The sequence below is a fragment of the Oscillibacter valericigenes genome, from assembly GCF_016902445.1.
GTDB lineage: Bacteria > Bacillota > Clostridia > Oscillospirales > Oscillospiraceae > Oscillibacter > Oscillibacter avistercoris.
The window spans coordinates 1-54724 of sequence record NZ_JACSNX010000016.1 but is presented as its reverse complement, the minus strand read 5'-3'; the positions used below and the strand labels follow the sequence as shown (position 1 = coordinate 54724).

Here is a 54724-nt window from a genome sequence, read left to right as displayed (position 1 = left end):
AGGGACAGGCACATCACCAGGGCCAGGCAGGCCGCCAGCCCTTTCTTCATCCACTGTTTCATGTTCATCTTCCTCACTTTCCTTGTTGCAGCGCGTCTTCCGGCGCGTAGACGGTCTTGGCGGTGATTCCCGCCAGCCGGCCGATCTTGCCGGACAGGGCGGAGATGGCGTCCGCCGGGGCGTCCATCGCCACGCTGATGATGTTCACGCCCCGGGCGTGATAGGGCACGCCCATCCGCCCGATGACATAGGGGGCGTACTGGTGCAGCAGCTCGTTCAGCGCCGGCACAGAGGCCATGTCCCGGACGATGATCGCCAGCACGGCCACACGGGTCTCCACAGAGGATCCCTCCTTTTGCAAAAAGTAAACCCCTCCGCCGCGCTGGCAGAGGGGAGTTTTTTGCATACGCTGTCCGCCCGGCACCGCCGGGCGCTTCCCCGTCTTGCGGCCGGGGCGGGCCCGTGCCGGTCAGAGCGACAGAAACCAAATTGTCCGGTCCGCCGGTCAGAGCTTCTTCCCAGGGACAGGGAAATGATACCATGGAACGGTCCCGCAGTCAAGGGGCGTCATGCGTCGTGGCGGCTGCCGCCTCCCGGCCCCAGTGTTTCCAATACAGAGAGGATATCCTCGATCTTCCCGAAGCAGGCCGGGTCGGAAAGACTGTCATCATCCAAGACCTTCCGGATCTCCCACAGGGCCCGGCAGCACCGGTCATGGACCATGTCCTCCACGATCTGCCGGGAGTCACCGCCGCCCACCACGATGGCCGCCCCCGCCTCCGCCAGCACTCGGGCCAGGATGTAAGTATTGAATTCCAGCTGGTCCATCCCAATATTCCTCCTATACGTTTATGTAACGTATTTTAAGGCCATTCTCATGGTAAAGTCAAGAAAAATACGGTTCATAAACGTAGGTTTGCCATGAAGAAAATCGCTTTGCACGGCAGTAAAAATGTCATCCATGCCCAGCTGCGCCGCTATCGGGAACTGCGGAAGCTCACCCAGGACCAAGTGGCGGCAAAGCTCCAGGTCATGGGCGTCAATATCGATCAGCAGGCCCTTAGTCGGATTGAGCACAACCAGCGAATGGTCACCGACTACGAGTTTGCCTGCCTGTGTCAGGTCCTTCAAGTGTCCGAGCGGGACCTGCTGGCGGACTTTTACAATCCCGCGGAATCATAAAAGAGCCCCCATGTGGGGGCTCTTTTGCTTTATCGTCCGTAGGTCTCCGTCAGCGTTCGGATCTCCGCCGCCAGGGCCGCCGTGGCGGCGCCGGGGGCCATCCGCCAGCGCCAGTTGCCCTCCGCCACGCCGGGGACGTTAATCCGCCCCTCGCTGCCCAAGGCCAGATAGTCCTGCATCTGGGCCACGAACAGCTCCGCCGTGCTGCCCATGCCGCACCGCAGCAGGGCTTTCCGGACCTCCTCCCGGCCGGAGGCGCCCAGGTACCGCTCCGCAAAGGCCCGCTCCGCCTCCGGGGCGTGGTCGTACCAGCCCAGGGCGGTGTCGTTGTCGTGGGTGCCGGTGTAGCAGACACACCGGCGGCTGGCGTAGTTGTGGGGCAGATAGGCGTTGCCGGGGTCTGAAAAGGCGAATTCCAGCACCTTCATGCCCGGCAGGCCCGCGGCCTGGCGGAGCTGGTGGACCTCCGGCGTCAGGAGCCCCAGGTCCTCGGCGATGTAGGTGATGTGGGGGAACCAGTTTGTCAGGACGCGCAGCAGATCCAGGCCGGGGCCGGGCTCCCAGCGGCCCTCCTTGGCGGTCTCCGCCCCGGCGGGGACGGACCAGTACCGCTCAAAGGCCCGGAAGTGATCGATGCGGATGGCGTCGAACAGGCGGGAGGCGCCCTCCACCCGGCGGATCCACCAGCCGAAGCCGTCGGCCTTCATGGCCGCCCAGTCGTACAAGGGGTTGCCCCACAGCTGGCCCTCGGCCGAGAAGTAGTCCGGCGGCACACCGGCCACCCGGCTGGGCTTCCCCGTCTCGTCCAGCAGGAATTCCTTCCGCTCGCTCCACACGTCGGCGCTGTCCAGGGACACGTAGATGGGCAGGTCCCCGATGATCCCCACCCCCAGGCCGTTGGCGTGGTCCTTCAGCGCCTTCCACTGGGCGAAGAACCAGCACTGCACCGCCTCGTGGAAGGCGATGTCCTCCGCTAGTTCGGCCCGCCAGGGCTCCAGCGCCGCCGGGTCGTGGTCCCGCAGAGCCTTGTCCGGCCAGTCATACCAGGCGGTCTCGCCGAAGTGGGTCTTCAGGGCCCGGTACAGGGCATACGCCTCCAGCCAGGGATTGGCGGCGGCAAAGTCCCGCACGGCCTGGGCCTCTGTCCCGGACAGCCGGGAGAAGGCCCGCCGCAGCAGGGGCTCCCGGCACGCGTACAGGGCGGCGTAGTCAATGGGGCCGTCCGGCTCCACCCGGGCGGCGGACAGCTCCGCCTCCGTCAGCAGCCCCCGGTCCCGCAGGTCCTCCAGGTCGATCAGCAGCGGGTTCCCGGCGAAGGTGGACGCGCTGGTGTAGGGGGAGTTCCCCGCCCCGGTGGGGCCCACCGGCAGCACCTGCCACCACTTCTGTCCGACATCGTGGAGAAAATCGGCGAAGGCCCGGGCCTCTCGGCCCAGGGCGCCGATGCCGTATGCTCCCGGCAGGGAGAACACCGGCAGCAGAATGCCAGCGGAACGCTCCATATCCGTCACACTCCTTTGGGAAGTTCATTTCTGTTCTATTGTATGCAGTGCGGCGGGGCGTGTCAAGGGCGGCCCCCTTCCTCCCCCGGGACCGCCAGAGGCCGGAAGGCCGTCCGCCCCGGGTTGCCCTCCGCCAGCAGACAGCGCCGCCGGGTCAGGTCGCAGGCCACGGACCAGACGGTGTCCTGGCCGGTGCTCCGGTCATACTGGCAGAGAAAGCCCTTCCGCCCCGCCAGCAGGGCCTGGACGCCGGAGAGAGTGATGGTCTCCCCCTCCTGTTCCAGCACACAGCGCATGGTGTCATACCGCTCCGCCGCACGCCAGGTGTCCAGCCCCGGCGGCAGCGGGTCCGCCAGGTCCGAGCGGAAGAGATTCGCCGCACAGACGAAGGGTCCCTCCGGGCCGGGCCGCTCCACCCGCACCCCCTCCGGGCCGCACTCCGCCACGGCGATGTTCCCGGCCTTATCCGCCAGCGTCAGCGTCTGGCAGGAGGCCAGGGGCAGTTCCCGGAGACGGTCCAGGGCCTCCTCCACGCTGGCGCAGGTCTCCGCCAGCAGCCGCAGGGCCATGCCGGCGTTCAGGCCCGGCCGGGGCCGGGGCGTGTAGACGGAGGTGAGGCCGACGGCCAGCCCCCGGGCGTTGACGGCGTCCTCCATCTGGACGAAGGAGGTGGTGTTCCCGGCAAAGGGAATGGCCCCGTCGGAAAAGTGGTACGCCGCGTGGCTGTTATACGGTTCCAGCGCCGTCAGAAAGTCGCTGTTCCGACCGAAGAACACCCCGTTCCCGTTGGACACCGCCAGACAGGAGCAGCCGCAGGCGGGCGGCAGGGCGTAGGTGGTGAAGAGGACCGTCTCCAGGTCCTCCCGGAGGCAGCCCTGTCCTGCGGCCAGGCCCGCCAGCTCCTCCAGGGCGGCGGGGAAATCGCGCTCATACGCCGGACGGCAGGCGGCGGCAAAGGCCCGCCGCTCCGCCGTCAGGGAAAAGGGCACGTGGTCCAGCAGGAATCGGCCGCGCTCCGCCAGCCGGGCGCCCCACTGAAAGCCCATCTCCCAGTGAGCGCCCCGCAAAGATAAATGGTCCATATCATTCAGCTCCTCTTTAAGATCAGGAGCCGCCGGCAGCTCTGCCCCTACCATAGAACAAATAAAAATTGTTGTCAAGATGGTAATTTTTATTTGTTTACTGCCGTATTTCAGTAAAAATCATTCCGTTTTCTCAGACCCGCAACCGGCCGTTGACACTGGGGAAACCCGCCGGTGGTTGTGCTTTTGTCCCAACTCTGCTATGGTAGAGGCAGCAAAGGAGTGGATCGTATGCAGGAGCAGACCCTGGGCCGCCGCATCCAGGAGGCCCGGAAGGCCGCCGGCCTCTCTCAGGAATCCCTGGGGGAGCGGCTGGGCGTCAGCCGCCAGGCGGTCAGCAAATGGGAATCTGACGCCAGTGTGCCGGACCTGGAGAACCTCATCGCCATGAGCCGCATCTTCGGCGTCACCATCGGCGCCCTGCTGGGGGTGGAGCCGGCGGCGGAGGAACCAACCGAGGAAGAGGCCGCGGAGACCTCCGGCGAAGAGGCGGAAAACACCGCCCCGGTGGAAGAGCTGTCCGGCCGGGAGCTGGCGGCGGTGGAGGCCATTGTGCAGAAGTATCTGGAGGCGGCCCGGCGGCCCCGGTGGAGCCGGCGGAAAAAGCTCGCCGCGGGGGCCGGGGCCTGTGCCGCCGGGCTGCTGATCGTCCTGGTTCTGAATGGCATCTTCTCCTCTCTGGGGCGCCGGCTGGATCAGGTCCAGGATCAGGTAAACTACGTCCAGAGCAGCGTCAGCAGCCAGATCGGGTCCCTCACCGGCCAGCTCTCCGGCCTGCTAAAAGCGCAGAACAGCATCATCAGCGGCTATGACATCCGGGTGGCGGACTACAGCCTGGAGGAGGCGGTGTGGTACCTGACGGCCAGCGTGACCCCCAGGGAGTACACAGAGGGCATGGTGGTGACCTTCACCGCCCGGGCAGACAGTGGAGAGACCTCCTCCTCGCCCCCGGCTCGGAACGAGGGCGGCATCTTCACCGTGGAGAACTGGGCGGTGCCCATGGGCGACTCCCCGGACGTCCCGGGAGATTTCCCGGTTTATCCAACCGACACCACGATCTCTGTCTCCTTCGCCGGCGGGGACACTGTCCGGACGGAGACGCTGGACTCCCTGTATTGGAATCTCACAGACTACCGGCTGGAGGTGGATGGCCGCTGGGAGACGGATTGGGCAGCGGGGCGGCTCACCCTGGGCAATCTGGACCTGCAGGTCGAAAACGACACGGAACTGCCGGTGGAGCTGGCGGACGCGGAGCTGGCCCTCTTCCGCCACGGAGAAGAGGAGCCCCTCTGGTCGGCTCCGCTGGAGGACGCCGTGGAGCTGTGGCGGCGGCAGGGCTATGTGCAGATGTACGTGCCGGTGGAGACGGACGTGTCCCCCATCCGGCTGAACACCGGAGACGCCCTGCTGGCGGCGGTGCATGTCACCGACGACCACGGCCAGGACTACTGGAGCTTTGTGGGGTGCTGGCGGAATCGGAACGGTGCCCTCTACCAGGACAGCCTGTATGACCTGAACGACCGGTATGCCGGCAGCTGGCAGCCCGGCGACCTGCTGCCTATCTGGAACTGACGCAAAGCGCCCCGGAGCTCTCGCTCCGGGGCGCTTTCCCATTCTCTCACTTCATCAGCTCGTACATCACGGCCTTGATGGTGTGCATCCGGTTCTCCGCCTCGTCAAAGACGATGGAGGCCGGGGACTCGAACACCTCGTCGGTGACCTCCATGGCCTCCCGGCCGAACTTCTCGCCCATCTCTTTCCCCACCTTGGTCTTGTGGTCGTGGTAGGCGGGCAGGCAGTGCATGAACTTACACTGGGGCCCGGCGTTGTCCATCAGCGCCTGCGTCACCTGATAGGGGGCCAGGGCGGCGATCCGCTCCTGCCAGACCTCTACCGGCTCGCCCATGGAGACCCACACGTCCGTGTACAGCACGTCGGCGCCCTTGGTGGCCGCCATGGGATCCTCGATAAACTCCAGCACGGCGCCGGTCTCCTTGGCGATGGCCTGACAGGTGTCGATCAGCTTCTGATCCGGCATGTAGGCCTTGGGGGCGCAGGCCACGAAGTGCATCCCCATTTTGGCGCAGCCCACCATCAGGGAATTGCCCATGTTGAACCGGGCGTCTCCCAGGTACACCAGCTTGATGCCCTTGAGCTTCCCGAAGTGCTCCTGGATGGTGAGGAAATCCGCCAGGATCTGGGTGGGGTGGAACTCGTTGGTCAGGCCGTTGAACACCGGCACCCCGGCGTACTGGGCCAGCTCCTCCACGATGGCCTGCCCGAAGCCCCGGTACTCGATGCCGTCGTACATGCGGCCCAGCACCCGGGCGGTGTCGGCGATGGACTCCTTCACGCCGATCTGGCTGCCGGTGGGACCCAGGTAGGTGGAGCCCATCCCCAGGTCCTGGGCCGCCACCTCAAAGGCGCACCGGGTCCGGGTGGAGGTCTTTTCAAAGATCAATGCCACGTTCTTCCCCTCCAGGTACCGGTGGGGGACGCCGGCCTTCTTCTTGGCCTTCAGGTCGGCGGCGGTGTCCAGAAACTGCTGGATCTCCGCCGGGGTAAAGTCCAGGAGCTTTAAAAAGTGCTTATGGTCGTTCATAGCGACTTCCTTTCTGCATATCATGCTTCCGTTGTTGAATTAGGAATGAGGAATGAGAAATTAGGAATTGTGGTGTGCGCCGCAGGCGCACGATCTGGATCTGTCCGGCTGTGCCGGACTCCGAAACTCCTAATTCCTAACTCCTAATTCCTAATTACCCCAGCGTCTCCTTCATGATCGCCACGCCTTTGTCCATCTCCTCCTTGGAGATCACCAGGGGCGGAAGCAGGCGCATGCCCGGGCCGGCGGTCAGCACCAGCAGGCCGTTTTCGATCAGCTTGTTTGCGATCTCCTTGTTGCTGAAGCCGTCCCGCACCTCGATGCCGATCATCAGCCCCAGGCCCCGGGTGGCGCCGAAGCAGGGCAGGTCCAGGGCCTCGATCTGGTTGCGCAGATAGGTGCCCTTGGCCTGGACGTCCTCCAGGAACGCGTCGCTCAGCGTCTCCTGCACCACCAGTCCCGCGGCGGCGCACACCGGGTTGGCGCCGAAGGTGGTGGCGTGGGTGCCGGGACCCAGCACGTCCCGACACTTCTCATTTGCCAGGATACCGCTCATGGGCAGCCCCCCGGCGATGCCCTTGGCAAAGGATGCCACGTCCGGCAGAATACCGTACTGCTGGAAGGCGAAGAGGCTGCCGGTCCGGCCCACGCCGGTCTGGACCTCGTCCACCAGCAGCAGCCAGTCTCGTTCGGCGCAGAGCTTCGCCACAGCGTGGACGTAGTCCCGGTCCAGGGGCAGCACGCCGCCCTCCCCCTGCACCAGCTCCACCATGACGGCGCAGACATCGTCTCCCGCCGCGGCCTCCAGCGAGGCGAGGTCGTTGGCGTCGGCGTACCGGAACCCCTCGGTGAAGGGGAAGAAGTAGTTGTGGAACACCGCCTGGCCGGTGGCGGTCAGGGTGGTGATGGTGCGGCCGTGGAAGGAGTTGTTCAGGGTGATGATGGCGGCCCGGCCCTGGCCGTACTTGTCGAAGCTGTACTTTCTCGCCAGCTTGATCATACCCTCGTTGGCCTCGCCGCCGCCGTTGGCAAAGAACACGCCGCTCATGCCGGTGCGCCGGCACAGGATCTCCGCCAGCCGGGCCGGGGGCTCCGTGTAGAACAGGTTGGACACATGGCCCAGCTTCTTCGCCTGTGCCGCGATAGCATCCGCCCAGGGCTGGTTTCCGTACCCCAGGTCGCTGACGCCGATGCCGCTGGTGAAGTCGATATAGGCGTTCCCCTCCGGGTCGAAGAGGGTGGCTCCCTCCCCGTGGTCGATGGCCACCGGGAAGCGGCCGTAAGTGTGCAGGATGTACTGGTCCGTCAGGGACATGATCTCCCGGCTCGTCATGGTTCAGTCCTCCTTTTGCAGCATGGTGCCGATGCCCTCGTCGCTGAGCAGCTCGATGAGAATGGAGTGAGGGATGCGGCCGTCCAGGATATGGACCCGCTCCACGCCGCCGTCGATGGCGTCCACACAGCACTCCATCTTGGGGATCATGCCCCCGGAGATGATGCCCTGGGCCGCCAGCTCCGGTACCTCATAGGTGTGGAGCACATGGATCAGCGTCCCCTCGTCCCTGGGGTCCCGCAGCAGGCCCCGCACGTCTGTCAGCAGGATCAGCTTCTCCGCCCCCATGGCAGCGGCCAGCTGGGCAGCGGCGGTATCCGCATTGATGTTGTAGGCGGTGTCTGCGTCCACCCCCTGGGCCACGGTGGAGACCACAGGGATATAGCCGCTGAGCAGGGCGTTTTCCACCGGCTCCGGGTTCACGCCGGTGATCCTGCCCACCAGGCCGTACTTCTCATCCAGCTGCACCGCCTGGAACAGCTGCCCGTCCATGCCGCACAGGCCGATGGCCTGGCCCCCCAGCCGGTTCAGCTGGGCCACCAGGTTCTTGTTCACCTTGCCGCAGAGGACGGACTGGACCACGTCCATGGTCTCGGCGTCGGTATAGCGCAGGCCGTCCACAAAGCGGCTCTCGTGGCCGATCTTCTTCAGCATCTCGCTGATCTCCGGCCCGCCGCCGTGGACCACCACCACCCGGATGCCCACCAGGCTCAGCAGGATGATATCACACATGACGGCTTTTCTCAACGCTTCCGACACCATGGCGTTGCCGCCGTACTTGACCACGATGGTCTTGCCGGTAAATTTCTGGATATAGGGCAGGGCTTCCACCAAAGTCCGCGCCTGCTGTGCGTGGGAGGACATGTTCCATCAACTCTTTTCTTCAAAATCAGCTGCCGCCGTCCGGCGGCCCATCCCCGCTCCCCGCAGGGGTGCCATCGGCCATCCCGAATCAAGTCCGATAATCCCCGTTGATCTTCACATACTCATAGGTCAGGTCGCACCCCCAGCAGGTGCAGCTGCCGTCTCCCTCGCCCATGGCGACGGCAATGGTCACATCGTGCTCTTTCAGGATCTGTTTGGCCTTCGTCTCGTCGAACTCCAGCCCCCGGCCCTTGGCGCACACCGGGATGCTGCCGGCCGCACTGGCAAAGGCCACATCCACCTGGTCCGGGTCAAAGTCCTCCCCGGAGTAGCCCATGGCGCACAGCACCCGGCCCCAGTTGGCGTCGGCGCCGAAGATGGCCGCCTTGGTGAGGGTGGAGGAGATCACGGACTTGGCAATGATCTCGGCGCTCTCCTCGCTTTTGGCCCCGGTGACGGTGCAGGTGATGAGATGAGTCGCTCCCTCCCCGTCGGAGGCCATCTGCTTGGCCAGCTCCACGCACAGGGCCTTCAGGGCCTCCACGAAGGCGTCGTAGTCCGGGCCCTTCTCCGTGATGACCGCGTTCCCCGCCAGGCCGTTGGCCAGGACACAGCAGGTGTCGTTGGTGGAGGTGTCGCCGTCCACGCTGATACGGTTGAAGCTGACCCGGACAGTGTCCAGCAGGGCGGACTTGATCATCTCCGGAGAGATGGCACAGTCCGTGGTGAGGAAGCACAGCATGGTGCCCATGTTGGGGTGGATCATGCCGGAGCCCTTGGCGATGCCGCCGATCCGCACGGTCCTGCCGCCGATGGTGGTCTCCACCGCCAGCTCCTTCTTCACGGTGTCCGTCGTCATGATGGCGTGGGCGGCCGCGTCGCTGCCCTCCGGGCTGTGGGAGACGGAACTATACAGCTCCGGCATGCCCGCCTCGATGACGGACACGTTCAGCGTCTGGCCGATGACGCCGGTGGACGCCGCCACGATGTCCTCTGCCGGACAGCCGATGGCCTTGGCCGCCGCCGCGCAGACCCGCTCGGCGTTCTCCTCCCCCATGGGGGCGCAGGCGTTGGCGTTTCCGCTGTTGATGACCGCGGCCCTGGCCTTCCCGTCCGCCAGATGGCGCTTGTCCACGTGGATGTGGGCGGCCTTCACGGCGTTTTTCGTATAGACGGCGGCGCAGGCGCAGTCCACGTCGGACACGATCAGCGCCACGTCCTTTTTCCAGGCCGCGTGGGTCTTGACGCCCACGTGGATGCCCCCGGCCCGGAAGCCCTGGGCGGCGCACACGCCGCCGGCGATGAAGTGCAACATAATATCCATCCTCTCTTCAGATCAGATAAGAGATAACAGATAAAAGATAAAAGATATTTACCATCCCGAAAAAACGGATAACGCCTATCTCTTATCCTTTATCTCTTCGCTTTTATCTCACAACAGGCCGGCGGTCTCTTCAAGCCCTAACATCAGATTCATGTTCTGCACCGCCGCGCCGGAGGCGCCCTTTCCCAGATTGTCGAACAGGGCGGTGATGGTGAAGGTCTCGTCGTTCCCCGCCGCCACCAGAGTCAGGCCGTTGTCCCCAGCCTTGGCGTTGCCGTAGAGCTTGCCGCCCAGGTCTCCGGCGCCCTCCGGCGCCACGCGGACCAGTTTTTCCCCGGCGTAGTGGTCCGCCAGCACCTGCCAGACCTCGTGCAGAGTGGAGACCCCCGTCAGCTGATCCATGTGCAGAGGCACGGTGGTTGCCATGCCCTTGTAGTAGTCATCCACAATGGGGGTGAACACCGGCGGCTTTGTCAGGCCGCAGATCTTCTGCATCTCCGGCAGGTGCTTGTGGTTCTGCCCCAGGCCGTAGAGGCCGGGACTGTAAAGGGCTTCCCCCTTCTCCGGCGCCTCGTACTGGGCGATCATCTTCTTGCCGCCGCCGGAATAGCCGGTGAGGGAGAAGCAGCAGAGGTCCGCGTCTGCCGGCAGCACCCCCGCCTGCACCAGCGGGGCCGCGATGGCGATAAAGCCCGTGGCATGGCACCCGGGGTTGGCCACGTATTTGGCCTTGGCGATGGCCTCCCGCTGGCCCTTTTTCAGCTCCGGGAAGCCGTAGACCCAGCCCGGCGCCGTCCGGTGGGCGGTGGAGGCGTCGATGATCCGGGCGTTGGTGCCCTCCGCCAGGGCCACCGCCTCCACGGCCGCCGCATCCGGCAGGCAGAGGAACACGATGTCCGCTGCCGCCATCAGCTTTTTCCGCTCCGCCGGGTCCTTCCGCTTGTCCTCGTCGATCAGCAGCAGGTCGATATCGCTCCGCGCTGCCAGCCGGTCATAGATCTGCAGGCCCGTGGTGCCGTCTTTTCCGTCGATGTAGATTTTGGGTTTCATATAACCCCTCCGCTCAAAAGTTAGGAGTTAGGAATTAGGAGTTAGGAATTGTGGTGTGCGCCGCAGGCGCACAGTTTTCAAATCGTCCGGCTCCGCCGGACACCAGAATTCCTCATTCCTAATTTCTCATTCCTAATTGTCAGCTCCGCTCCTGAATGAACTGCTCGATCTCTCCGATCTGCCTCGTGGTCTCACTGACCGCCGGGCCGCCGTAGCTGGAGCGCAGGGCCATGCAGTTCTCCAGGTTCAGTGCGTCGTACACGTCCTGCTCAAACAGGGGCGACACCGCCTGCAGCTCCTCCAGGGACAGCTCCTCCAGCGTCTTGCCCTGGGCCGTGCACTGGGCCACCAGCTTGCCGGTGACGGTGTAGGCGTCCCGGAAGGGCATGCCCTTTTTCGTCAGGTAGTCGGCGCAGTCGGTGGCGTTGATGAAGCCGTGGCCGGCGGCCCTGCGCATGTTGTCCGTCCGGACGGTCATGGTGTCCAGCATGGCCGCGAACACCGGCAGGCACATCTCCACCGTGTCCACGGCGTCGAACACCGGCTCCTTGTCCTCCTGCATATCCTTGTTATACGCCAGGGGCAGGCCCTTCATGACGGTCAGCAGACTCATCAGGTCGCCGTAGACCCGCCCCGTCTTGCCCCGGACCAGCTCCGCCACGTCCGGGTTTTTCTTCTGAGGCATGATGCTGCTGCCGGTGGCGTAGGCGTCGTCTAGCTCGATAAACTTGAACTCCCAGCTGCACCAGAGAATGACCTCCTCCGCGAAGCGGCTCAGGTGCATCATCAAAATGGACAGGCCGCTCAACAGCTCCAGGGCATAGTCCCGGTCGCTGACGCCGTCCAGGGAGTTGCCCATGGGGGCGGCGAAGCCCAAAGCCTTGGCCGTCTCCCACCGGTCAATGGGATAGGTGGTGCCCGCCAGGGCGCCGGAGCCCAGGGGGCACTCGTCCAGCCGGGCCTTGCAGTCCTCCAGCCGGGTCACGTCCCGGCGGAACATGGCGGCGTAGGCCATCAGATGCTGGGCAAAGGAGATGGGCTGGGCCCGCTGCAGGTGGGTGTAGCCGGGCATAACGGCGGTCTGGTACTGCTTCGCCTGGCGGCAGAGGACCGTCTCCAGCTCCAGCAGCTGGCCCACGATCACAGGGATCTGCTCCCGGACGTACATCCGGAAGTCCAGAGCCACCTGGTCGTTGCGGCTGCGGGCGGTGTGGAGCCGCTTGCCCGCGTCGCCGATGCGGGCGGTGAGCAGGGCCTCCACATTCATGTGGATGTCCTCGTTGTCGGCGGTGAATTCCACCTTCCCCGCCTCGATGTCCGCCAGGATGCCCTGGAGCCCGTCGATGATGGCGGCGGCGTCCTCCTGAGAGATGATGCCGCAGTCGGCCAGCATCTGGGCGTGGGCCATGGAGCCGGTGATGTCTTCCCTGTACAGCCGCTGGTCGAAGCTGATGGAGGCATTGAGCGCGTTCACCAGCTGGTCGGTATCCTTTTGAAAGCGTCCGCCCCAAAGTTTCATCATGTAAGGTTCCTTTCTATGGAAATGATGGGCACCTGCTGCCCGCGGGGGGCGTTCCCACAGGGGATGCGCCCCCCATTTTCTTTTTGAGACATCAAAAAGAAAACCCTCCAGAGGGGCTTCTCTTGCCCCTGCGGGGCAATTCACCTTCTGCGCCGCGCCCGGTGGAAAAGAAAAAATGTTGAGCGCAAACTTGCACGTACGTGCAAGTTTGCTTAAATACGAGGGTCGGCGTGAGATGGTGCCTGCGGATTTGCGATGACTCCCCGACGGGCGCGGCGGGGTGCGGTACAGACTTGATGGTGGATTCCCGCGGCGCGGGTACCGACGAAAATCGGGGTGCAAGAACGCATTTGGCCAGCTCCTCTTTCCGCGCGTTCCGCTTCGCTACGCGCTACCCGTGTGCTCGTAGGGGCCGATGCCCTCATCGGCCCGTTGCAGAAGCCCCATCAACCACCGGCCAGCGACAGCGAAAAGAGAAGCAGCTCAATGCGATGACCACCCCGACGCCCTCCGCACCATCCACCACGGGACGGCAGTATCGACCTCGCAGAAGACGATAGCGTGCCCGAAGGCAATCCAAAATCGGCGCTTGCACCGATACGCCGACCCTCGTACAGCGCGGAGGCACGAAGGTGCCGGAGCGCGCCTAAGCGATTTTTTCTCTTGGACCGTGCACTGCGCAGCCGTTGGCGGCTTTGCCGCTTACGGATGCGGCGTACCCCTTGCGGGTACGGCCCGTTCTCTTTTTGTCAAGAACAAAAAGAGAATGGGGAGTGCATTGCCCAGCTATCATCATAGCTGATTCTTCCGTCCAATGGGACGTCTCCCGAAAAAGGGTCAAGGGGGACAAGCCCCCTTGTGTCCCTTACAGCTTCCCCTGCTCCCGCAGCGCCAGCACCGTGTCGGGCAGGCCCCACAGGTTGATAAAGCCGGTGGCGTTGGTCTGGTCGTAGCTGCTCTCGTTGAAGGTCACCAGCTCCTCGGAGTACAGGCTCTCGGGAGAGGTGATGGAGGCGGTGATCATGTTGCCCTTGTAGAGCTTCAGCTTCACGCTGCCGGTGACGTGCTCCTGGGTCTTGTCGGCGAAGGCGCTCAGAGCCTCCCGCAGGGGGGTGAACCACTTGCCGTTGTACACCAGGTCCGCGAAGTCCACCGCCAGCTTGCTCTTCATGTGGGCGGTGTCCTTGTCGATGGTGATCATCTCCAGGCACTGGTGGGCCTTGTAGAGGATGGTGCCGCCGGGGGTCTCGTACACGCCCCGGTCCTTCATGCCCACCAGCCGGTTCTCCACGATGTCCAGCAGGCCGATGCCGTTCTCACCGCCCAGCTTGTTCAGCTTGCGGATGATGTCGCTGGCCTTCATCTTCTCGCCGTCCACGGCCACGGGTACGCCCTTCTCAAAGTCGATGGTCACATAGGTGGGCGCATCGGGGGCCTGGATGGGACTGACGCCCATCTCCAGGAAGCCGGGCTTCTCGTACTGGGGCTCGTTGGCCGGGTCCTCCAGGTCCAGGCCCTCGTGGCTCAGGTGCCACAGGTTCTTGTCCTTGGAGTAGTTGGTCTCCCGGCTGATCTTCAGGGGCACGTTGTGGGCCTCGGCGTAGTCGATCTCCTCGTCCCGGCCCTTGATGTCCCACTCCCGCCAGGGGGCGATGATGGTCATATCCGGGGCGAACCGCTTGATGGCCAGCTCGAACCGCACCTGGTCGTTGCCCTTGCCGGTGCAGCCGTGGGCGATGGCGTCGGCGCCCTCCGCCTTGGCGATCTCCACCAGCTTCTTGGCGATGATGGGCCGGGCGAAGGCAGTGCCCAGCAGATACTGCTCGTAGCTGGCGCCCATTTTCAGGGAGGGGATGATGACGTCATCCACCATCTCGTCGGTGAGGTCGGCGATGTACAGCTTGCTGGCGCCGGTCTTGATGGCCTTTTCCTCCAGGCCCTCCAGCTCGTCGTCCTGGCCCACATCGCCGGACACGGCGATGATCTCGGGATCATTGTAGTTCTCCTTCAGCCAGGGGATGATGATGGACGTGTCCAGGCCGCCGGAATAGGCCAGCACGATCTTTTTGATGTCTTTCTTCTTCATAATGAATGCCCTCCCGTGGAGTCTCGTTTGATGATGTTCAAATTATACGTCTATCGTGCATATTTATTCAAGTGTCATTTTGTACAACATTTTCTGCCACACTTGGATAATTTTTCACATTCGATTTGTTTATTCATAAATTTTTGCATATTTTCCTCTAATACTGTATTTTACCGTATATTTTTTCTTTGTACCCTTTGGGGCGGCGGAGCATAGAATGGTCTGCGGGGCATCGCTCCGCCGGGCGGACCTGCGCGTTTTGAATAGAAAGGCTGATCCGATGAAACGCTGCTTCTGTTATCTCCTGGCTCTGGTCCTGGGGGCCCTGGCCGTGGGCGGACTGGTGTTCGCCCTGCTGCGGTCGGGCGTCCTGACGCTGACTGCCGGCTCCTCCGCCGCGCTTCTCTTTTTTGCAGCTGCCGCTGCCGCCGGACTCGGCGGACTGCTGGCCTATCTGCTGGGTGGACTGCTGGCTGACCGGACGCCGGCTCTGGCCGACGCCTGGCTCTGCTGCGGCGAGGCCTCTGCAGCCGGCGCCCTGGGCGCCCTGCTGACGGCGCTGATCACGGCCCTCTCCGCCTCCTCCGGCGTGGGACTGCACATCGGTGCGGCCCTGTGCTGTGCCTTTCTGGCCCTGATGGGGGGCGGCATCCTCTGCTTCCTGCGGCGGTATGTCACCGTTCGATTCACCTGCGGCTGCAGCCAGTGCTGCTGACGGCAAAGCCCCGGCGGGATATCCCCGCCGGGGCCGCTTTTGTAGGCGCCGTCCGATCTTCACTTGATCCACAGGCTCCCCGCCACGCGGAGCAGCGTCTCCTGATCCACGGCGCCGTGGAGGCGGAAGTTCAGGCCGGTGTCCGCGTCCGTCCAGGCCAGGGTTGCTACATCCGCCGCCCGGGGGCCGGAAATCGAGGTAGATGTGATCGTCACGCCGCCCACAGTCTCAGGCTCCCGTTCGTCTGCCTCGTGAGGCTTCTCCGCCTCCCAGAACTTGGCGGTCACACCGCTGAAGCGCACGGTCTTTCCCGTCCCCTCCGGCAGCAGAAGGGGGCTGGCAGAACAGGTCAGGGTGATATTGCTGTCCCTGTCCTCTCCGATCCAGGTGGTCTCCACTGCGCCGTCGGAGGCGTTGGTTTCAAACCAGCTGTAGCCGCCGGGCAGCCAGCCGGCCTCACAAGCGGGCGCGGTCTCCGACGTGGGCTCTACAGAGGAGGCGATCTCCACCAGGGTGTCCGGGTCCACATCCGACCCGGTGAACCAGAACAGCACCCCCGCTTCGTCCTCCCACACCAACAAGCAGCTGTCGCCGTATTCGCTGCTGTAGGTGTAAAGTTCCGCGTCATGGCCGTTCACGGTGACGGTGCGGCAGGGGATCTCCCCGCTGCCGGGGCTCCAGCCGAAGCCCCCGCCGTCGGGATAGGCGCAGGAGAAGGAGATCATGCTGCTGCCATTCCAGTAGTTCGTCCCGCCGTGGCTCCGGATGGACTCCAGCCCCCAGCCCTCCGGCAGATTTGTCAGCGCGTAGCCGGGGGCTCCGGTGTAGTCGGTCCCGGTGTCCTCGCTGGCGTATGTGATGCCGTCCTCATCGCTCTCCTTGTGCCAGTAAGTGCCGGTTTCAGCGGCCGCTGCGGCGGACGGCACAGTCTGCTCTCCCAGCAGCACGGTGCGGGAGGCGGAGTCGTAGCCCACCTCCACCCCCAGCAGCTCGCTGATGGTCCGGATGGGCAGGTAGTTGGTCTTGCCGCCCGCCTCGTCCACATAGAGGATGGAGCCAGGGACCTGCTGACCGTTGGGCGCGGTGATGTCGCTGCCGGCGGTGATCTTCATCTCCCCGTCCAGGGCCACCCCGGCGAAGTTGAACTGCACCTGTCCGGAGGCCGCCAGGGCGGAGGTGGCCAGGGCCGTCAGGGCCAGGGCCGTTGCGGCGCCGGCCAGAAATGATGGGAACCGTTTTTTCATGGAAATCCTTCCTTTCTGCGTCTGCTATTTTCCGGGAGACAGGCCCCCGGCCGTTCTATCTACTGAACGTGCCGGGGGCCTGTTTTGTCCCACGGGATGTTGATTTTTATAGGAAGCGGCAAAACGGAGGCGCGGTTTTGCGGAAAGTGACGGTGTCAGTCCGCGCCGCTTCCGGCGGTGCCGCTCTGGAACGCAGCGCCTTTTACGGGGGAGGAGAACTGGGGCTCCGTCTCTTCCATGAAGGTAACCATATCCCGCAGGTCAAAGCGGTCCAGCGCCCCCTCCAGGAAGAAGGTTGTGTTGGTCTCCGGGTCCGTCCACACCAGGGTGCCGGTCTCCTCCGTGTCCGTGGAACTGCCGGTGATGATGGTGACGCCACCCACGGTGATGGAGGAGCCCTCCGCCTGGACCTCCTCGCCGTCCACGGTAAAGGTGGAGCCGCCGCTCTCCTCCGGTGCCTCCTCCGCCGCCCAGTAGCAGCCGGTGACGCCCCGCAGGTCGATCTCCTCCGGCTCTCCATCCGGGGTCCTGAAGGGACAGATGGGGTCGGTGACATACTTCCAGGTCAGCAGCGTCCCGTCCTTCACCCACACCTGCTGGATGGCTCCGGCACCCTCATCCCGGTACATGGGCGCGTAGCCCTCCGGCACCCAGCCCATCTCCCAGGCCGCGCCGGTGCCCTCGTAGGGCGCCGCCCCCTCCGCCAGGGCCAGCAGGGTCTCCGTGTCGTCAAAGTCCGTGGCCCGCAGCAAAAAGAGATACCCCGCCTCGTTCTGCCACGTCAGCAGCGCCGTCCCCGCAGTCTGGAAGAGGTCCGCCTCGTACCCCTGTACGGTGACGGCGGTATGGGTGTCCTCTGCGTTCCGGGTGTCCTCCACATTGGTGGCCACCTCCCCGGCCTCCGGGGTATAGACGGAGAACCACAGCCGGGCGCCGGTCTCCGGTTTTTCGTACTGCCACGTGCCGGAGCTCTCCCTCGGGTCCAGGTCCGTCAGCACAAAGCCCTCCGGCACCTCTGACAGCCGCCAGCCGCCGGGCGGGTCCTCCGCGGCAGTCCGCTCCAGGTTGAAGAAGATCACCAGATCCTCCCGCACCTGGTGGAGCCACCCCAGCACCGCCGCCCGGACGGTGGGGCTCACCGCCATCAGGCCCCCCAGGGTCACCAGTGAGGCCAAGGCCACGCAGGCCGCCGCCCGGACTGCCCGCTTCCACACCGGCCGGGCCATCCGCTTGGCCCAGCCGAAGGGGTCCGCCAGTAGCCGCGTCCGGCTGCGGAGATACCGGGGCGACCAGTTCCAGTCCCGGTCCGCACCCTCCAGCACGTCCCGGAACCGCTCCAGGTTGGCCTCCATCAGGGCGCGCCGCAGCATCTGCTCATCCATGGACGTACCCCTCCTTCTCCAGCGCCTCCGCCAGCATGGCCCGCCCCCGCAGGACGCGGGTGGCAACGGTGGACTCCTTCAGCCCCAGCCGCCGGGCGATCTCCCGGTTGCTCTCCTCCTCCACGCACTTCAGCTCCAGCACCCGCCGGTACCCCTCCGGCAGGGCCCGGATCAGGTCCACCAGATAGCGATAGGCCCCCTCCCCCGTCTCCGGGGCGGGCGGGTCCCAGTCCTCCGGCAGGGCTTCCTCCCGCCGCTCGCGGCGCAGCATGTCCACCGCCGTGTTTTTCACAGCGGTCACCAGATATCCCTCCGTCTCGCTCCAGGGGAGCTGGCTCACCCGGTCCCACCGGCGGATGATCTGCAGCCAGGTCTGCTGCACCGCGTCCTCCGCCGCGGTCCGGTCCCCCAGCACCCGGGCTGCCACGGCGTACAGCTTCTTCTCATAGGCCCCGTGGAGCTTCAAAAACCGTTCCCGGTCCTCCTCCGTCTCCAGCATGGCCAGCAGTGTCGAAAGCAATGCCCTCGCCTCCTGTTTTCTCTCGGGGGCGCATCCCCCCTACCTGGTAAACGTCCCAAAACAGCAGAGTATCCCACCGGGGACGGAAAATTTTCCGTCCCGGTGGGATCCCATTTCACACCATCTTCTCCGGCCGGACCGTCTCGTCGAACTCCGGCCCCGTCAGATACCCCAGCACCAGCACCGCCTCCTTCAGCGTGGTGCCGTCGCGGAGGGCCTTTTTCGCGCACTCCGCCGCCGCCTCGTAGCCGATCTTCGGCGTCAGGCAGGTCACCAGCATCAGAGAGTTGTTCAGGTTGGCGGTCATCTTCTCCGCGTCGGGGGTGATGCCCTCCACGCAGTGGACCCGGAAGGAGTCCATCACATCCGTCAGCAGCCGGGCGGAGAGGAGGAAGTTGTAAGCGCTCACCGGCAAAAACACGTTCAGCTGGAAGTTCCCCTGGCTGGCGGCAAAGCCGATGGCCGCGTCGTTCCCCATCACCTGGACCGCCGCCATGGTGACGGCCTCGCACTGGGTGGGGTTCACCTTGCCGGGCATGATGGAGCTGCCGGGCTCGTTCTCCGGGATGCGGAGCTCCCCCATGCCGCACCGGGGGCCGCTGGCCTCCCAGCGGATGTCGTTGGCGATCTTCATAAGGTTGGCCGCCAGGGCCTTCAGGGCCCCGTGGGCGAACACCAGGGCGTCCTTGCTGGTCAAGGCGTGGAACTTGTTTTCGTCCGGCGTGAAGTCCGCCCCGGTCATCTCCCGCAGCCGCCGGCACACCATCTCGTCATACCCCCTGGGGGCGTTGAGGCCGGTGCCCACGGCGGTGCCGCCGATGGCCAGCTTTTGAAGCTCCGGCAGGGCGGTACGGAGCATCCGGCAGGGGGCCTCCACCAGCTCCCGCCAGCCGGAGACCTCCTGGGCGAATCGCAGGGGCGTGGCGTCCTGCAGGTGGGTCCGTCCGATGCGGATCAGGTCGGGATACCCCTCCTCCAGCTTCCGGAAGGCCGCCGCCAGCCGCTCCGCCGCCGGCAGCACCTGCTCCGTGACGCTCAAAGCCGCTGCGATGTGGAGGGCGGAGGGGAAGGTGTCATTGCTGGATTGGGAGGCATTCACATGGTCGTTGGGGTGGAGCTTGACCCCCCGGTCCGCCGCCAGATGGGCGATGACCTCGTTGACGTTCATGTTGGTCTGGGTGCCGCTGCCGGTCTGCCACACCACCAGGGGGAACTCCTCGTCCCACTTCCCCGCCCGGATCTCCCGGCACACGGCGGAGATGGCCCCGGCCTGCTCCGCCGTCAGCTTGCCGCAGTCGGCATTGGCCAGGGCGCAGGCCTCCTTCAAATAGGCAAAGGCGGTGATGATCTCCCGGGGCTGGCGCTGGCCGCCGATCCGGAAATTCTCCAGGCTCCGCTGGGTCTGGGCGCCCCAGTGGTGGTCCGCCGGGACGGCGATCTCGCCCATGGTGTCGTGTTCCATGCGGGTGTTCATAGTCAAATTCCCCCTGACAGAAATAAGTTGGCTCCATTATACCGGGAAACGGCGGCGGGGACAAGCCCCATCGGCCGGGAGCCGGATCCGGGACCCAGCACCCGGCCTGCATGCCGTTCCTTTTGCGCCGCTGTGCGGCGCAAAAGCCCTCGCTCCGCTCGCCCCGCGGCCAGGCGTGCGGGGCATTCGATCCCATGCGAGGCGGGCTCCGCCCCCTCGCGCTCCCCCATAGCTGCGGCCCTTCGGTTTCCAAAAACAGCGGCGGGGACAAGCCCCGCCGCCGTCCGGCTATTAAACGTTTTTTCTCACCCCGCCAGGTCCAGCAGCCCCATCTCCCGGGCGGAGTAAGTGACCGCCCCGTCCCGGTAGCGGACGATAAAGACGATATCAAAGTCCTCCGGGATCGGCCCCGCCTCATTGGGATAGCCATAGCCGGCGGTAATCGAGCCCGAGCCGCTGGGAGCCCAGTCCGGCACCTCCCACAGATCCATGACATAGCCCGCCCGCACGGTAACTCCATTTTCATCTGTCTCTGAAAAAGGCTCTACCCTGGATCGCAGGTTCTTCTCATCCGATGAGCGGACATGTATCACGCCGCTCCAGTTCCCCTGTTCCAGCTCTCCCCGGCTCCCGGCTTTTCCAGAATCTGCCTCTAGACCAGAGCCTGACCACTGCAGTTCCAGAGAGACCTCCACCTCCCCGGCGGCCACGCGGCGGCCCTGAAGCAGGTCAGGAAGATCCCCGCCGCCACCGCCGCCGTCGCCACCACGGCCGTCACGGCGATGAGGACCTGTCTCCGCCGCCACCGCCGCTTGAAGCGCCGCAGAGGCTCCGCCCCCTCCGGCTCCGCCGGCAGCGCCGCCCCCAGGCGCCCCAGTTCCTCCCGGCAGGCGGGGCAGGACGCCAGGTGCTCCTCCACCAGGGCGGCCGTGTCGGCGCTGGCCGCCCGGTCGGCGTACAGGGGCAGCAGGTCCCGGATCACGTCACAGCTCAGATTCATCTCGTTCCGCCTCCCATTGTCGCAAGATCCGGCTCTTGGCCCGGTAGCAGGTCACCCGGGCCCAGCCCTCCGTCTTTCCGAAGAGCTGCCCGATGGCCCCGAAGGGCAGCTCCCCGAACACCCGCAGGCTGAACACCTCTTTATAGGGCTCCGGCAGGCCGTGGAGGATCCGGTGGAGGGCCAGGGCCTCCTCCCGGTCCTCCAGCGCCCCGGCAAAGTCCCCGCCGCCGGGCAGGTCCTCCCCCGGCAGCTCTGTCTCTCGCCGGTGCCGGCGGCAGTGGTCCACCCAGGCGTTCTTGGCGATGGTGAACAGCCACGCCCGGACGTCCCCCCGGCCGTCGAACCGGTCCACCGCCCGCAGGCCCCGGGTGAACGTCTCCTGGGCGATCTCCTCCGCCAGGTGTTCGTTTTGGGAGAGTGCCCGGACATAGCGGTAGACGTCCCGGAAGTACAGCCGGTAGATGGTCTCAAGGTCCAAGGTCCTCCCCCCTTTCACTGAATCAACGCACGGCGGGCCCCAAACGTTACAGATCCCCGGCGGAAAATTCCGCCGGGGATCTGGTGCTTCCGGTCTTCGCTTCTGCCGGGATCAGGCCGCCAGGTACAGGTCCAGGGCCTGGAGCAGTGCGGTCTGGGAGATATAGGTGACGCCGTTCTCCTTCAGGCAGGTGCCGTAGAGCGCGGAGGTGCTCCCGTCGCTGTTGACCACGGAGATATCGCCGCCGGGCATGGCGGTCATCAATGTCTCGCCGGTCACGCCCTCGGGCTTCTCCATGTCGTCGCCGTAGGAGACCACGGCGCCCAGCTGGGCGTCCCAGCGGACCTTCATGCCCAGTGCCTCCGCCACCGCCCGGACGGGCAGCAGGGTATCGCCGTCATCGGTGGTCTTGGCCTTCTGGGCCGCGGCGGTGCCGTTGGTGGACACGGTGCCGTCCTCCGCCACGGTCACATAGCCCCGGTATTCATAGGGGAACACCAGCACCTTCTCCGGCTGGCCCTGGCTGTCAGACCACACCAGGATCCGGGTGCCGGGGATCAGGTCCTCCAGCCGGACGATGTTCTTCGTCAGATAGGGCGTCAGGGCCGCCTCGTCGGTGATCTTCAGGGTGGTGCCGTCGGTGGCGGTGACCTCGGTCCAGGTCAGGGCCGGGGTGGGATAGATGGCCGCCATGGCCTGGGGCGTCACGGAGACGATCTCATAGAACTGGGGCACAGCGTAGTCGGCGGGGATGTTGCCCAGGATCAGGATCGCCGTGGCGTGGGGCGGCATGCTCAAAGTCATGGCAGGTCCCACCCAGGCGTAGATGGTGTCGCCGTCCTCCAGGTCCTGGATATCCATGGGGTCGCCGGTGACGGCGTCCAGGCAGATGATGGACTCACCGTGCAGGATCACCTTGTCCAGGGTCTCATCCCCGCTGGAGTTTTCTACATACAGGCCGCCGTCGTCCAGCCAGGTCAGGGTGCCCCACACCTGCACAGGACCGGGACGGACAGGCGCAGCCGCCTCGTCAGAGGTCTCTGCCGCCGCGGCGGGGACCGCCAGCAGGGCGGCGCACAGGAGCAGGGACAGGCATTGCAGAATCCGCTTTTTCATAACTCATTCATCCTTTCCAATGCTTCCGGGGAGCGTTTGCTCCGTTTGCCTGTATAGACGTACGGGTGCGAAAAAAAGTTACCGCCTATGGAAGAAATTTTCAAAAATTTTTTTGAGCTGTTCCACGGCGGACAACCAAACAGGCCCCAGCCCCCTTCCGGGGGCCGGGGCCCATGCAAGGACGGATTTACTTCTTGCCGTGCAGCGCCTTCATGCGCTTCTCGTGGTCCAGGATGGACTTGCGCATCCGCAGGGACTTGGGGGTGACCTCCAGCAGCTCGTCGTCCGCCAGGAACTCCAGGCACTGCTCCAGGCTCATCTGCTTGGGGGGCACCAGCCGCAGCGCCTCGTCAGAGCCGCTGGCCCGCATGTTGGTCAGCTGCTTCTTCTTGCAGACGTTGACGGTGATGTCCTCGCTCCGGGGGCTGACGCCGATGACCATGCCGGCGTATACCGGCACGCCGGGCCCGATGAACAGGGTGCCCCGCTCCTGGGCGTTGTACAGGCCGTAGGTGACGGACTCGCCGGTGTCGAAGGAGATCATGGAGCCGGTGCCCCGGCGGGAGATGTCGCCTTTATAGGGAGCATAGGAGTCGAACACGCTGGCCATGATGCCCTCGCCCTTGGTGTCCGTCAAAAAGTCGCTGCGGTAACCGAAGAGGCCCCGGGCGGGGATCAGGAACTCGATCTTCATCCGGTTGCCCACGGGGGTCATCTCCACCATGTCCGCCTTGCGGGAGCCCAGCTTCTCGATGACCGCACCCACGCAGTCGCCGGGCACGTCCACCACCAGCCGCTCGATGGGCTCGCACTTGACGCCGTCGATCTCCTGGTACAGCACGCGGGCGGGAGACACCTGGAACTCATAGCCCTCCCGGCGCATGGTCTCGATGAGGATGGACAGGCTCATCTCGCCCCGGCCCGCCACGTTGAAGGCGGTCTCCTTGTCGGTGTCGGACACCTTTAAGGACACGTCCTTCAGCGTCTCCCGGTACAGCCGGTCCCGCAGCTGGCGGGAGGTGACGAACTTGCCCTCCTTGCCGGCAAAGGGGGAGTCGTTGACGGAGAAGGTCATCTCCAGGGTAGGGGCGCTGATCTTCACAAAGGGCAGCGCCTCCACACAGTCGGGGGCGCAGATGGTGTCGCCGATGGTGATGTCGGGGATGCCGCTCATGGCGATGATGTTGCCGGCGGTGGACTCCGTCACCGGATTCCGGGCCAGGCCCTCGAACTCATAGATGGCGGTGGCTCTCGCCTTGCGGAGCACGGCCTCCGGGTCGTGGTAGTTGCACACGGCGATCTCCTGGTTCTGCTTCAGGGTGCCCCGCTCGATGCGGCCGATGGCGATGCGGCCCACAAAGTCGTTGTAGTCGATGGAGCTCACCAGCATCTGGAAGGGCTGGTCCACATCCGCCTCCGGGGCGGGGATATACTCCAGGATGGTCTCGAACAGGGGCGTCAGGTCGGTGCCCGCCACGTCGGGGGAGTAGGAGGCGGTGCCGTTCCGGCCGGAGCAGAACAGCATGGGGCTGTCCAGCTGTTCCGGCGTGGCGTCCAGGTCCATCAGCAGCTCCAGCACCTCGTCCACCACCTCGTGGATCCGCTGGTCGGGCCGGTCGATCTTGTTGACCACCACGATGACCCGGTGGCCCAGCTCCAGGGCCTTGCTGAGGACGAAGCGGGTCTGGGGCATGGGGCCCTCCGCGGCGTCCACCAGCAGGATGACGCCGTTCACCATCTTCAGGATGCGCTCCACCTCGCCGCCGAAGTCGGCGTGGCCCGGGGTGTCCACGATGTTGATCTTGGTATCCTTGTACCGGATGGCGGTGTTCTTGGCCAGGATGGTGATGCCCCGCTCCCGCTCCAGGTCGCCGGAGTCCATGACCCGGTCCACCACCTCCTGGTTTTCCCGGTAGACGCCGCCCTGCTTCAGCATCTCGTCCACCAGCGTGGTCTTGCCGTGGTCCACGTGGGCGATGATGGCGACGTTTCTCAAGTGTTCGTTCTGCATAGTTCTCTTCTCCTTCTTCTATGGCAAGGCCACGCCGGGGCCCCGCACGACGGGGCGCGCCGGGTGGCGGATCAACAGACGCAAATGCCCTGCCGGGCGCCAGATTTCAGCCGCCGGTTGGGATTTGCACACAATTTTGCATTATATGCTGTTCTCTCCAGTTTTGCAAGCCATTCCTGCCGGGTTTTTCAAAAAAATCCGCCGGATTTTGCAATTTTTACAGACATGCGGCGGCCGGAGCACCGCCGCTCCGCTGTTTTCGGCAATTTTTTCAGCTCGTCAAAGAAGTAATACCTCTCCAAAAACTTCCCGCCGGAATGCCGCCGGATTCGGCGGTTCTCACATTGACGCCGCTCTCCGCCCGCTCCTATAATAGAAGATGCTGCGGCGGAAGCGGTGCCAGCACCGCACGTTCCCCCGCAAGTACCGCGGCCCGCTGGGGCCGCCCAATGGAGGCATTCTGCCATGTACCGCATCAAAACATTCAACAAGATCTCTCCTGTCGGCCTGAACCGCCTGGATCCGGCGCTGTACTCCGTCTCTGATTCGGTGACGGACGAGGACGCCATCCTGGTCCGCTCCGCCAAGCTTCTGGACTATGACTTCCCGAAGGATCTCCTGGCCATTGCCCGGGCGGGGGCCGGCGTCAACAACATTCCCCTGGACCGCTGCGCGGAGCAGGGCATCGTGGTATTCAACACCCCCGGCGCCAACGCCAACGCCGTGAAGGAGCTGGTGCTGTGCGCCATGCTGATGGGCTCCCGGGATGTGGACGGGGGCATCCAGTGGGTGCGGCAGCAGGTGGCCGCCGGCGTGGATGTGACCACCGTGGTGGAAAAGGGCAAGGCGGCCTTTATCGGGCCGGAGCTGTATAAAAAGTCCCTGGGCGTCATCGGTCTGGGCGCCATCGGATCCCTGGTGGCCAACATCGCCCTGTCCCTGGGCATGGACGTGTACGGCTACGATCCCTATCTCTCCGTGGACGCCGCCCTGCGGCTGGACCGCCACATCCACGTGGTGAAGGACATCAACGAGCTGTATAAGCGGGCGGACTATATCACCATCCACATCCACTACACCAAGGAGACCGAGCACATGATCGACGCCAAGGCCATCGGCGCCATGAAGCGGGGCGTCCGGTTCATCAACCTGGCCCGGGGACAGATCGTGGATGACGATGCCATGCTGGCGGCCCTGGACACCGGCCGGGTGGCGGCCTATGTGACGGACTTCCCCACCAACCGCCTGGTGAACGCTCCCCACGTCATCGCCATGCCCCACCTGGGGGCCTCCACACCGGAGAGTGAGCAGAACTGCGCCGTCATGGCGGTGGACGAGCTGCGGGACTATCTGGAAAACGGCAACATCCGCAACAGCGTGAACATGCCTGCCGTCAGCCAGGAGCGCAGCGGCGCCTGCCGGCTGTGCCTGATCCACAGGAACGTGCCCGCCATGCTGGCGGCCATCACCACGCTGCTGTCCCGGGACGGCATCAACGTGGAGAACCTGAGCAACAAGTCCCGGGGGGATTACGCCTACACCATCGTGGACCTGAGCGCCCCGGCGGATCAGTCCGTCCTCGACGAGGTGACGGCGCTGGAAAACGTGATCCGGGTGCGGGTCATCCAGTGAGCGACCGAGGGCTGCCGCCTGTGCGGCAGCCCTTTCCCATTGACAGCGGGGCAGAAAACAGGTACAATGTTTTCTGCTGATCCGCCATGACCGCTCAGCAGGGCGGAAAGTCCGCCCCTGATGCGGCTGGCCATGCAAGCATCCGAAGCGACACATATTGATTCCATACGCCCCTGTAGCTCAGTTGTATAGAGCGACCGCCTCCTAAGCGGTAGGCCACCAGTTAGAGTCTGGTCAGGGGTGCCAGAGATCCCGCTGCATGCCGGTTTCCCCGGTTTGCAGCGGTTTTTTCTCCCCTGCTCTTTCGGAGCCCGCCGCTCGCATATACACAAAAATACATATTCGAAGAATTTGTCGAACGGTTTTTCAGCCGCGCCTGCAATAAAACTGCCGGCTCGCGCGTTATCCTCACAGAACGGAGCATGCGGGCCGCACGCCCCAACAAACAACTGGAGGTATTTATTATGAAAAATCTGTCTGTAAAAAAGCTGGCCGGCATCGCCGCCGGCGCTGTGGCGGTATTGGCGGTCATCGCGGTGGTGGCCATCTTTGCCCTGCGGGTGGACAGCAGCGAAGCCCAGCAGATCGCTCTGGACGCCGCCGGCGGCGGAGAGATCATCTCCCGGGAAACCAGCAGCGAGGGGCTGTGGAACGAGTACAGCTACGAGATCGTCAACGGCGACACCTGGTATGACATCGAAGTCAGCGGCTTCGGCCACATCACGGAGCTGGAGAGCAGCACGAGCCAGTATCCGCGGAGCTGACGCTGCCCCGGACCTGCGGCGGTCTGTTGCGCCGCCCCTGCTTCTCTGCTATAATGGGAAAAGATCCTGCGGCCTCCAGGCCGCCTGACGCAAGGGAGGAGCCCATGACAGAACGGGAAAAGATGCTGCGGGGAATGCTGTACGACCCGGCTCACGATACGGCCCTGCAGGCGGAGATGGCCGCCTGCAAGGCATTGTGCCGGCAGTTCAATCAGCTGGCCTATCAAACGACGGATATCGAGGCGGCCCAGGCCCTGCTGCGCCGCCTGCTGGGCGCTGCCGGAGAAGGGCTGCGGATCGAGCCGCCCTTCTGGTGCGACTACGGCGTCAATATCACCGTGGGGCGGAATTTTTACATGAACCACGGCGGCGTCATTCTGGACGCCGGCGGCGTGACCTTTGGGGACAACGTGTTCATCGGGCCTCAGTGCGGCTTTCACACCTCCGGCCACCCCTTGGCGGCGGCGGAGCGGAACCGGGGACTGGAGTACGCCCGCCCCATCCGGGTGGGCAGCGACGTCTGGATCGGTGCCGGCGTCCAGGTGATGCCCGGCGTCACCATCGGAGACGGGTCCGTCATCGCCGGCGGCAGCGTGGTGACGCGGGATATTCCCGCCGGCGTACTGGCGGCCGGTGTCCCCTGCCGCCCGATCCGCCCCATCACGGAAGCGGACCGGATGCTCTCCTGATCCCCCTCCGGGACAGCGGCCGCTGTCCCGGAAATTTTCTGCCCAGGGTTGGAAAGCTTGCTGGAATGTGCTATCATAGGGGCGCGGCCGGTAAATTTTTTTTGGCCGCGATGCAATAAAACGCGCCGCTGGCGCGTTGTCTGTGTGAACAGGAGGAGGTCCCATGATATTCTGCATGTCCGTGGCGGAGCCGGACCCGGGCGCAGACGCCGCTCTGGAGGACTGTATCGTCCGCATCGCCGGAGGGGATCAGAACGCCCTGGCCGATCTGTACGGCCGCACCCGTCCCGCTGTTTACGGATTCGCCCTGTCCATCGTGAAAAACGCCCACGATGCGGAGGATATCCTCCACGACGCCTATCTGCAGGTGTGGAACGCCGCCGGCGGCTACCGGGCCCAGGGCAAGCCCATGGCCTGGCTGCTGACCATCACCCGGAACCTGGCCATCAGCCGCCTGCGGGAGCATGGGCGGACGGAGCCCCTGGTCCAGGAGGACTGGCAGGACCGCCTGGCCGACAGCCCTGCTGTCACCCATGAGGACCGGCTGATGCTGCAGGCCCTGCTCTCCGCCCTGGGGGACGAGGAGCGGCAGATCGTGACCCTTCACGCCCTGACGGGTCTGCGGCACCGGGAGATCGCCGCCCTGCTGGGGCTGCCGCTGCCCACGGTCCTCTCCAAATACAGCCGGGCCCTGAAAAAGCTGCAACTCGCATGGAAGGAGGCAGACTGACTTGGACGAACGAGAACTGGAACAGCGCCTGCGGACCGCTGTGGAACACGCCGCACCCGATCCGCTGGACCGCATCCTGGCCTCCTGCGGCCCCCAAACAGGGACCGTCCTCCCCTTTGAGGCCCCGAAGAAGAAGCGCCGCTGGGCGCCCCTGGCGGTGGCTGCCGCCCTGGCCCTGGTTATCTGCGGCGGCGCGTTCGGAATTACCAGCTGGCGGGGAGCCAACGCCGTGGACTCTGTGGTGATGCTGGATGTGAACCCCAGCCTGTCCATGGAAGTCAGCGCCCAGGAGCGGGTGCTCTCCGTCACCCCCTTCAACCAGGATGCGGAGATCATCCTGGGCGACATGGACCTGACGGACACGGACCTGGACGTGGCAGTGAACGCCCTGATCGGCTCCATGCTGCAGAACGGCTATCTCAGTGATTTACAAAACGCCATTCTGGTTTCTGTGGAGAACCAGGACGCCGCCAGGTCCGCCCAGCTCCAGCAGCACCTGACGGACACCATCAACAGCGTCTTTCAGGGCGGTTCCCTGGAGGGGGCCGTCCTCAGCCAGACCGTGACGGAGAGTGCAGACCTGAACGCCCTGGCCCAGCAGTACGGCATCTCCGTGGGCAAGGCGGCCCTGATCCAGGAGATCATCGCCCAGGACAGCACCCTGTCCTTTGCCTCTCTGGCCCCTCTGTCGGTGAATGAGATCGCCCTCATCACCGAGTCCCGGCACCTGACCTCCCAGACCGTCACCCAGACCGGCACCGCCAGCACCAAGGCCTACATCACGGCGGAAGCAGCCAAAAGCGCCGCACTGACCCACGCCGGCATCAGCGAGAGCGATGTGGCCCAGCTGGAGATCGAGTTCGACAGCGAGGACGGCCTGATGGTCTACGAGGTGGAGTTCTACGCCGGCGGCTCTGAGTATGACTACGACATCGACGCCCGCACCGGCGAGGTGGTAAAATCCTCCCGGGAGGGCGGCGGCTCCGCCGGAACGTCCGGCGGAACGGCCTCCGGCAGCTCTGGCTCCTACATCGGCGAGGCGGCCGCCACCGCCGCGGCGCTGCAGCATGCCGGCGTCCGGCAGGCGGACACCACCTATCTCCGCTGCTGGGTGGAGCACGACGACGGCCGGGCGGAGTGCTATGAGGTGGAGTTCCTGGCAGGCTCCACAGAGTACCAGTACGAGATCGATCTGTACACCGGCGCCGTGCTGAAGAGCGAGCGGGAGACCTACGGCACATCCGGCGGCGGCACAGCCTCCGGCAGCTCCGGCTCCTATATCGGCGAGGCGGCCGCCAGATCCGCTGCGCTGTCCCACGCCGGCGTCAGTGAGAGCGATGCCTCCCGCATCCAGGTGGAGCTGGACCGGGACGACGGCCGGACCCTGTACGAGGTGGAGTTCCATGTGGGGCGGACGGAATACAGCTATGAGATCGACGCCGCCTCCGGCGCGATCCTCAAGGCAGAGCAGGAGATCGACGACTGACCGCATCCGCACAGCGCAGAGCGGCTGGCCATCTGGCCAGCCGCTCTTTCATGCTGTTTTCAAAGTGAAAAGCCGCCGGGCTCCGGCGGCTTTCCTTCGTTCTCGGTCAGGCCCCTTCCGGCTCTCCGGACGCAGAGGGCCCCTCCTGGGCAGGCGGCTGCTCCTCTTCCTGCATGACCTCCTCCAGCGCCTGCTGGAGATAGTCCCGCTCCGCCGTCTTTTTGCTGGGGACAAAGCTCTGGGCCGCGCTCTTCTTCCGGCCCTTGCTCTTCACATAGAGGAAGCCGGTGACAGAGAACACCACCGCGCCGATGAAGTTCACGAACAGGTCCTTCATGGTGTCGATGATCCCGATGTCCAGATAGCCGCCAAGGCCCAGACTCTCCCCGTTGATGACCACATCCTGGATGTCCGGTATGGTCACCACCTTGTTGGACAGGGTAGGGTCCAGGGACACGGTGTGGATGGCGTGGATGACGGTGTCCTTCTGCATGTCCGTGCCCAGGAAGTAGTCCATCCCGAATTCGAAGAACTCCCACAGCACGCCGATGGTCATGGAAAAGCAGAAGGCCACCATGGCCAGAAACGCCGGGGACAGGTGAAAGGCCACCCGCTCGTCGTCATTCAGCAGCATCACCATGGAGAACCCCACCGCCGCGGCCAGGAAGCCGTTGATGGTGTGGAGCATGGTGTCCCACCCGGGGATCACCACGTAGAAGGCGTTGACCTCTCCCAGGATCTCCGCTGCGAAGATAAAGCAGAAGATGGTGATCTCCAGGGGCGGCGGCAGCTCGATCCGCAGCTTCACCTGGATCCAGCTGGGCACATACAGCAGCAAAAACGCCAGGATGCAGAAGAACGCGCCCTCATAGTTGGCCAGCATCAGCTGGCGCACCAGCACCACGATCACCAGCAGCCGCAGGATATAGAAAACGATGAAGGAGCTCTTGTGCTCCCGCAGTTCCCGGGCCATGGCCTCCTGAAACGCCTTTTTATACTGCTTCTTCTCTTTCCTTGTCCGCTTCAATGGGTCTCCTCCTTTGGTCCGTCCAATGTCTCAAAAATGGGCAGTGCCCTCTCCCGCTCCGCCAGGACCACCTCTGTCCAGGAACGGAGCGTCCAGTAGGCCATCCGCATGCCCCACCGGCGGCACAGGCGCACCGCAGGCTGCCCCCGATCCTCGAACCGATAGGCCACGAAGTCCGGTCTTGTGAACACATTATAAAACAGATTCGTCAGCGCCAGCCGATTCCAGAGCCCCTGGCCCGACGGATGGCGGTGAAAATTCTGAGACAGCTGCCCCCGCAGCACATCCGGCCGACGGCGGCGCAGCCACAGCAGCGGCCGCGGGTCGAAGCTCTCCACGCAGTAGTCTATGGAGAAGCGGTCCAGGCATTCCACCGTCCTGCGGGCAAGGTCCCCGGCGCTGCGCCAGTCGGTCTTCAGCTCCACGATCAGGGGTGCCCGCCCGGCAAACAGCGGCGCCACCTCCTCCAGAAAGGGGATGCGCTCCTCCGTGCCCGCCAGCCGCAGCGCAGACAGGGCCGCAGCCGTCAGCTCCGCTGCCCTGCCGGAGACGCCGCACACCCGGTCCAGCGTGGCATCGTGGATCACCGCCAGGCGGCCGTCCTTTGTCAGACGTACGTCCAGCTCCGCGCCGTATCCCGCCTCCGCCGCCCGGCGGAAGGCCGCCAGGGAATTCTCCGGCACGCCGCAGCCGTGAAGTCCCCGGTGGGCATACCGGAAGCCGTCCAGCTTCTCCCAGCCGGGGCCGTTCCTCCGGCCGTGGAGCACAGCCCAGGCCAGTCCATACCCCAGAGCCACCAGCAGGGCCACCCCAACGGCTGCCCCCGCCAGGACCAACAGCATTTCAAACATGGGTACCTCCGTCCCTCAGATGCCGCATGGCGGAGCGGCGTTCTTCAAAAAGGTCAACCTCTCCGCCAGTTTTTCCGAATAGAATTAGAATACCACAAAGCCGGCCCGCTGACAAGCGGGCCGGCTTCAGGAATTTCCCGGGCGTCTCCGGGGGGATGGCTGCGGCGGCAGGGGTTATTGGGCCGCTTCCTTGTTCCTGCTGAGCCGGATGCACTCCAGGATATAGGTCACCTCCAGCACCGCCCACACCAGCAGGACTGCGGCCAGGGGCATCAGGCCGATGGGAAATACATAGCTGAGGAGCAGCAGCGCCAGCCAGAGGAATGGGCAAAACCGGTTCACCGCCCGGAAGGCCCGGTAGGACGCCCGGCCGATCTGGGCCCGCTCCGCCTCGTCACATACCTCGTACCACTTCTCCTGGAACTTGCTGTCATAGGCGCTGACCTGCTTCTCCGGATTCATCCTCCGTGTCAGATCCACCGTTTTCTGCTGGGCCAGGACCACCAGGGCGCAGGAGACCAGCATCTCCGCCACAGTCACCGCCGCCGTGGCCATGCCCTCTGTATACAGGACCCCCATCCCCAAAAACAGGAAGTCCAGGATCATGGCAAGGGAGGAACACAGCAGCACGATATTCAGCCGCTGGTCCGCCTGGTCCGGGGCGGTCTCATCCTCCCCGTCCCAGCTGTCGCAGAGCTTTTTCGCAGCCCGATACTGCCCCAGGCATACACCCAGCAGAATGGCGGAGGTCACCGGGATCCCCCAGGGGGCGACGGCCCCCAGCGCGGCGGGGAGACGGACGGACACCCACTCCTCGGCGTTCAGCCCTCCCAGGATGCCGCTGGCAAGGCCGGCGCAGAAGCCCACCAGGGCGCCGATGCCGACCCACAGCAGGAATTTCGGAAGGGCCCTCCGATTCAGGTTCTTGTTAGTTGTGTTCATGGTGTTCATCCTCCTGATACGAAAAAATGTCCTCCACGGTCACCCCGCAGATCCTGGCCAGCTTCAGCGCCAGGGTCACCGATGGGGAGTAGTCCCCCCGCTCGATCTGGCTGATGGTCTGGCGGGACACCCCCGCCAGGGCCCCCATCTCCTGCTGGTTCACCCCCAGCCGGGCCCGGTGCTCCTTCAGCCGGTTGTACAGCGGCATCCGCTCATCCCCTTTCCTGACAATCTTTCCAGTCAAATTGACAACTATTCTTGTCATGCATAGCATAGCATTGACAAGGATAGTTGTCAATATGTTTTTCGGATCTTTTGAAAAAAAGGCCGGCTGTCCGATCGGACAGCCGGCCTTGGGATGTGCCGGTGAGATGCGCTATCTGCGCCTGGGGGGCGCGGGCGGCGGGTCCCGCCACTTCTCCACCGGGACCGCCCTTTTGGCCAGCCGGTCCTTCACATAGCTGCGGAACAGGGTGTAGAGCACCGAGCACAGGGGGATGAAGAACAGCATCCCCGTGATGCCCATCAGGCTGCCGCCCAGGGTGACGGCAGCCAGCACCCAGATGGAGGGCAGCCCCACAGAGGAGCCCACCACATGGGGATAGATGAGGTTTCCCTCGATCTGCTGCAGCACCAGGAACAGCACGATGAACCACAGCGCCTTCCAGGGGTCGTCGATGGCGATGAGCAGCGCCCCCACGGCGCAGCCGATGAAGGCGCCCACGATGGGGATCAGCGCCGTCAGGGCGATGAGGACGCCCACCAGCAGCGCATAGGGCATTCGGAAGATGGTCATGGCCACGGCAAACAGCGTTCCCAGGATACAGGCCTCCAGGCACTGGCCGGAGAGGAAGCTGGAAAAGGTCCGGCTGGCCAGCCGCAGGATCTCCAGGGTCCGGTCTGCCTGCCGCAGGGGCAGCAGGCCGTAGATCACCTGGCGGCCGTGGCGGCTGAGCTTCTCCTTCTGCAGCAGGATGTAAAAGGAGAAGATCAGTCCGATGACAAAGGTACTGACGCCGCTGACCACCCCGCCGATGAAGCCGCCTCCGGAGGAGACGATGCCGGAGCCCAGCGCCTGGGCATACTCCAGGACCCTGCGGGAAAGGCTCTCCCAGTCGATGTTCACGCCCGCCAGCCACTCCTGGATCATGGGCAGATACGCCGCCAGGGATTCCGCAAGGCCGTTGAGCTGCTTCTGCAGACGGTCAAAGGCGGCGGGGATCTCCCGGATGATGGACATCACCGCGTCCGCGATGCCGGGCCCGATGACCAGGGAGGCCAGGGCCAGCACCCCCAGCACCGCCAGCAGCGTCAGCACCAGGGCCAGGGGGCGGCGGAACTTCGCGCCTCTGCGGCTGTTTTGCAGCAGATGCCGCTCAATAGCCCGCATGGGCACATTCAGCACAAAGGCCAGAGCCCCGCCCAGCAGGAAGGGCGCCAGGATGCCCAGCAGACCACGCACCGCGCCCCAGACCACGTCCAGGTTCTGCAATGCGCAGTAGAACGCCACGCCGCCGCAGACCACCAGCAGCAGGCCCTTGATGTTTTGTTTGTTCCATTCCATGAATGGTAAACTCTCTTTCCGGCCCGCAGGCCTGTCTCAGCGGGTCTCCCGCTCTTTCCGGTACCGGGCGGCGGCCTCCAGATATTCCTCCATGGAGATCCGGTTGCTTTCGATCTCCTCCGCCGTCAGGGGGCGGACCACCTTGGCGGGGCTGCCCAGGATCATGGACCCGTCAGGTGCGTCCATCTTGCCGGTGACCAGGGCCCCGGCCCCCACGATGCAGTCGCTGCCGATCCTGGCCCCGTTGAGGACGGTGGCCCCCATGCCGATGAGGGTGTTGTCCCCCACCGTGCAGCCGTGGACGATGGCCCCGTGGCCGATGGTGCAGCCCCTGCCCACCACGGTCTCCTCGTGGAGGATGGCGCCGTCCTGGATGTTGGTGTCCTCCCCCACGGCAATGGGGCCCATGTCCCCCCGGAGGACGGCACCGTACCAGATATTCACGCCCTTTCCAAGCTGCACGTCGCCCACCACGGCGGCGCCCTCGGCGATCATCACGTTTTCATCGGTCTTTCTCAGATCGTATGTCATGTTGCCCCTCCTATGCGCTGTTGAGATAAAAGATAAAAGTGAAGAGATAAAGGTAATGGAGTCCGGCTCCGCCGGACAGATAAAATATCTTTTATCTCATATCTCTTATCTTTTATCTCATATCTCTTATCTTTTATCTCATATCTCTTATCTTTTATCTGCTCAAATTTTATCTTCTCAAATTCCCTCTGCGAAATTTCCGTTTACGAATACCGGGATCTCCCGCCCGTCGTGGGTGGTGCCGGTGATGTTCAGGTCCGCCGTGCCCACCATGAAGTCCACGTGGGTGATGGAGTCGTTGAGGCCCCGGGCCTTCAGCTCGTCCTTGCTCATCTCCTGGCCGCCCTTCAAGCAGGGATACGCCTCGCCGAAGGCGATGTGGCAGGCGGCGTTCTCGTCGAACAGCGTGTTGTAGAACAGGATCTTCTGGTTGGAGATGGGGCTGTCATAGGGCACCAGGGCCACCTCGCCGAAGTAGCTGGCCCCCTCGTCCACGGTGACGGCGGCCTTGAGGGCCTCCTCCCCCTGCTCCGCGTGGACCTCCACGATCTTCCCGTCCCGCACCACAAAGTGGAACTTGTCGATGATGGTGCCGTTGTGGGACAGGGGCAGGGCGGAGTACACCACGCCGCTGACGCCGGTCTTCAGGGGAGAGGTGAACACCTCCTCCGTGGGGATGTTGGCGATATACGTCTGACCGGCGAGGGTCACGTCGTTGCCCGCCTCCCAGATGTGGCCCTCCGGCAGCTCCACCGTCAGGTCCGTGCCAAGGGAATTGGTATAGCGAAGAGACTTGAAGTTCAGCTGGTTCAGCTTCTCCACCCGGCGGGCCAGCGTCTCGATATGCTGGTGCCACTGGTCCACGCACCTGCCGTCGCCGGAGATGCGGACCGCCCGGAAGATGGCCTCCCACAGCCGCTCCATGGCCTGGTCCTCCGGCAGATCCGGGAACACCTTCTTTGCCCAGCTGGGGATGGGGATGGAGGCGATGCACCAGGGGAAGCCGCCGCACATCTGCAGCCGGTCAAAGTCCTTCAGCGCCCGTCCGCTGGCCTGCTGGGCCCGGACGATGCGGCCGTGGTCCACGCCCTTGAGATTCTCCGGGTCACTGGCGGAGATGGCCAGATACGCCGCCCCCTCCAGGGCGTAGTCGTTGTAGAAGTGCCGCCGCCACAGGGGCACGGTGTCGAACACGTCGTCTTCGGCGTGGAGGTACTTCATGCGGCCCAGCGCGTCGTCGCTCCAGTTCATCACCACCTCCCGGCAGCCGGCCTCGTAGGCCTCTGCCGCGCAGAGGCGGGCGAAGAAGGCGCACTCCACCGGGGAGGAGATCACCAGCGTCTGCCCCTTCCGGACGTTCAGGCCCACCCGCACCAGCAGCTGGGCGTATTCTTTCAGCTTTTCTTCCATGGATCCCATTCGATCCCGTCCTTTCCAACTTTTTTCTCACCTGGGATTCATTGTAGAGCATCTGCGGCTCAAAGTAAAGCGGCGGCCGCCGGGATTCAAAAATCGTTTACGATTCCCCGGCCCGGTCCTTCCGCAGGGAGATCAGCGTGGCGTTCAGCTCCGCCCCCATGATGAGGGTGACGGCAGTCATATACAGCCAGATCAGCAGGGCGATGGCCGTGCCGATGGAGCCGTACAGCAGGGAGTAATCGGCAAAGTTCTGCACGTAGCTGGCATACAGCCAGTTCAGCAGCAGCCAGGCCCCCAGGGCCGCCATGGTGCCGGGCCAGATGTTCCGCCAGGGCTGGCGTCCGTCCTGGGACAGGGCGTACAGGAAGAACAGGGCAAAATACCCCGCCACCGCCGCCACCGGGAACCGCAGGTCCGCCCACAGCGCCGCCCAGAACCGGGGCAGGCCGAAGTTGTCCACCGCGTACAGCAGCAGCCGGTCCCCCACGCTCATCAGCGTCAGCGTCAGGGCGATGGTGGCGATGAGCACCGCAGTGTACAGCAGTGTCTTCACCAGCTGGGACAGGGCCCCCCGGGGCGGTCCCAGGTGGTAGGCGATCCGCACGGAGCGCATCAGCGTGTTGGTGGCCCGCATGGGGAAGTAGAGGGAGAAGAACAGCCCGAACAGCAGCAGCTTCACGCTGGGATTCCGGCCCACATAGGTCAGGTACATCCCCACGAAGGACACCACCTCCCGGGGCAGGAACTCCCCCAGCACCGCCAGGATGGCGTCCACGTCCAGCTGCAGCAGCCCCAGCAGAGAGCTGATGAAGATCAGCAGGGGAAAGATCATGAACAGCAGATAAAAGGCCAGGGCTGCTCCCTGCATCCCCACATTGTGCCGCAGATACCGCTGCACCAGCAGGTAGACGCCACGCAGGAAGCGGTTTTTCGGCAGCTCCATCCAGTCTCGTCTCCGCATGCGGTCCCCTCCTCTCCGGGCACGCCCACTTCTAGTATGCACAGTTTACCACCGCTTCGTGCCGCAGCGGTGCAAAATCCTGTCGGCCCGGGCTTTATTCCCAGGTCTGCCAGATCTCCGGGCAGTAGCCCACCGTGGCCTCCCGCCCGTTGCGGACGATGGGCGTCACGAACAGCTCCGGGTGCTCCAGCAGCTTCTCCTCCCGGGCTTCCGGGGTGATGTAGGCCATGTACAGATCCTCATAGGCCCGGCACTTCGTGTTCACCAGGGCGTCGAATCCCACTTTCTGCTTGACGGACTGGTACTCCCGGGGGGATAATCCCTTTGAGGGCAGGTCGATATACTGGTATTTGATGCGGCGCTCCTTGAACCACCGCTCCGCCTTCTTGGAGTCGAAGGACTTGGAGGAACCAAAGATCTGAATATTCATACTGCGCTCCTGTCTCAAAACATTCGGATATGGAATGGAGGGTCCGATATGACGGACGAGATCAAACGGCTGAAGGAACTGGTGGACAGCTCCGACAACATCGTGTTTTTCGGGGGCGCAGGCGTATCCACGGAGTCCGGCATCCCGGACTTCCGCAGCACAGACGGCCTGTACCACCAGGAATGGAAGTATCCGCCTGAAGTGATTTTAAGCCATACGTTTTACGAAAGCAACCCCGAAGAGTTTTTCCGTTTCTACCGGGCCAAGATGCTGGCCCCGGACGCCAGGCCCAACGCCGCCCATCAAAAGCTGGCGGAGTGGGAGGCAGAGGGCAGGCTGAAGGCCGTCATCACCCAGAACATCGACGGGCTCCACCAGGCCGCCGGCAGCAGGACCGTGCTGGAGCTCCACGGCAGCGTCCACCGGAACCACTGTGAGCGGTGCGGCAAATTCTACGGCCTGGACCACATCCTGCATACGGAGGGCGTGCCCCGGTGCAGCTGCGGCGGCATCATCAAGCCGGACGTGGTGCTCTACGAGGAGGGACTGGACCAGCGGACGCTGGAAGCGTCCGTCCGCTACCTGGCAGAGGCGGACATGCTGATCATCGGCGGCACCTCTCTGAACGTCTACCCCGCCGCCGGCCTGATCCGCTACTATCGGGGCCGCAAGCTGGTGCTGATCAACAAGTCCCCGGTGGCCCGGGACCTGGCGGCGGATCTGGTGATCACCGATCCCATCGGCGAGACCCTGGCCCAGCTGTGACCGGACGGCACCGTAAATCTGCACAGGCAGCTCCCCGCCGCGGTGGAGCTGCCTGTTATTTTTTCTAAAAATGCAAGTTTTAAAATTATAAAATTCAAATCTTTTTGCTATTTTTTTATTTTAACAAAAATTTATATTGAAAATGAAAGTTTTATGTGCTAATATTGCAAATATCAAAGTTGCCGGCGCACACCGCCGCCGAAAGGAGCGCATCCCCTATGGTCTGGAAAGAGAACCGTGAGAACGCCTATTGTGAGATCACGCCCGCCATCCTGGCGCTGAAGGAGCAGTGGGAGAAGAAGAATTATATCGATCCCAAGCTGTACAAGGAGTACAACGTGAAGCGGGGCCTGCGGGACGAGGACGGCCGGGGCGTTCTGACCGGGCTGACCCGGGTGGGCGAGATCCAGTCCTACAGCGTCACGGAGGGAGAGCATATCATCCCCCAGGACGGCATTCTCTATTACCGGGGCATCGATGCCCGGGAGCTGGTGAAGGGCTCTGTGGGCCGGCGGTTCGCCTTTGAGGAAACGGCCTATCTGCTGCTCTTCGGCGAGCTGCCCACCGCCGCTCAGCTGGAGGATTTCTGCGCCCAGCTGGCCTCTTACCGGACGCTGCCCACCAACTTCTTCCGGGATGTCATCATGAAGGCCCCGCCCCGGGATCTGATGAACACCATGCAGCGGGCGATCCTGACACTGTTCTGCTATGACGACAAGCCCAACGACATCGGGCTGGAAAACGTGCTGCGCCAGAGTCTGCAGCTGATGAGCAACATGCCGGTGCTGGCCATTTACGCCTATCAGGCCTGGCGGTTCAGCCAGGGGGAGAGCCTGTTCATCCACGTGCCCAAGCCGGAGCTGTCCACGGCGGAGAACTTCCTGCGGATGCTGCGGGAGGACTGCAGCTATACGGAGTTGGAGGCCCGGGTGCTGGACGTGGCGCTGGTGCTCCACGCGGACCACGGCGGCGGCAACAACTCCACCTTCACCAACCATGTAGTCACCTCCTCCGGCACGGACACCTATTCCGCCATTGCCGCAGCCATGGCGTCTTTGAAGGGTCCCCGCCACGGCGGCGCCAACAACAAGGTCATGGCCATGATGGACGACATCAAGGAGCACGTGCAGGACTGGAGCGACGAAGGCTGCGTGGCGGATTACCTCACCCGGCTCCTCAACAAGGAGGCCTTTGACCGCAGCGGCCTGATCTACGGCCTGGGCCACGCCGTGTACACCAAGAGCGATCCCCGGTGCGAGGTGTTCCGGGGCTATGTCACCCGCCTGGCGGCGGAGAAGGGCCTGGAGAAGGAGCTGACTCTGTACGCCAATGTGGAGAAGATCGGCAAGCAGCTGCTGATGGAGCGGCAGCACAAGTCCGTGCTGTCCACCAACATCGACTTCTACAGCGGCTTCGTCTATGAGATGCTGGGCCTGCCCATGGAGCTGTACACCCCCCTCTTTGCCGTGGCCCGGATCTCCGGCTGGAGCGCCCACCGGATGGAGGAGCTCTCCATCGGCGGCAAGCTGATCCGGCCCCGGTACGAGTGCGTGGAGGAGCACCGCTCCTATACCCCCATGGACCAGCGGTAAAGATCCCCGTCTTCCTCGGCCCGGGCCGTCCGCAGGGCGGCCCGGGCGTTTTGGCCTCTGGAATTTTTTTCACAGGAAGCGCGAAAAATGGTTGACAATTGCGCTTGGTCTGGCTATAATAATCAAGCAGTCTTTTTTAAGGGACAAACATTTGCGGCTGTGCTGGAACTGGTAGACAGGCCAGCTTGAGGTGCTGGTGTCCGAATCGACGTGTGGGTTCAAATCCCGTCAGCCGCACCATTTGGCATCCTTAGAAAAGATGCCGCTCTATGCGCGAGTGGTGGAATTGGCAGACTCGCTAGATTCAGGTTCTAGTGTCCATTACGGACGTGCGGGTTCAAGTCCCGCCTCGCGCACCACGTTCCACCGGAGGGCTCCCTTCCGGTGGAACACCCCAACGGGGATCTGACGGGAGCAAAAGTTCATACGACGCGCGAGTGGTGGAATTGGCAGACTCGCTAGATTCAGGTTCTAGTGTCCATTACGGACGTGCGGGTTCAAGTCCCGCCTCGCGCACCATAAAAATAACCACACCTGCGGGTGTGGTTATTTTTATGGTAACCGGGAGAATTTGAAATGCTCGGCGGAAGTGAATTCCGCCTGCGCCAAGATTTTCGCCTGCGGCGAAAATGCTTGTACGGCGCAAAAGCGCCGCCGGCCAGAAGGCCGGTTGGGTGGTATTTCTGCGAACAAGGCTTAAGTTGAAAATATCGATTTTAGCCGGCCGGCCTTCCCCGCCCGTACCGGCCGCTGTCTCCGGCGGCGTTGACTTTTCCGCCGCTTTCCGGTATGCTTTTCTTAATCTGATGCAAAGGGGCGCTTTGTATGCCGGACCTCACTTCTACCTTTACCAACGCGCTCGGTAAGTTCTCCATCAGCGTGATCCTCTCCGCAGCAGCCACGCTGGTGATCTGCCTGGTGGTTGTCCACCTGCTGGGCAAGCTGCTGCGGCGGCTGCTGGCCCGGACCAAGCTGGATGAGCGCATCCAGAAGTACCTTCTCACCGGCGTGAAGCTGATCCTGTATATCGTCACCGTGCTGATCGTGGCGGAGAGCCTGAACATCCCCATGACCTCTCTGGTGGCGCTGCTGTCGGTGGGCTCCCTGGGCGTCACCCTGGCGGCGGAGGACATTTTGGGCAATGTGGCCGGCGGGCTGGTGATCCTCTCCTCCCGTCCCTTCTCCATCGGGGACTATGTGGAGGTCAGCGGCGTATCCGGAACTGTCCATGAGATCAGCCTCAACCACACCAAGCTGGTGACGCCGGACGGGCATCTGGTGATGCTGCCCAACAAGGAGCTGGCCTCCTCCCAGATGACCAATTACACCGTGCTGGGCCGGCGGCGGGTGGTGCAGAAGGTCACCGCCTCCTACGACGCGCCCACGGAGACTGTCAAGGCCGCCTGCCGGCGGGCTCTGGAGCTGACGGACAACCTGCTGGATGATCCGCCCCCCGCCGTCTACCTCACCGCCTATCAGGAGAGCTCCATCCAGTACACCGTCTACTGCTGGGCCACGCCGGAGAACTGGTGGGGCGCCTATCTGGCCCTGGGGGAGCATCTGCGGGACGCCTTCCAGGAGTTCGGCGTGGAGATGACCTATGACCACCTGAACGTCCACATCGTAGAAAACCGCAGCTGAATGTCACCGGCCCACGGGAGCGATCCCGCGGGCCGGTTTTTCAAATCGAGGCTTGACTCTCACACAGTGGCAGGGCTTACCATGATCGTGAGCTCAAAAATACGCATATATGCGGAGGGACCTATGTTCAAGATCGGAGAATTTTCAAAACTGTCCAGGATCAGCATCCGCATGCTGCGCCACTACGACGAGATCGGCCTGCTGGTACCGGAGCACATCGACCCCTGGACCGGCTACCGCCGGTACGCGGCCGCCCAGCTGCTGGCCGCCAGCCGCATCACCGCCCTGCGGTGCCTGGGGTTCTCCCTGGCGGACACGGCATCGCTGCTGGCCTGCTGGGAGGACCGGGACGCCATGGAGCGGCGGCTGCAGGCCCGGCGGGCGGCGGTAGAGGCGTCCATCCGGCAGGCGTCGGACCAGCTGCGGCTCCTGGACACAGCCATTGATCGGCTGAGAAAGGAAGAAGCACCCATGAAATACGATGTCACCATCAAAACCCTGCCGGAGCGGCAGGTAGCCAGCGTCCGCCAGATCCTCCCCGGCTACGGCCGGGAGGGGGACCTGTGGCACATCTTCGCTCAGGAGACCGCCTCCCTGCGGATCCAGGACGGAGATCCGCCTCTGTGCGTCAGCGTCTTTCACGACGGGGAGTACAAGGAGTCGGACGTGGACGTGGAGATCCAGAAGACGGTAAAGGGCACCTATCCCGACACGGCGCACGTGAAATTCAAGACCGTCCTGCCGGTGACGGTGGCCTCCGCCACCTTCCAGGGCGGATACCATCAGATCGGCGAGGTGAACCAGGCGGTGGCCGCCTGGGCAGAGGCCAACGGCTATGCGTTCGGCGGGCCGTTCTTCAACATCTACCACGTGAGCCCCCGGGAGACCCGGGATCCCGATGCGTTCGTCACCGAGGTGTGCTACCCGGTGCGGAAGCGATAAGCAGACAGGCGGCGCTTTCCAGCGCCGCCTGCTTTTTTACAGCGTGTGCCACAGATACCATCCCAGGCAGCCCAGGCACAGCACGCCGGTGAAAATGCCCATGCCCAGAAAGAACCGGTCCCGGTCTGTCCGGTACCGGGCGAAGGACCCGACAGAGCTGAATACAAACAGCACCGCCGCCACGTCCCCAAAAACCTGTCCGGCAAACGCCTGATAGAGCATCAGCAGCAGCGCCAGGACGCACATGGCGTAAAAGCCCGCGTCATCTCCCCGGCGGTTGGCCTCCTCCCGGCCCTCGTCCACGCCCTCCCGGCGGTATTTCTCCAAAATCTCGTCCCGCTCCATGGCTGGCTCTCCTTTCTTGATCTCACTCAAAGTAAAACAGATCCTCAAACTTCTTGTCCAGCGCAATGCAGAGGATCAGCGCCAGCTTGGCAGTGGGGTTGAACTGTCCCGTCTCGATGGAGCTGATGGTGTTGCGGGACACGCCCACCAGCTCCGCCAGCTGGGTCTGGGACAGCCCCTTCTCCGCCCGGGCCACCTTCAACCGGTTTTTCAAAATCAGCTGATCATCCATGACGTCACCCCAGCAGAAGCATGGCCAGGTTGCCAGCGCACACCAGGCCGCAGCCGGCGGCCAGCAGCGCCGCGCCCCGCCGCCGGGTCTTCCAATACAGGTGCAGCTCCGTGCCCGCCAGATACAAAAACACGATAGCCGTGTAGTCATAGGCATCCTGCCCGCTGATCAGCCGCGCGACAGTGAGGGCGACGCACAGCAGCACCGTCAGGATGCCGCCGATGCCGAAGGACAGCCCCAGCACCTGCTGCTCCCGTTCGTCCATGCCAATCTTCCCCGCCTGGGCTTTTTTCAGGATCTCGTCCCGGTCCATACCGCCATCTCCTCCTCAGGTCATTTGAAAGAATTTTACCAGATTCCAGATCAAAAGTGCAAGGGAGATCAGCAGTGTCACGATGTCGGAGGTGTCCTGCCGCCGGGTCAGCCGGTAGACCCGGTTGGCCACGCAGGCGGTCCAGAACATGCACATCACATCCTCGTGCGGCAGGCCGTGGGCCCGCTTCCAGAACAGCAGGATCAGCCCCATCAAAAGCGTGAACAGCAGGCTGAAGGACTCCCCCTCCATGCGGATGGTCCGCTCCCGCTCGTCGCCCTTCCGGTTCTCCTGCCGGCTCTTCTCCAGGATTTCCTCCCGGCTCAATTTCTCTTCCATTGTTTTCTTCTCCTTTTGACAGTTCTAAAAAACCGTGCCCGCCAGGGTCAGGGCCGCTCGCAGCAGCAGCCACAGCGGGCCGCCCCAGGGCAGGGCTGTTATGGCGTTCCACAAAGCAGTCCAGTCCGGCGGGGACGCGGGCGCCAGACGGAGCAGCGCGCCGGCCAGCGCCAGAGCGGACGCTCCCGCCAGGGCGGTTTCCGCCCAGCGTTCTGAAATTCGGTTCCTCAACGCAGCACCCCCAGTACATGGCAGGCCAGGAAGCAAAGGGAACTGAATGCTGCCAGCACCGCCACAGTCAGGAATGTATGCCGGCGGCTCACCCGATACTTCGCCCACGCCTCCAGAGCAATATAGCTCCAGAACATGGCCAGGACACTGTAGCTGTTCTGGCCAGTGGCCAAATTGAACACCAATAGCACGATGGTCATGGCACAGAAGCCGACCATGCCCCACCGGCGCCCCTTGTTCTCCAGAAAGGTATTCCCTTCGTCCTCTTTCTCCGCGCGGCTGCGCCGCAAGATCTCATCCCGATCCATCTCAAGCCTCCTTACCCAGTTTGCTTGTTGTTTTACCAAGTTTTCTTTGCAATCAGAGCATAGCACATACCAAGTAAACTTGTCAATAAGGAATTTAAAAAAGATGCCCGGAACTTTCCGGGCATCTTTTTTTGAAGAACACAGTCGATCACCGGCCGGCCTTGCGGTCCGCCTCGATCAGCAGCTTCAGGGCCTCCACGGACACCTTCACGGAGGAGGACGTGTCCTCGCTCATCTTCTGATCCAGGCCGGCGGCCTCCCGCTCCTGGTTCCACACCACGTGGAAGCAGGAGCCGCAGCGGCAGCCCAGAGCCGCCGCCACCACGAACAGGGCGGCGGACTCCATCTCGCTGGCCAAAACGCCCAGCCGCTTCCAGGACTCCCACTTCTGCTGGAGCTCATAGTACACGGGAGAGGCGGCGGGGTCATGCTGGCCGTAGAAGCTGTCCTTGCACTGGACGATGCCGGTGTGCAGGGGGAAGCCCAGCTTCTTCGTGGCCTCCACCAGAGCATTCACCACCTGGAAGTCCGCCACCGCCGGGAATTCGATGGGGGCGTACTCCCGGCTGGTGTGCTCATACCGGATGGCGCCGGTGGCCACCACCACGTCGCCGGACTGGACATCCAGGGCGATGCCGCCGCAGGTGCCGGTGCGGATGAACGTATCCGCGCCGCACTTGTGGAGCTCCTCCATGGCGATGGAGGCGGAGGGGCCGCCGATGCCGGTGGAGCAGGCAGTGACCTTCTCCCCCAGCAGGGTGCCGGTCCAGACGTTGAACTCCCGGTTATACGCGATCTGCTTGGCGTCGTCAAACAGGGCGGCGATGGCCGGGACCCGGCCCGGATCGCCGGGCAGGATGCAGTAGCGGCCGATGTCTCCCTGGGCGCAGGCAATGTGGAACTGCTTTGCAAGCTCTTGCATAGGATCACCTCATTGTGTAATTTCCAAACGGTTTTTTGTGTGAGACCAGTATATCAAACTCCGCCGGTTTCCGCAACCGGGGATTCCGGCTCCGCCAGCCGCCGCAGGGCTTGACCAGCGAGACGGTAGACGGTCCAGTCCTCCATGGCCTCCGCCCCCAGGGACTTGTAAAAGCCGATGCTGGGGGTGTTCCAGTTCAGGCACCACCACTCCAGCCGGCCGCAGCCCCGCTCCTCGGCGATGGCCGCCAGCTGATGGAAAAGGGCCTTGCCGTGGCCCTTCCCCCGGTGCTCCGGCCGGACGTACAGGTCCTCCAGATACAGTCCCGCCCGGCCCAGAAAGGTGGAGAAGTTGTGGAAAAACAGGGCAAAGCCCACCTCCGCCCCGTCCTCCAGTGCAAAGAGGACTTCCGCATGGTGCTTCTCAAACAGCTGATCCCGGAGGGTGGCCTCGTCCGCCACCACCTGGTCCAGCAGGCGCTCATAGTCCGCCAGCTCCCGGATGAATTCCAGGATCAGCGGCGTGTCGCACTCTTCCGCAAATCGAAAGGTCAATGCCATGGTGTTCTCCTCACTTCAGTGTCACCACGGTGACGCCGGACTCGCCCTCGCCGTAGACGCCCAGGCGGAAGCTCTTCACCGCCTTGTTCCGGCGCAGGATGTCGTGGACCGCCTTCCGCAGGGCGCCGGTGCCCTTGCCGTGGATGATGGTCACGGTCTCCAGCTTGCCCATCACGGCGGCGGAGAGGAAGTTTTCCACCACGCTCTCCGCCTCCAGCGTCTCCATCCCCCGGATGTCCAGTTCCCGGGCGGCAGAGGCCCGCAGGGCCCGGTCGGCGTTCTGCCGGATGGTGACGGAGGGCGTCTTCTTCCGGGCGGCCCGCTCGTCGTCCTCGATGAGCCGCACCTCATCCGCCTTGGCCTTCATCTTCAAAATACCGGCCTTCAGCTGGAGGGTTCCGTCCTTGCCCACGGACACCACCTCCGCCGGCTGGCGGACGCCGGGGAACTCCACCAGGTCTCCGGCCCGGATGGGCCGGCTGGGCTTGGGAATGGGCTCCTGCCGGGCGTCGCGCTTGGACACGGCCTCCTCCGCCTCGTTCAGCGTCCGCCGGAGGGCCGCCCGGGCCTCGTTCTCGTTCAGGGCCCGGTCCGCCCGGGCCTGGGCCTTCCGCATTTCGCTGAGCTCCTGGAACACCTGGTCCGCCGCGGCCCGGGCGTCCCGCAGGATGCGCTTGGCCTCCGCCTCGCCCCGGCCCCGGGCGTTGTCCTTGGCCCGCTCCATCTGGTCCCGGAACTCCCTGGCCTTGCGTGCGTCCTCCTCCCGCTGGCGCAGCAGGCGGTCCGCCTCCTGCTCCCGCTTCTCCAGGGCCTGGCGCTTTTCCTCCAGCTGGGTCAGGATGTCCTCGAACCGGACGCTCTCGCCGCTCATCTGCTCCTGGGCGGCGGCGATGACGTCCTCCGGCAGCCCCAGCCGCCGGGAGATGGCGAAGGCGTTGGATTTGCCGGGGATGCCGATCAGCAGCCGGTAGGTGGGGGCCAGTGTCTCCACGTCGAACTCGCAGGAGGCGTTCTCCACCCCCGCCGTGGTCATAGCGAAGGTCTTTAATTCCGCGTAGTGGGTGGTGGCGGCCACCCTGGCCCCCAGATGCCGCACATGCTGGATGACGGCGATGGCCAGGGCCGCGCCCTCCACCGGGTCCGTGCCGGCCCCCAGCTCGTCGAACAGCACCAGGCTGTGCCGGTCCGCCTCCTTCAAGATCTCCACGATGTTCACCATGTGGGCGGAGAAGGTGGAGAGGCTCTGCTCGATGCTCTGCTCGTCGCCGATGTCCGCCAGCACCCGCTCATAGACGGACACGGCGCTGCGGTCCGCCGCCGGGATGTGGAGACCGCACTGGGTCATCAGCGTCAGCAGGCCCAGGGTCTTCAGGGTCACCGTCTTGCCGCCGGTATTGGGGCCGGTGATCACCAGGGTGTCGAAGGTGTCCCCCAGCTCGATGTCGATGGGCACCGCCGTCTTGGGGTCCAGCAGAGGGTGGCGGGCCTTGCGGAGGCGGATGGCCCCGTCCCGGCGGACCTCCGGCCGGACGGCGTTCATCTTGTAGCTCAGCTGACCCCGGGCGAAGATCAGGTCCAGGTGGACCAGGGTGTCGTAGTCCCACTGGATGTCCTCCCGGTGGGCGGCGGCCTCGGCGGAGAACTCCGCCAGGATGCGGTCGATCTCCTTCTGCTCCTTGGCCTGGAGCTCGATGAACTCGTTGTTGGCCTGGACCACGCCCATGGGCTCCACGAACAGCGTGGCGCCGGTGGAGGAGATGTCGTGGACCAGCCCCGGCAGGTCGCCCTTGTGCTCCGCCTTCACCGGCACCACGAAGCGGCCGTCCCGCTGGGTGATGATGGTCTCCTGCAGGATCTTCCCGTAGCTGGGAGAGGAGATGATCCGCTGCAGGATCTGGCGGCTCTTGGCCTGGGCCGCCCGCATGTGGCGGCGGATGTCCGCCAGCTCCGTGCTGGCGGCATCGGCGATGGTGTCCTCGTCCGGGATGGCCCGCTTGATCTTCTCCTCCAGAAAGCGGTTGCCGTGGAGGGAGAGGAACAGGTGGTCGATGGCGGTCTTCTCCGCCGCCTCGTCGTTGAAGTACTCCTTGGCCCGGCGGGCGGCGGTCAGCAGATCGGCGATGGTCAGCAGCTCCCGGGTGTTCAGGGCGCCGCCCCGGTCCGCCCGGTCCAGGGCCTCCGCCACCGGCTTCACGCCGGAAAAGGAAGGGCTGCCCCGCAGGCCGATCAAATTCCGGGCCGCGTCGGTCTGGTCCAGCAGCCGCAGCACCTCCTCCGGCTCCGTCTCCGGCCGCAGGCGCAGGGCCCGCTGTTTGGCCTCGGCGCTGACCGCCTGCTCGCTCAGCAGCTCCAGCACCCGGGGCAGCTCCAGGGTGCGGAGGGATTTGTCAAATAGGTCACTCATGGTTCGGTTCTCCTGTCAAGGGTTTTTGCTTGATGGTCGTCTATTTCAGGGTTCCGGCTCCGCCAGGACCCAGGGCAGGGTCAACTCCAAGCCGCACTGGAAAAAGGGCTCCGGGAAATCCCGGAGAAACGGCCCCTGGCCTGTTGCAAACCAGGCCTTGACCCCCTGTGCCAGCAGGAGCGGCTCCTCCCCCTCTTCCAGCAGGCGTCCCGCTAGATGCCAGAGGGGGGTGTACAGCCGTCCGCCCTCCACCGGGCCGCACTCGGAGGCGTCTCCCGGTCTCCGGAGGTCCAGTCCCAGTCGAGCCAGAAATTCCCCCACCTCCGGCGGCAGGGTCTCCACCGCCGCTGTAAAATTCCGGCAGTAGGCGCAGTCACAGCCGCCGGTGGCGTCGCCGTAACGGTCATACCAGGCCCGGGTAGCTTCCACGTCCACCTCCAGCCGGTAGGGGCCGAAGACAAATTCCGTCATAGTCCGCTCCGTTTCGTATAAATTTGCAAATTCAATACAAGATGTATCTTATTTCGACGGCATTTCCGGCGGCTGGAGGCTCTTGTAAAAGTCCAGCGTCCGGAACCCCCGCTCCAGCTGGGCGGCCGCAAAGGCCTCCGCCGCGGCGGAGAGCCGCTCCAGGGCCGGGCCCGTCAGCCGGAAGGAGTAGAGCCGCTTGGGGTCTCCGTACACGATATGCCGCAGAGCCGCCAGGGAGTCCGGGCACAGGGGCATGGAGAGGGCGTTCTCCCGGGCGCCGCAGCTCCGGCACCGCAGGACGCCCTGGACCACGTCCAGCAGAGGCTGCTCCGGGTCCGGACGGCCGCAGTAGGCGCAGCTGTCCGCCAGGGGCTCGTACCCCGCCAGGCACAGCAGCTTGATCTCAAAGGCGGGCTTTACCAGGGCCGGTGGCTTGTGTAAAGCGGAGAGGGCGTACAGCCCGTTCAGCAGGTGGGACAGCAGCGGTCCGGCAGGGGATTCGGCGGCCGTCACCGCCTCCGTCAGCTCCGCGAAGTAGCAGCCCAGAGCCAGGGCCTCCAGGTCCGTCCGCAGGCCGTTGAACAGCTCTATGGTAGTTCCCTCGTTGGCGTAGTACCAGTCGCCTTTTTGGTACAGCGTCCACTCGGAGTAGGCCAGCTGCTGGGCGCAGGCGGCATACTTGCAGCTTTTGCGCCGGACGCCCCGGGCGATGACGGAGATCTTGCCCCGGTCCGCCGTCAGCAGCGTCAGGATCTTGTCCGCCTCTTTCGTCTCTGTCTCCCGCAGGACCACGCCCTTTGTGACGATGTAGGCCCGCTCGGCCACGTTGCTCCCTCCCTACTATGTATGGAGAGCGTCCGCTCCCCGTTTCATGCGCCGGCTGGTCCGGCGGCCTCCCGGTCCCTGGCGGCCTGATACAGCAGGTACACCAGCGGCTCGCCGGTGAGGCAGAAACACTCCCAGAGTCTTTGCGTGTCCATTCCGCAGACCTCCTTTTGGAGTAGTCTGCGAAATTTGTCGGATTCTATGGCTGGGAATGTCCGGTCCTCTTCCAAGATCTTCCATCAGACGATCTCATTCATCCCGGTACCCGAAGCTCCGCACGTAATTGACGTTATCTCTCCAGTTCTCCTTGACCTTGACCCAAGTCTCCAGGTACACCTTGGTGCCCATGAACTTCTCCATGTCCTGCCGGGCCAGGGAGCTGATCTTTTTCAGCATGGCCCCCTGCTTGCCGATGATGATGCCCTTGTGGCTGGCCTTCTCGCAGTAGATGGTGGCGTCCACGTCGATGACACCGCTGTCCCGCTCGGAGAACTTGGTGATCTCCACCGCCGTGCCGTGGGGGATCTCCTTGTCCAGGCACAGCAGCAGCTTCTCCCGCAGGATCTCCCCCATCACCTGCCGCTCCGGCTGGTCGGTCGTCATGCCGTCCGGGAACAGCTGGGGGCCCTCTTGGGCGTACTTCCGCAGCTCCTTCATCAAATCGTCCAGACCGCTGCCGGTGTGGGCGGAGATGGGGATGATGGCGTCAAAGCCGTCCCATGCTTCATTATAGGCGGCGATCACCGGCAGCAGCTCCGCCGGCTCCACGGTGTCGATCTTGTTGACACAGAGGATGCAGGGGAGCTTCTCCTCCCGGATGCGGTCGATGAGGGCCTGCTCCGGGCCGCCCACATGGGGGATGGGCTCCACCAGCAGCAGCGCGCAGTCCACGTCGGACAGGCTGGAGGTGACGACCTTCACCATGTAGTCCCCCAGGGCGGACTTGGGCTTGTGGAGGCCCGGGGTGTCCAGCAGGATATACTGGGTGTCCTCCCGGTTCACCACGCCGTAGATGCGGTTCCGGGTGGTCTGGGCCTTGTTGGAGACGATGGCGACCTTCTCCCCCACCAGGGCGTTGGTCAGGCTGGACTTGCCCACGTTGGGCCGCCCGCACACGGTGATCATGGCGACGTTCTTGATGTTTGACATAGGTGATCCTCAACTTTCTTTGAGCATTTTCTGCGGCGGAACAAACTCCGCCAGTTTCCACAGTATCACAGACCCGCCGGAAAAACAACCGTTCCGGCGGGATTTCTTTCCGGCCGCGGCGTTTTTCCGCCCGGATGCGCCTCCCGGCCTCTTGCCAGGGGCTGCCGGAGCTGGTATAATGAGTCCGATTTTGTCACATCTGCTTCAGGAGGCGCGCTCCATGCTGGACTCAGTCCTCTCCCTTTTCACAGAAGTCACATTGGACGGCTTTCCCCTGTGGGTGGTCCTCCTGATCTGCGCCGGCGTCTTTCTGGCCTCCTTCATGGACGCCATCGCCGGGGGCGGCGGGATCATCTCCGTGCCGGTGTACCTGATGGCCTTCTCCGGCCTGCCCACCTATTATGTGCTGGGCACCAACAAGCTCTCCGCCGGCATCGGCACCATCTTCTCCACCGGGCGCTTCATCCGCCACGGCTATGTCCACTGGCGGCTGTTCCTGCCGGCGGCGGGACTGGCGGTGCTGGGCTCCGTCTGCGGCACCCAGCTGCAGCTCCGCACGCCGGATGTGGTGCTGAAATACCTGCTGCTGGCGGTGCTGCCGGTGGTGGCCTTCTTCACCCTGCGGACCAAGACCTGGCCGGAGGAGCCGGCCCCCATCTCCCCCCGGCGGCAGGCCCTGATCGTCTGGACCGCCGCCCTGGTCATCGGTGCCTACGACGGGTACTACGGCCCCGGCACCGGCACGTTCCTGATGCTGATCTTCATCCGTCTGGCCAACATGGACACCCGCCACGCCGCCGGCGGCGTCAAGATCATCAACCTGGCCTCCAACCTGGGGAGCCTGTGCTCCGCCCTGCTGGCCGGGACCGTGGTGGTGGGCGTGGGTCTGGTGTCCGCCGCGGCCTCCATCTTGGGGCACTATCTGGGGGCAGGGCTGGCCATCAAAAACGGCAGCAGGATCGTCCGCCCCACGGTCATCCTCGTTCTGGTCCTGCTGCTGGTGAAGGTGGTCTCGGAGCTGCTGTTCCCGGAGTTCTGGAGCTGATCCCGCTGCAGGCAAGGGCCTCCGCCGTTGGCGGAGGCCCTTCTTTTCTTCCGTTACCGCTCCAGGTCCTTCTTCAGGTACTGGCCTGTGAAGCTGGCCGGACAGGCGGCCACTTCCTCCGGCGTCCCCGTGACGACCACCGTGCCGCCGCCGTCGCCCCCCTCGGGGCCCAGGTCGATGAGGTGGTCGGCGCACTTGATGACGTCCAGGTTGTGCTCGATGACCACCACGGTGTTGCCGCCTTCCACCAGCCGCTGGAGGACCTCCAGCAGCTTGCGTACGTCGTCGGTGTGGAGGCCGGTGGTGGGCTCGTCCAGGATATAGATGGTCCGGCCGGTGGCGATCTTGCTGAGCTCCGTGGCCAGCTTCACCCGCTGGGCCTCGCCGCCGGAGAGCTCCGTGGAGGGCTGTCCCAGCTTCACATATCCCAGGCCCACGTCCTGGAGGGTCTGGAGCTTGTTCCGGATCTTGGGCAGGGGGGCGAAGAACTCCACCGCCTCGTCCACGGTCATCTCCAGCACGTCGGCGATGTTCTTGCCCTTGTACCGGACCTCCAGGGTCTCCCGGTTGTACCGCCTGCCGTTGCACACCTCGCAGGGCACGAAGATGTCCGGCAGGAAGTGCATCTCGATCTTCAGCACGCCGTCGCCGGAGCAGGCCTCGCACCGGCCGCCCCGGACGTTGAAGGAGAACCGCCCCGGGCCGTAGCCCCGGCTTTTGGCCTCCTGGGTGGAGGCAAACAGGTCCCGGATGTCGTTGAACAGCCCGGTGTAGGTGGCGGGGTTGGACCGGGGCGTCCGGCCGATGGGGCTCTGGTCGATGTCCACCACCTTGTCCAGATGCTCGATGCCCTCGATCCGGTCACACTTGCCGGGGTGGACCTTCATCCGGTTCAGCTCCACCCCCAGGCGCTTGAACAGGATCTCATTCACCAGGGAGCTCTTGCCGCTGCCGGACACACCGGTCACCACGGTGAGCGTCCCCAGGGGGAACTCCACGTCGATGTGGCGCAGGTTGTTCTCCGCCGCGCCGATGACCTTCAGGCACTTGCCGTTCCCCGGCCGCCGGGTCTCCGGCACGGGGATCTTTTTCTTGCCGGAGAGGTACTGGCCCGTCAGGCTGTTGGGGTTGGCCATGACCTCCTCCGGCGTGCCGGCGGCCACCACCTCGCCGCCATGGATGCCGGCACCGGGGCCGATGTCGATCAGGTAGTCCGCCGCCCGCATGGTGTCCTCGTCGTGCTCCACCACCAGCAGCGTGTTGCCCAGGTCCCGGAGGTTTTTCAGGGTGGCCAGCAGCTTGTCGTTGTCCCGCTGGTGCAGGCCGATGGAGGGCTCATCCAAGATATACAGCACCCCCATCAGGGAAGAGCCGATTTGGGTAGCCAGGCGGATCCGCTGGCTCTCGCCGCCGGAGAGGGTGCCGGCGCTGCGGGAGAGGGTCAGATATCCCAATCCCACGGACCGGAGGAACCCCAGCCGGGACTTGATCTCCTTCAGGATCCGGTCCGCGATCAGGTGCTGCTGGTGAGTCAGCTCCAGCCGGTCCACCCATTGGAGCTCGTCCACCACGGACATGCGGGTCAGGGCGTCGATGTCCTTGTCTCCCACAGTCACCGCCAGGGACTCCTTTTTCAGCCGCTTGCCCTTGCAGTCCGGGCAGGGGCACTCGGCCATCGCCTCCTCCAGCTCCCGCTTGCTGGCGTCGGACTGGGTCTCCTGATACCGGCGCTCCACGTTGTTGCAGATGCCCTCAAAGGGCTGGTACAGCACGCCCTTGCCCCGGGGCTGGTCGTAGTGGAGCTCCAGCTTCTCCCCGCCGGTGCCGTAGAGGATGATGCTGCGCACCTCCTCCGGCAGCGTCTCCCAGGGGTCTGTCAGGGAGAAGTGATATTTCTTCGCCAGGGCGTCGAAGTACATCCGGGAGATGCCGTCCCCCCGGATGTTGTTCCAGCCGCTGGCCTGGATGGCCCCCTCCAGGATGGACAGGGACTTGTCCGGCACGATCAGGTCCGGGTCCGCCTTCAGCTGGCTGCCCAGGCCCGTGCAGGTGGGGCAGGCGCCGAAGGGGTTGTTGAAGGAGAACATCCGGGGCGTCAATTCCTCAATCGAGATGCCGCAGTCCTCGCAGGCGTAGTTCTGGGAGAACATCAGGTCCTGCTCCTCCCGCAGGAGGTTGATGACCACCAGCCCGCCGGTGAGGCCGGAGGCGGTCTCCACGCTGTCCGTCAGTCGCTGCTGGATGTCCGGGCGGATGATGAGCCGGTCCACCACGATCTCGATGGTGTGCTTCTTGTTCTTCTCCAGCTTGATCTCCTCGTCCAGCTCGTACAGGTTCCCGTCCACCCGGGCCCGGACGTAGCCGGAGCGCTTGGCGTCCTCGAAGATCTTGGTGTGCTCGCCCTTCTTGCCCCGGATGACGGGGGCCATCACCTGGATGCGGGTGCCCTCCGGCAGGGAGAGGACCTGGTCGATGATCTGGTCGATGGTCTGCTGCTTGATCTTCCTGCCGCACTTGGGGCAGTGGGGGGTGCCCACCCGGGCCCACAGCAGGCGGAGGTAGTCGTAGATCTCCGTCACCGTGCCCACGGTGGACCGGGGGTTCTTGCTGGTGGTCTTCTGGTCGATGGAGATGGCGGGGCTCAGGCCCTCGATATAGTCCACGTCGGGCTTGTCCATCTGGCCCAGGAACATCCGGGCATAGGAGCTGAGGGACTCCACATACCTCCGCTGGCCCTCGGCATAGATGGTGTCGAAGGCCAGGGAGGACTTGCCGGAGCCGGAGAGGCCCGTCATGACCACCAGCTTGTCCCGGGGGATGGTGACGTCGATGTTCTTCAGATTATTGGCGCGGGCGCCTTTGACGATGATCTTATCCTGCATGATGGGTATGATTGACTCCTTTCAGGAGAGGTTTCTCTTTCGATGCCGGAAACGCTTCCGGCAGAGGTGTAGGGGCGGTCATCAACCGCCCGGGGAGACTGGCTCCCGCCAGGGGGCATTGTCCATGCGGGATGCGCCCCCCATTGTCGTCGTCGCAAAGTCCGCTCAGCTCCGTTTCCGCCTGCGGCGAAAACTGCGCCCGCTCCCTTGCTCCTCCTCTCCCCACCGCGCGGGGCGCGGCGGGG

At 64.3% G+C, this 54724-nt stretch carries 56 protein-coding genes and 4 tRNA genes (1 of these 60 cut by a window edge); 17 read left to right on the top strand and 43 right to left on the bottom strand.

What is annotated here, in order from left to right:
• The 3 genes from H9X91_RS10205 to H9X91_RS10195 all read right to left on the bottom strand — a co-directional run.
• Positions 1–50 carry the 5' end (the start) of an ABC transporter substrate-binding protein gene (locus H9X91_RS10205; protein ID WP_204804819.1) on the bottom strand. Its footprint begins 1021 nt before the window's first position, so the window shows 50 of its 1071 coding nt (coding positions 1–50); its start codon is at positions 48–50; its stop codon lies beyond the left edge, outside the window.
• 23 nt (positions 51–73) lie between these two features.
• Complete coding sequence (locus H9X91_RS10200; RefSeq protein WP_204804806.1) at positions 74–340, bottom strand: TM1266 family iron-only hydrogenase system putative regulator; 267 nt, start codon at positions 338–340, stop codon at positions 74–76.
• A 227-nt stretch (positions 341–567) separates the two neighbouring features.
• Entirely contained in the window at positions 568–828 is a 261-nt protein-coding gene (locus H9X91_RS10195; RefSeq protein ID WP_204804805.1) for a hypothetical protein, read from the bottom strand.
• 108 nt (positions 829–936) lie between these two features.
• Between H9X91_RS10195 and H9X91_RS10190 the strand changes: the two genes are divergently transcribed.
• Complete coding sequence (locus tag H9X91_RS10190) at positions 937–1182, top strand: helix-turn-helix domain-containing protein (protein WP_243414520.1); 246 nt, start codon at positions 937–939, stop codon at positions 1180–1182.
• Between the two features lie 29 nt (positions 1183–1211).
• On the opposite strand, the gene malQ is transcribed toward H9X91_RS10190, so the two are convergent.
• Both malQ and H9X91_RS10180 read right to left on the bottom strand, forming a co-directional pair.
• Positions 1212–2684, bottom strand: a complete 1473-nt coding sequence (gene malQ, locus H9X91_RS10185; protein WP_204804803.1) for a 4-alpha-glucanotransferase — start codon at positions 2682–2684, stop codon at positions 1212–1214.
• Between the two features lie 62 nt (positions 2685–2746).
• Positions 2747–3766 (bottom strand): C45 family autoproteolytic acyltransferase/hydrolase, encoded by a 1020-nt coding sequence (locus H9X91_RS10180; protein ID WP_204804802.1) that lies wholly within the window; start codon positions 3764–3766, stop codon positions 2747–2749.
• Between the two features lie 231 nt (positions 3767–3997).
• Between H9X91_RS10180 and H9X91_RS10175 the strand changes: the two genes are divergently transcribed.
• Positions 3998–5338 (top strand): helix-turn-helix domain-containing protein, encoded by a 1341-nt coding sequence (locus H9X91_RS10175; protein WP_204804801.1) that lies wholly within the window; start codon positions 3998–4000, stop codon positions 5336–5338.
• A gap of 46 nt (positions 5339–5384) precedes the next feature.
• On the opposite strand, the gene argF is transcribed toward H9X91_RS10175, so the two are convergent.
• The 7 genes from argF to H9X91_RS10140 form a co-directional block, all read right to left on the bottom strand.
• On the bottom strand, positions 5385–6368 hold the full coding sequence (gene argF / locus H9X91_RS10170; protein ID WP_204804800.1) for an ornithine carbamoyltransferase: 984 nt from the start codon (positions 6366–6368) through the stop codon (positions 5385–5387).
• A gap of 154 nt (positions 6369–6522) precedes the next feature.
• Positions 6523–7701: an aspartate aminotransferase family protein gene (locus tag H9X91_RS10165; protein ID WP_204804799.1), complete on the bottom strand. Its 1179-nt coding sequence runs from the start codon at positions 7699–7701 to the stop codon at positions 6523–6525.
• A 3-nt stretch (positions 7702–7704) separates the two neighbouring features.
• Positions 7705–8565, bottom strand: a complete 861-nt coding sequence (gene argB / locus H9X91_RS10160; protein ID WP_204804797.1) for an acetylglutamate kinase — start codon at positions 8563–8565, stop codon at positions 7705–7707.
• Positions 8566–8653: 88 nt separating this feature from the next.
• Positions 8654–9880 (bottom strand): bifunctional glutamate N-acetyltransferase/amino-acid acetyltransferase ArgJ, encoded by a 1227-nt coding sequence (gene argJ / locus H9X91_RS10155; protein WP_338111974.1) that lies wholly within the window; start codon positions 9878–9880, stop codon positions 8654–8656.
• Between the two features lie 117 nt (positions 9881–9997).
• Positions 9998–10939: an N-acetyl-gamma-glutamyl-phosphate reductase gene (gene argC, locus H9X91_RS10150; RefSeq protein WP_204804795.1), complete on the bottom strand. Its 942-nt coding sequence runs from the start codon at positions 10937–10939 to the stop codon at positions 9998–10000.
• A 139-nt stretch (positions 10940–11078) separates the two neighbouring features.
• A complete protein-coding gene (gene argH / locus H9X91_RS10145; protein WP_204804817.1) occupies positions 11079–12458 on the bottom strand; it encodes an argininosuccinate lyase in 1380 nt (459 codons plus the stop codon).
• Between the two features lie 868 nt (positions 12459–13326).
• A complete protein-coding gene (locus tag H9X91_RS10140; RefSeq protein ID WP_204804793.1) occupies positions 13327–14547 on the bottom strand; it encodes an argininosuccinate synthase in 1221 nt (406 codons plus the stop codon).
• Between the two features lie 280 nt (positions 14548–14827).
• Here H9X91_RS10140 and H9X91_RS10135 point away from each other — a divergent pair, with 280 nt between their 5' ends.
• Positions 14828–15262, top strand: coding sequence for a hypothetical protein (locus H9X91_RS10135; RefSeq protein WP_204804791.1), 435 nt, complete (start codon positions 14828–14830; stop codon positions 15260–15262).
• Positions 15263–15321: 59 nt separating this feature from the next.
• Here the strand turns inward: H9X91_RS10135 and H9X91_RS10130 are convergent, their stop codons facing one another.
• The 9 genes from H9X91_RS10130 to typA form a co-directional block, all read right to left on the bottom strand.
• Positions 15322–16506 carry a DUF4367 domain-containing protein gene (locus H9X91_RS10130; protein WP_204804789.1) on the bottom strand — a complete coding sequence of 395 codons (1185 nt, stop codon included), beginning with the start codon at positions 16504–16506 and terminating at the stop codon, positions 15322–15324.
• A gap of 155 nt (positions 16507–16661) precedes the next feature.
• Entirely contained in the window at positions 16662–17888 is a 1227-nt protein-coding gene (locus tag H9X91_RS10125; protein WP_204804787.1) for a hypothetical protein, read from the bottom strand.
• A complete protein-coding gene (locus tag H9X91_RS10120; RefSeq protein ID WP_204804786.1) occupies positions 17881–18408 on the bottom strand; it encodes an RNA polymerase sigma factor in 528 nt (175 codons plus the stop codon). The genes H9X91_RS10125 and H9X91_RS10120 overlap by 8 nt, the downstream gene beginning before the upstream one ends.
• Before the next feature lie 115 nt (positions 18409–18523).
• Complete coding sequence (gene fumC / locus H9X91_RS10115) at positions 18524–19882, bottom strand: class II fumarate hydratase (protein WP_204804785.1); 1359 nt, start codon at positions 19880–19882, stop codon at positions 18524–18526.
• A gap of 305 nt (positions 19883–20187) precedes the next feature.
• On the bottom strand, positions 20188–20373 hold the full coding sequence (locus H9X91_RS10110) for a hypothetical protein (protein WP_204804784.1): 186 nt from the start codon (positions 20371–20373) through the stop codon (positions 20188–20190).
• Positions 20374–20534: 161 nt separating this feature from the next.
• On the bottom strand, positions 20535–20882 hold the full coding sequence (locus H9X91_RS10105; RefSeq protein WP_204804783.1) for a zf-HC2 domain-containing protein: 348 nt from the start codon (positions 20880–20882) through the stop codon (positions 20535–20537).
• Positions 20866–21360 (bottom strand): RNA polymerase sigma factor, encoded by a 495-nt coding sequence (locus H9X91_RS10100; RefSeq protein WP_204804782.1) that lies wholly within the window; start codon positions 21358–21360, stop codon positions 20866–20868. Before H9X91_RS10100 ends, H9X91_RS10105 begins: the two co-directional genes overlap by 17 nt.
• A gap of 111 nt (positions 21361–21471) precedes the next feature.
• A complete protein-coding gene (locus tag H9X91_RS10095; protein WP_204804781.1) occupies positions 21472–22476 on the bottom strand; it encodes a stalk domain-containing protein in 1005 nt (334 codons plus the stop codon).
• A 187-nt stretch (positions 22477–22663) separates the two neighbouring features.
• On the bottom strand, positions 22664–24487 hold the full coding sequence (gene typA / locus H9X91_RS10090; RefSeq protein ID WP_204804779.1) for a translational GTPase TypA: 1824 nt from the start codon (positions 24485–24487) through the stop codon (positions 22664–22666).
• A gap of 465 nt (positions 24488–24952) precedes the next feature.
• On the opposite strand from typA, the gene H9X91_RS10085 reads away from it, so the two are divergent.
• The 6 genes from H9X91_RS10085 (at position 24953) to H9X91_RS10060 (ending at position 29788) form a co-directional block, all read left to right on the top strand.
• Positions 24953–26119, top strand: coding sequence for a phosphoglycerate dehydrogenase (locus tag H9X91_RS10085; protein WP_204804777.1), 1167 nt, complete (start codon positions 24953–24955; stop codon positions 26117–26119).
• A gap of 169 nt (positions 26120–26288) precedes the next feature.
• Positions 26289–26365: transfer RNA gene (locus tag H9X91_RS10080), tRNA-Arg, on the top strand.
• Between the two features lie 218 nt (positions 26366–26583).
• Complete coding sequence (locus H9X91_RS10075) at positions 26584–26883, top strand: hypothetical protein (protein ID WP_204804775.1); 300 nt, start codon at positions 26584–26586, stop codon at positions 26881–26883.
• Positions 26884–26987: 104 nt separating this feature from the next.
• Positions 26988–27572, top strand: coding sequence for a sugar O-acetyltransferase (locus H9X91_RS10070; RefSeq protein WP_204804773.1), 585 nt, complete (start codon positions 26988–26990; stop codon positions 27570–27572).
• A gap of 163 nt (positions 27573–27735) precedes the next feature.
• Positions 27736–28302: an RNA polymerase sigma factor gene (locus tag H9X91_RS10065; RefSeq protein ID WP_204804771.1), complete on the top strand. Its 567-nt coding sequence runs from the start codon at positions 27736–27738 to the stop codon at positions 28300–28302.
• A gap of 1 nt (position 28303) precedes the next feature.
• The gene (locus H9X91_RS10060; protein ID WP_204804769.1) at positions 28304–29788 is read left to right on the top strand and encodes a PepSY domain-containing protein; all 1485 of its coding nucleotides are present in this window, start codon (positions 28304–28306) and stop codon (positions 29786–29788) included.
• Between the two features lie 106 nt (positions 29789–29894).
• Here H9X91_RS10060 and H9X91_RS10055 read toward each other — a convergent pair whose 3' ends face one another.
• The 9 genes from H9X91_RS10055 to H9X91_RS10015 form a co-directional block, all read right to left on the bottom strand.
• Entirely contained in the window at positions 29895–30815 is a 921-nt protein-coding gene (locus tag H9X91_RS10055; protein ID WP_338111973.1) for a DUF2238 domain-containing protein, read from the bottom strand.
• Positions 30812–31666: a glycerophosphodiester phosphodiesterase family protein gene (locus tag H9X91_RS10050; protein ID WP_204804767.1), complete on the bottom strand. Its 855-nt coding sequence runs from the start codon at positions 31664–31666 to the stop codon at positions 30812–30814. Before H9X91_RS10050 ends, H9X91_RS10055 begins: the two co-directional genes overlap by 4 nt.
• Positions 31667–31840: 174 nt before the next feature.
• On the bottom strand, positions 31841–32608 hold the full coding sequence (locus tag H9X91_RS10045) for a DUF3169 family protein (protein ID WP_204804765.1): 768 nt from the start codon (positions 32606–32608) through the stop codon (positions 31841–31843).
• Entirely contained in the window at positions 32595–32816 is a 222-nt protein-coding gene (locus H9X91_RS10040) for a helix-turn-helix transcriptional regulator (RefSeq protein ID WP_204804763.1), read from the bottom strand. Before H9X91_RS10040 ends, H9X91_RS10045 begins: the two co-directional genes overlap by 14 nt.
• Before the next feature lie 168 nt (positions 32817–32984).
• Positions 32985–34172, bottom strand: a complete 1188-nt coding sequence (locus tag H9X91_RS10035; RefSeq protein WP_204804761.1) for an AI-2E family transporter — start codon at positions 34170–34172, stop codon at positions 32985–32987.
• 36 nt (positions 34173–34208) lie between these two features.
• Positions 34209–34703, bottom strand: a complete 495-nt coding sequence (locus H9X91_RS10030; RefSeq protein WP_204804760.1) for a gamma carbonic anhydrase family protein — start codon at positions 34701–34703, stop codon at positions 34209–34211.
• A gap of 177 nt (positions 34704–34880) precedes the next feature.
• Positions 34881–36122, bottom strand: a complete 1242-nt coding sequence (locus H9X91_RS10025; RefSeq protein ID WP_420850736.1) for an aminopeptidase — start codon at positions 36120–36122, stop codon at positions 34881–34883.
• Between the two features lie 97 nt (positions 36123–36219).
• On the bottom strand, positions 36220–37083 hold the full coding sequence (locus H9X91_RS10020) for a YihY/virulence factor BrkB family protein (RefSeq protein ID WP_243414519.1): 864 nt from the start codon (positions 37081–37083) through the stop codon (positions 36220–36222).
• 94 nt (positions 37084–37177) lie between these two features.
• Positions 37178–37513: an arsenate reductase family protein gene (locus tag H9X91_RS10015; RefSeq protein ID WP_204804759.1), complete on the bottom strand. Its 336-nt coding sequence runs from the start codon at positions 37511–37513 to the stop codon at positions 37178–37180.
• A 48-nt stretch (positions 37514–37561) separates the two neighbouring features.
• Between H9X91_RS10015 and H9X91_RS10010 the strand changes: the two genes are divergently transcribed.
• From H9X91_RS10010 to H9X91_RS09980, 7 genes are all read left to right on the top strand, one after another.
• A complete protein-coding gene (locus H9X91_RS10010; RefSeq protein ID WP_204804758.1) occupies positions 37562–38278 on the top strand; it encodes an NAD-dependent protein deacylase in 717 nt (238 codons plus the stop codon).
• Positions 38279–38496: 218 nt separating this feature from the next.
• Complete coding sequence (locus H9X91_RS10005) at positions 38497–39870, top strand: citrate/2-methylcitrate synthase (RefSeq protein ID WP_204804757.1); 1374 nt, start codon at positions 38497–38499, stop codon at positions 39868–39870.
• A gap of 153 nt (positions 39871–40023) precedes the next feature.
• Positions 40024–40110, top strand: a tRNA-Leu gene (locus H9X91_RS10000).
• Between the two features lie 31 nt (positions 40111–40141).
• Positions 40142–40229: transfer RNA gene (locus tag H9X91_RS09995), tRNA-Leu, on the top strand.
• A gap of 72 nt (positions 40230–40301) precedes the next feature.
• Positions 40302–40389: transfer RNA gene (locus H9X91_RS09990), tRNA-Leu, on the top strand.
• Between the two features lie 306 nt (positions 40390–40695).
• Positions 40696–41511 carry a mechanosensitive ion channel family protein gene (locus H9X91_RS09985; RefSeq protein WP_204804756.1) on the top strand — a complete coding sequence of 272 codons (816 nt, stop codon included), beginning with the start codon at positions 40696–40698 and terminating at the stop codon, positions 41509–41511.
• 123 nt (positions 41512–41634) lie between these two features.
• Entirely contained in the window at positions 41635–42453 is an 819-nt protein-coding gene (locus tag H9X91_RS09980; RefSeq protein ID WP_204804755.1) for a MerR family transcriptional regulator, read from the top strand.
• Between the two features lie 36 nt (positions 42454–42489).
• Here H9X91_RS09980 and H9X91_RS09975 read toward each other — a convergent pair whose 3' ends face one another.
• From H9X91_RS09975 to era, 12 genes are all read right to left on the bottom strand, one after another.
• The gene (locus tag H9X91_RS09975) at positions 42490–42828 is read right to left on the bottom strand and encodes a DUF6442 family protein (protein ID WP_204804753.1); all 339 of its coding nucleotides are present in this window, start codon (positions 42826–42828) and stop codon (positions 42490–42492) included.
• Complete coding sequence (locus H9X91_RS09970; RefSeq protein WP_204804751.1) at positions 42821–43030, bottom strand: helix-turn-helix transcriptional regulator; 210 nt, start codon at positions 43028–43030, stop codon at positions 42821–42823. The genes H9X91_RS09975 and H9X91_RS09970 overlap by 8 nt, the downstream gene beginning before the upstream one ends.
• Positions 43031–43034: 4 nt before the next feature.
• Positions 43035–43343: a DUF6442 family protein gene (locus H9X91_RS09965; protein WP_204804750.1), complete on the bottom strand. Its 309-nt coding sequence runs from the start codon at positions 43341–43343 to the stop codon at positions 43035–43037.
• A gap of 15 nt (positions 43344–43358) precedes the next feature.
• On the bottom strand, positions 43359–43682 hold the full coding sequence (locus H9X91_RS09960; protein WP_204804749.1) for a DUF6442 family protein: 324 nt from the start codon (positions 43680–43682) through the stop codon (positions 43359–43361).
• A 24-nt stretch (positions 43683–43706) separates the two neighbouring features.
• Complete coding sequence (locus H9X91_RS09955; RefSeq protein WP_204804748.1) at positions 43707–43913, bottom strand: hypothetical protein; 207 nt, start codon at positions 43911–43913, stop codon at positions 43707–43709.
• Positions 43910–44221 (bottom strand): DUF6442 family protein, encoded by a 312-nt coding sequence (locus H9X91_RS09950; RefSeq protein WP_204804747.1) that lies wholly within the window; start codon positions 44219–44221, stop codon positions 43910–43912. The genes H9X91_RS09955 and H9X91_RS09950 overlap by 4 nt, the downstream gene beginning before the upstream one ends.
• A 148-nt stretch (positions 44222–44369) precedes the next feature.
• On the bottom strand, positions 44370–45143 hold the full coding sequence (gene udp / locus H9X91_RS09945; RefSeq protein ID WP_204804746.1) for a uridine phosphorylase: 774 nt from the start codon (positions 45141–45143) through the stop codon (positions 44370–44372).
• A gap of 53 nt (positions 45144–45196) precedes the next feature.
• On the bottom strand, positions 45197–45703 hold the full coding sequence (locus H9X91_RS09940; protein WP_204804744.1) for a GNAT family N-acetyltransferase: 507 nt from the start codon (positions 45701–45703) through the stop codon (positions 45197–45199).
• 10 nt (positions 45704–45713) lie between these two features.
• Positions 45714–48107, bottom strand: a complete 2394-nt coding sequence (locus tag H9X91_RS09935; protein WP_204804742.1) for an endonuclease MutS2 — start codon at positions 48105–48107, stop codon at positions 45714–45716.
• Positions 48108–48152: 45 nt separating this feature from the next.
• Positions 48153–48578 (bottom strand): hypothetical protein, encoded by a 426-nt coding sequence (locus H9X91_RS09930; RefSeq protein WP_204804740.1) that lies wholly within the window; start codon positions 48576–48578, stop codon positions 48153–48155.
• Positions 48579–48626: 48 nt separating this feature from the next.
• Positions 48627–49403, bottom strand: a complete 777-nt coding sequence (recO, locus tag H9X91_RS09925) for a DNA repair protein RecO (protein WP_204804738.1) — start codon at positions 49401–49403, stop codon at positions 48627–48629.
• Between the two features lie 249 nt (positions 49404–49652).
• On the bottom strand, positions 49653–50552 hold the full coding sequence (gene era / locus H9X91_RS09920; RefSeq protein ID WP_204804736.1) for a GTPase Era: 900 nt from the start codon (positions 50550–50552) through the stop codon (positions 49653–49655).
• Positions 50553–50772: 220 nt separating this feature from the next.
• Here era and H9X91_RS09915 point away from each other — a divergent pair, with 220 nt between their 5' ends.
• The gene (locus H9X91_RS09915; RefSeq protein WP_204804735.1) at positions 50773–51597 is read left to right on the top strand and encodes a sulfite exporter TauE/SafE family protein; all 825 of its coding nucleotides are present in this window, start codon (positions 50773–50775) and stop codon (positions 51595–51597) included.
• Between the two features lie 53 nt (positions 51598–51650).
• Here the strand turns inward: H9X91_RS09915 and uvrA are convergent, their stop codons facing one another.
• On the bottom strand, positions 51651–54479 hold the full coding sequence (gene uvrA / locus H9X91_RS09910) for an excinuclease ABC subunit UvrA (protein ID WP_204804734.1): 2829 nt from the start codon (positions 54477–54479) through the stop codon (positions 51651–51653).
• Between the last annotated feature and the right edge of the window lie 245 nt (positions 54480–54724).

What these genes read in the sequence shown, in the direction of transcription:
- H9X91_RS10195 (WP_204804805.1), bottom strand. Translation starts at nt 828, where the DNA reads ATGGACCAGCTGGAATTCAATACTTACATCCTGGCCCGAGTGCTGGCG.
- malQ (WP_204804803.1), bottom strand. Translation starts at nt 2,684, where the DNA reads ATGGAGCGTTCCGCTGGCATTCTGCTGCCGGTGTTCTCCCTGCCGGGA.
- H9X91_RS10180 (WP_204804802.1), bottom strand. Translation starts at nt 3,766, where the DNA reads ATGGACCATTTATCTTTGCGGGGCGCTCACTGGGAGATGGGCTTTCAG.
- H9X91_RS10175 (WP_204804801.1), top strand. Translation starts at nt 3,998, where the DNA reads ATGCAGGAGCAGACCCTGGGCCGCCGCATCCAGGAGGCCCGGAAGGCC.
- argF (WP_204804800.1), bottom strand. Translation starts at nt 6,368, where the DNA reads ATGAACGACCATAAGCACTTTTTAAAGCTCCTGGACTTTACCCCGGCG.
- H9X91_RS10165 (WP_204804799.1), bottom strand. Translation starts at nt 7,701, where the DNA reads ATGACGAGCCGGGAGATCATGTCCCTGACGGACCAGTACATCCTGCAC.
- argB (WP_204804797.1), bottom strand. Translation starts at nt 8,565, where the DNA reads ATGTCCTCCCACGCACAGCAGGCGCGGACTTTGGTGGAAGCCCTGCCC.
- argJ (WP_338111974.1), bottom strand. Translation starts at nt 9,880, where the DNA reads ATGTTGCACTTCATCGCCGGCGGCGTGTGCGCCGCCCAGGGCTTCCGG.
- argC (WP_204804795.1), bottom strand. Translation starts at nt 10,939, where the DNA reads ATGAAACCCAAAATCTACATCGACGGAAAAGACGGCACCACGGGCCTG.
- argH (WP_204804817.1), bottom strand. Translation starts at nt 12,458, where the DNA reads ATGAAACTTTGGGGCGGACGCTTTCAAAAGGATACCGACCAGCTGGTG.
- H9X91_RS10140 (WP_204804793.1), bottom strand. Translation starts at nt 14,547, where the DNA reads ATGAAGAAGAAAGACATCAAAAAGATCGTGCTGGCCTATTCCGGCGGC.
- H9X91_RS10135 (WP_204804791.1), top strand. Translation starts at nt 14,828, where the DNA reads ATGAAACGCTGCTTCTGTTATCTCCTGGCTCTGGTCCTGGGGGCCCTG.
- H9X91_RS10130 (WP_204804789.1), bottom strand. Translation starts at nt 16,506, where the DNA reads ATGAAAAAACGGTTCCCATCATTTCTGGCCGGCGCCGCAACGGCCCTG.
- H9X91_RS10125 (WP_204804787.1), bottom strand. Translation starts at nt 17,888, where the DNA reads ATGGATGAGCAGATGCTGCGGCGCGCCCTGATGGAGGCCAACCTGGAG.
- fumC (WP_204804785.1), bottom strand. Translation starts at nt 19,882, where the DNA reads ATGAACACCCGCATGGAACACGACACCATGGGCGAGATCGCCGTCCCG.
- H9X91_RS10110 (WP_204804784.1), bottom strand. Translation starts at nt 20,373, where the DNA reads ATGGATCTGTGGGAGGTGCCGGACTGGGCTCCCAGCGGCTCGGGCTCG.
- H9X91_RS10105 (WP_204804783.1), bottom strand. Translation starts at nt 20,882, where the DNA reads ATGAATCTGAGCTGTGACGTGATCCGGGACCTGCTGCCCCTGTACGCC.
- H9X91_RS10095 (WP_204804781.1), bottom strand. Translation starts at nt 22,476, where the DNA reads ATGAAAAAGCGGATTCTGCAATGCCTGTCCCTGCTCCTGTGCGCCGCC.
- typA (WP_204804779.1), bottom strand. Translation starts at nt 24,487, where the DNA reads ATGCAGAACGAACACTTGAGAAACGTCGCCATCATCGCCCACGTGGAC.
- H9X91_RS10085 (WP_204804777.1), top strand. Translation starts at nt 24,953, where the DNA reads ATGTACCGCATCAAAACATTCAACAAGATCTCTCCTGTCGGCCTGAAC.
- H9X91_RS10075 (WP_204804775.1), top strand. Translation starts at nt 26,584, where the DNA reads ATGAAAAATCTGTCTGTAAAAAAGCTGGCCGGCATCGCCGCCGGCGCT.
- H9X91_RS10070 (WP_204804773.1), top strand. Translation starts at nt 26,988, where the DNA reads ATGACAGAACGGGAAAAGATGCTGCGGGGAATGCTGTACGACCCGGCT.
- H9X91_RS10065 (WP_204804771.1), top strand. Translation starts at nt 27,736, where the DNA reads ATGATATTCTGCATGTCCGTGGCGGAGCCGGACCCGGGCGCAGACGCC.
- H9X91_RS10050 (WP_204804767.1), bottom strand. Translation starts at nt 31,666, where the DNA reads ATGTTTGAAATGCTGTTGGTCCTGGCGGGGGCAGCCGTTGGGGTGGCC.
- H9X91_RS10045 (WP_204804765.1), bottom strand. Translation starts at nt 32,608, where the DNA reads ATGAACACAACTAACAAGAACCTGAATCGGAGGGCCCTTCCGAAATTC.
- H9X91_RS10040 (WP_204804763.1), bottom strand. Translation starts at nt 32,816, where the DNA reads ATGCCGCTGTACAACCGGCTGAAGGAGCACCGGGCCCGGCTGGGGGTG.
- H9X91_RS10035 (WP_204804761.1), bottom strand. Translation starts at nt 34,172, where the DNA reads ATGGAATGGAACAAACAAAACATCAAGGGCCTGCTGCTGGTGGTCTGC.
- H9X91_RS10030 (WP_204804760.1), bottom strand. Translation starts at nt 34,703, where the DNA reads ATGACATACGATCTGAGAAAGACCGATGAAAACGTGATGATCGCCGAG.
- H9X91_RS10025 (WP_420850736.1), bottom strand. Translation starts at nt 36,122, where the DNA reads ATGGGATCCATGGAAGAAAAGCTGAAAGAATACGCCCAGCTGCTGGTG.
- H9X91_RS10020 (WP_243414519.1), bottom strand. Translation starts at nt 37,083, where the DNA reads ATGCGGAGACGAGACTGGATGGAGCTGCCGAAAAACCGCTTCCTGCGT.
- H9X91_RS10015 (WP_204804759.1), bottom strand. Translation starts at nt 37,513, where the DNA reads ATGAATATTCAGATCTTTGGTTCCTCCAAGTCCTTCGACTCCAAGAAG.
- H9X91_RS10010 (WP_204804758.1), top strand. Translation starts at nt 37,562, where the DNA reads ATGACGGACGAGATCAAACGGCTGAAGGAACTGGTGGACAGCTCCGAC.
- H9X91_RS10005 (WP_204804757.1), top strand. Translation starts at nt 38,497, where the DNA reads ATGGTCTGGAAAGAGAACCGTGAGAACGCCTATTGTGAGATCACGCCC.
- H9X91_RS09985 (WP_204804756.1), top strand. Translation starts at nt 40,696, where the DNA reads ATGCCGGACCTCACTTCTACCTTTACCAACGCGCTCGGTAAGTTCTCC.
- H9X91_RS09980 (WP_204804755.1), top strand. Translation starts at nt 41,635, where the DNA reads ATGTTCAAGATCGGAGAATTTTCAAAACTGTCCAGGATCAGCATCCGC.
- H9X91_RS09970 (WP_204804751.1), bottom strand. Translation starts at nt 43,030, where the DNA reads ATGGATGATCAGCTGATTTTGAAAAACCGGTTGAAGGTGGCCCGGGCG.
- H9X91_RS09965 (WP_204804750.1), bottom strand. Translation starts at nt 43,343, where the DNA reads ATGGACCGGGACGAGATCCTGAAAAAAGCCCAGGCGGGGAAGATTGGC.
- H9X91_RS09960 (WP_204804749.1), bottom strand. Translation starts at nt 43,682, where the DNA reads ATGGAAGAGAAATTGAGCCGGGAGGAAATCCTGGAGAAGAGCCGGCAG.
- H9X91_RS09950 (WP_204804747.1), bottom strand. Translation starts at nt 44,221, where the DNA reads ATGGATCGGGATGAGATCTTGCGGCGCAGCCGCGCGGAGAAAGAGGAC.
- udp (WP_204804746.1), bottom strand. Translation starts at nt 45,143, where the DNA reads ATGCAAGAGCTTGCAAAGCAGTTCCACATTGCCTGCGCCCAGGGAGAC.
- H9X91_RS09940 (WP_204804744.1), bottom strand. Translation starts at nt 45,703, where the DNA reads ATGGCATTGACCTTTCGATTTGCGGAAGAGTGCGACACGCCGCTGATC.
- H9X91_RS09935 (WP_204804742.1), bottom strand. Translation starts at nt 48,107, where the DNA reads ATGAGTGACCTATTTGACAAATCCCTCCGCACCCTGGAGCTGCCCCGG.
- H9X91_RS09930 (WP_204804740.1), bottom strand. Translation starts at nt 48,578, where the DNA reads ATGACGGAATTTGTCTTCGGCCCCTACCGGCTGGAGGTGGACGTGGAA.
- era (WP_204804736.1), bottom strand. Translation starts at nt 50,552, where the DNA reads ATGTCAAACATCAAGAACGTCGCCATGATCACCGTGTGCGGGCGGCCC.
- H9X91_RS09915 (WP_204804735.1), top strand. Translation starts at nt 50,773, where the DNA reads ATGCTGGACTCAGTCCTCTCCCTTTTCACAGAAGTCACATTGGACGGC.
- uvrA (WP_204804734.1), bottom strand. Translation starts at nt 54,479, where the DNA reads ATGCAGGATAAGATCATCGTCAAAGGCGCCCGCGCCAATAATCTGAAG.